Here is a 57671-nt window from a genome sequence, read left to right as displayed (position 1 = left end):
GCAGCCACGGTGCCGGCACCGTGGCGGGCCAGCATGATGAGGAGGAAACCCAGTGCGGTGAGCAGCCCGCGCCAGACCAGAATCTCGCTGTCGGGCAGAGCGATCAGCTTGATCAGCAGGGCGTCGGGGGAAATGATCAGCGCACCGCCGCCGGTCAGCAGCAGCCCCTGCTGGCGGTGCGAAAGAGAGTGGATCAAGGCGACCTCGAATTCCGTCGGATCGCCTCAGCATGCCACGTCCGGGGGGACGTGGCACGCTTCGCTCAGCCTTCGCCCAGGTCGCTTGGCCGCGTGGCGTTGGTCTTCGCCTGGGCGGTGGACGCCTGCATGTGCCGGAACGCCTCCATGATGTCCATCGGCAGCGGGAAGACGATGGTCGAGGCGTTCTTGTTGCTCATGTCGCTCATGGTCTGCAGATAGCGCAGCTGCAGGGCGGCGGAGTTCTCGGCCATGACGTTGGCCGCTTCGACCAGCTTCTTCGAGGCCTGCAGCTCACCCTCGGCGTGGATCACCTTGGCACGACGCTCACGCTCGGCCTCGGCCTGCCGGGCGATGGCGCGGATCATGCTCTCGTTGAGGTCGACATGCTTGATCTCGACGTTGGCCACCTTGATGCCCCACTCCTCGGTCTGGGCGTCGATGATCTCCTGGATGTCGTCGTTGAGCTTGTCGCGCTCGGAGAGCATCTCGTCGAGGTCGTGCTTGCCGAGCACCGAACGCAGCGTGGTCTGGGCCAGCTGGCTGGTGGCCACGGCAAAGTTCTCGACCTGGATGATCGCCTTCTCCGGATCGACCACACGGAAGTAGAGCACCGCGTTGACCTTTACCGTGACGTTGTCCTGGGAGATGACGTCCTGCTCCGGCACGTCCATGGTGATCACACGCAGGTCCACCACGCTCATCTGCTGGATGCCGGGAATGACGATGATCAACCCCGGCCCCTTGACCGACTGAAAGCGACCGAGGAAGAAGATCACGCCGCGTTTGTACTCCGGCAGAATGCGGATCGACGCGGCGATCAGCATGAACAGCAGGACGACCGGAATGAGATATTCGAGCATCATGAGAACTCTCCTTGATGTGTGTTGCGCTTGGACTCGATGAATTCCGTTACATTACCGAGGGGTTCGTTGCACGGGTTCGACGTGTAGCGTCAGGCCGTCGACCGCCACCACCCTAACCGCCTCTCCACGCCTCACGGCAACGGGGCTGTGCGCATTCCAGCGCTCCCCCCGCATGCGCACATGGCCTTCCTGCCGGAAGTCCTCCAGGGCCATGCCATGACAGCCTATCAGCTGCTCCTGGCCGGTGCGGGCCGGGCGCCGGCGCAGGCCGGTGAAGCGAATCATCACCCACAGCATGAGCCCCGCCGCCACCAGGGCGACGCCGCCGATCATCGGCAGCGAGACGGCGAGCTGGTCGGTATCCATCAGCATCACCGAGCCGATCACGAAGGCCGCGATCCCGCCCATGCCGAGGATGCCGAAGCTCGGCATCAGCGCCTCGCTCACGATCAAGCCCAGCCCCACCAGGATCAGCGCCAGGCCGGCGTAGTTGATCGGCAGCAGCTGAAAGGCGAACAGCGCGAGCAGCAGCGAGATGACGCCGATGGTGCCCGGCACCAGGGCCCCCGGATTGGAGAGTTCGAAGATCAGCCCGTAGAAGCCGATGATCATCAGGAAGTAGGCCACGTTGGGGTTGGTGATCACCTGCAGGAACTGGGTGCGCCAGTCGGGATCGAAGCGCTCGACGGTGATGTCGGCGGTACTGAGAGTAAGCTCGCCACGCTCCATGACCACCTCGCGACCGTCGATCTGCTCCAGCAGGTCGTCGATGTCACGCGCCACCACGTCGATGACGTTGATTTCGAGCGCTTCGCGGGAGGTCAGGTTGACCGCTTCGCGTACCGCCTCCTCGGCCCAGTCGGCGTTGCGGCCATGGCGCTCGGCCAGCCCGCGAATGTAATAGACGGCGTCCTCCAGCACCTTGCGCTCCATGGCGGTCTCGCCGCGCCGACGCGTATCGGCAGGCTCGGCGGGAGCGTCGCCTTCGGCCTCCGCGGCCTCGGCATCGGCGGCCTCATTGGCCTCGTCGGCTTCCTGCTCCGCCTCGTCGTTCTCCCGTGCGTTGCGCTCCTCGGTCTCTTCCTCTTCGTCGCGCTCGTCCAGGCCGGGAAAGCCACCGCCCATCTGTACTGGCGTGGCCGAGCCGAGATGGGTCGAGGGCGCCATGGCGGCAACGTGGCTGCCGTAGAGCAGATAGGTGCCGGCGCTGGCGGCCCGGGCGCCGCTGGGCGAGACGTAGATGGCCACGGGCACCGGCGAGGTGAGCATGGAACGGATCATGCTGCGCATGGTGGCATCGAGCCCGCCCGGGGTGTCCATCTGCACGATGACGAGTTCGGCATTGCGCTCGGCCGCCTTGCGCAGCCCGCGCTCGAAGTAGTCGCCGGTGGCCGGCCCGATGGCACCCTCCACCGTCATCACCAGGGCGATGCGTTCGTTCTCCTGAGCCTGGCTCTGCCAGGCCAGCAGACCACCTCCGACAGCCAGGCACAGGAAGCTGAACCACAGCACAAGACGGTGAAGCCGGGCGACACGGCGCACGCTCATGACAGACTTACCTCGCGTCGTGATATGGGTATGCTTGTAGGACCCTACTGTTGGTGATTCAGTTTCTCCTTAAATCAGGTTAGCAGGCGAAGCCGAGAAAGCCGAACCCGCCACGAAGCCAAGCCAGGAGCACGACGATGCGCCCTCTTGTCACTGCCATAGCCCTCTCGTTGATCCTGGTACCGCCGGCGGCGGCCGACTCATGGTCGCAGGTGCTCGACGAAGCCCGCGGCCAGAGCGTCTACTGGCACGCCTGGGCCGGCGATACGCGGGTCAACGACTATCTCGAATGGGTCAAGCGGCAAGTGCGGGACCAGCACGATATCGAGCTGGTGCATGTCAAGATCGACGATACCGGTGCCGCCGTCTCCCGGGTGCTGGCCGAGCGCAGCGCCGGCAATCACGACGACGGCAGCATCGATCTGATCTGGCTCAACGGCGAGAACTTCGCCGCCATGAAAGAGAACGACCTGCTGTTCGGCCCCTTCGCCGAGCGACTGCCCAACTTCGCGCTGACCTTTCCCGAGCACAATCCCGAGGTGGTCACCGACTTCACCCTGCCCACGGAAGGCTACGAGTCGCCCTGGGGCAAGGCACAGATCACCTTCTATTACGACGCCGACGAAGTCGGGGACGAGCCGCCGCGCAGCATGACACAGCTGCTCACCTGGGCCGAGGCCAATCCCGGACGCTTCACCTACCCCCGCCTGCCCGACTTCCTCGGCAGCACCTTCCTCAAGCAGGCCCTCATTGCCCTGGTCGACGATAGCGATGCCCTCTATGAACCGGTGGCGCAGAGCGACTTCGAAGACGTCACGGCACCGCTGTGGGAGTATCTCGACGCCCTTCACCCTCACCTATGGCGCAGCGGGCGGCAGTTTCCCGCCAATGGCCCCGAGCTGCGGCGGCTGATGGCCGACGGCGAAGTCGCACTGGCCTTCACCTTCAATCCGGCGGAGCCGGCCGCCGCGGTGGCCGACTTCGAGCTGCCCGAAACGACCCGCAGCTACGTACTCGACGGCGGCACCCTGGGTAACGTGCATTTCGTTGCCATTCCGTTCAACTCACCGCGCCGTGCCGCCGCCATGGTGGTGGCCGATTTCCTGCTCTCGCCCGAGGCCCAGGCGCGCAAGCAGGACATCTCGGTGTGGGGCGACCCCACCGTGCTCGACGTGACGCGCCTCGATGCCGAGACCCGCGCACTCTTCGAACAGGCGCGCGACAATCCCGCCCTGCTGGCACCGGAGGCGCTGACCGAGACCCTGCCGGAGCCGCACCCGAGCTGGATGACGGCGCTGCAGGACGCCTGGCAGGCGCGCTACGTCGGCCGCTAGGGACAGCCGCTGCCGATGCTGCGCCTTGCTCCGTGGCTGATCGTCATCCTGCTGGTCGGCCCGATACTGGCCGGCCTGACCATGGCGGTACTGCCTGCGTTCGGCTATTTGCCGGCGCTGGGCGGCCATGCCTTCAGCCTGGAGCCCTGGCGGCTGCTCCTGGCCCAACCGGGCCTGGCCCGCTCGGTGGGCGTGAGTTTCGCCAGCGGTCTGATTACCACGGCCATCTCGCTCACCGTGGTGCTGCTGTTTCTGGCCGGCGTATCGGGCAGCCGGCTGGACCGATGGATCCGACGCCTGGTCGCGCCGCTGCTGTCGATCCCCCATGCCGCCGCGGCCTTCGGCCTGGCCTTCCTGATCGCACCATCCGGCCTGCTGTCACGACTGGTCTCGCCGGGGCTGACCGGCTGGGAGCGTCCGCCGGACGTGCTGATCGTTCAGGACCCCTGGGGGCTCTCGCTGATGGCCGGGTTGATCATCAAGGAGATCCCCTTCCTGCTGCTGATGTGCCTTGCCGCCCTGCCCCAGCTCGACCCGGAGCGGCGCGTGGCCATGGCCCGCTCGCTCGGCTATCGCCCGACCACCGCCTGGCTCAAGGTGGTGACCCCTTCGCTCTATCCGCTGATCCGACTGCCGGTCTTTGCCGTCATCGCCTATGCCACGTCGGTGGTGGACGTGGCGCTGATTCTCGGCCCGACCCTGCCGCCGACGCTGGCGGTCTCGATTCTCGCCTGGTTCAACGACCCCGATCTGAGCCGGCGCTTCATGGCCTCGGCCGGCGCCGTGCTGCAGCTCGGCGTCACGGCCGCGGCGCTCATCGCCTGGTGGTGCCTGGAACGCCTGGTCGCCCGGCTGGGGCGGCACTGGCTCGCGCGTGGCGGACGCGGCAGCGGCGATTCGCCGCTGCGTCTGGCCGGCAAAGGGCTGATCGGGCTGGCCACGTTCACCGCCTTCGCCGGCATCGCCGGCCTGGCGCTATATTCCATTGCCGGCTTCTGGCGCTTTCCCGATGCCCTGCCGCAAGGCCTCACCGCGGCGCACTGGCTGCGCGCCCTGCCCGCCCTTGCGGGGCCGGTCGCCACCACGGCGCTGATCGCCATCGGCGCTACGCTGATCGCTCTGGCGCTGACCCTGGCAGCGCTGGAGAACGAGCAGCGAACGGGTCGGCAGCCGGCCCAGGGACGGCTGCTCTCGGCACTGACGCTGCTCTACCTGCCGCTGATCGTGCCGCAGATCGCCTTCCTGTTTGGGCTGGTGGTGGTGATGGAGTCGCTGGGCACGCGCCCTACCCATGCGCTGGTGATCTTCGGCCACCTGCTGTTCGTGTTGCCCTACGTGTTCCTCTCCCTCGCGGAGAGCTACCGCCGCTTCGACCCGCGCTGGTCGCAGTTGGCGGTAAGTCTCGGCGCCTCGCGCAACGGCGCCTTCTGGCGGGTGCGGCTGCCGCTGCTGCTGGCGCCGCTGCTCACCGCCGCCGCCGTGGGCCTGGCCGTCAGTATCGGCCAGTACCTGCCCACCCTGCTGCTGGGTGCCGGCCGTGTGCCTACCGTGACCACCGAGGCGGTGTCGCTGGCCGCCGGTGGCAATCGTCGGGTGATCGGCGTGTGGGCGATGGTTCAGTCCAGCCTGCCGCTGGTAGGCTTCATCATCGCCGTGGGCTTGCCGCGGCTGCTGTGGCGCAATCGACGCGACATGAGGGGTTCACCATGAGCACAGGTCACCGCCTGGTGCTGGACGAGGTCCGCATCACCCTGGCCGGCAGCACGCTGCTCGAACTCGATGCCGAGATCGGTCCCGGCGAGGTGTTTACTGTGATGGGGCCGTCGGGCTCGGGCAAGTCGACCCTGCTGGGCTATTTGGCCGGCTTCCTGTCACCGGCCTTCCAGGCCAGCGGCCGGATACTGCTCGACGGGCACGACATCGCCAGCCTGCCGGCGGAGCGCCGCGGTATCGGCCTGCTGTTCCAGGACCCGCTGCTGTTCCCACACCTCTCGGTGGCCGGCAACCTTCGCTTCGGCATGCCCCGCGCCATGCCGGACAAAGCGGCAAGGGGCGAGACGGCGCTGGCGCAGGTCGGCCTGGCCGGCTTCGGGCCACGCGACCCGGCCACCCTCTCCGGCGGCCAGAAGGCCCGCGTGGCGCTGATGCGCCTGCTGCTTTCCGAACCGCGTGCCGTACTGCTCGACGAACCCTTCTCGAAGCTCGACCGGCAGCTGCGCCACGACATGCGCCGACTGGTCTTCGACCGGCTGCGCGAGGCGGGGCTGCCCAGCCTGCTGGTGACCCACGACCGCGAGGATGCCGAGGACGCCGGCGGCAGGGTGATCGAGCTGGGCCAATGAGATTGGGGCCATTCAGGTTGAGTCAAAATACGCCTGCCTTGCCAAAGTGCGCTTGTCGATACCACGCTAAGGTGAGCGGTATGAAGGAACACCGGGGCGTCAGGTAGCAGCGCTGCGCCAGCCGTGTTCCGACACCATGTTCGGATGCAAGGAGTGCCAGGATGGCTGACGAGAAACGTATACGAGAAGTCGCGCGAGAATTGTGGGAAGCCGATGGGCGACCCGAAGACCAACAGCAGCGGTATTGGGAGATGGCCGTGGAGATCGTGGGCACGGAAGAGTCGGATGTGCTCGATACCAATCTTGAGCACGTGGGCGAAATAGTCCCCGATGAACCGCCCATCATCGAAGAGGGGCTGCCCCTTGACGAGGATGAAAGCATCATTGAGGAAAACCGGCTGCCGCTGGAGCCACGGGATGGTGAGCCCGACTTCGATGAGTTGCCCTACCGCGACGACCGAGACGTAGCTCAGAACATACCGGGTTCAGGATCGCGCCAGACAGGCTCCGGACGAGCCTGAACCGACGACAGCCCCGACCACTTCGAGGCGCCATAAGGATGGGGGCCGCAGCTGACACAGGAGAGCCTTCAGCTCAGGCTGTCGAAAAGCCTTCAGCTCAAGCTGTCGAAGAGCCTTCAGCCCAGGCGGTCGGAAAGCGCGTCCAGATCGGTGACGGTCAGGTCCGGCTCGATGCCCCAGGGGTCGAAGGGTGCATCGAGGCTGCGCCGCACCCAGGCGGCATGCAGTCCGGCATGCCGCGCGCCGATCACGTCGAAGGGGTTGCTCGAGATCAGCCAGGTATCGCCGGGAGCGACGTCGAGGCGGTTGCGTAGGTGGGCGTAGACGGCAGGGTCGGGCTTGAAGCGCTTGACCTCATCGACGCTGACCACCGCCTCGAAGCATTCGCCTATCCCGGCCTGTTCCAGCAGGCCGCTGACCGCCTCGAGGGTGCCGTTGGAAAAGGCCACGCAGCGCATGCCGCTCGCCGCCAGCCGCTTCAGCGCACCGGCGGCCTCGGCAAAGGCCGGCAGACGTCCGTAGACCGACATCAGGTGGTCCTTGTCGACGTCCGACAGCTGCGTCTGCAGGGCGCGGTCGGTGAAATCCAGAGCTTCCCGAGTGCACTGCCCGAAGGTCACGTAGGCCCCCATCAGGCCGCGGCGAAAGCTGTACTCCAGCTGCTTGTCGCGCCAGCGCCGCGAGAACTCCGCGGCCCGCTCCGCCCTGCCGCCCCTGCCGAGCCGCTCTTCCAGTTCGGCGACCACGCCATGGGTATCGATCAGGGTACCGTAGACATCGAAGGCGAGTACCGTTGCCATCTGCGCTGCTCCTCGTTTCGCTCGATCAACCACAGCATGGGGGCTGCCTCGCCCCGGCTCAAGGCGTACCAGCGGAGATACCCTGCCGCTTACCCCGCCAACCGAGACAGGGCGAAGTTGGCGATGGCGGTGTCCTGCACGCCGGTACCGGTAAGATCGCATACTGTGATCGCCGCCTCGGAGTTCCGCAGCCGCTCACCCCGCGCGATCACCCGGCCCAGCTCGTGCACGGCAAACGGCGTCTCACGGCCTGTCCCGGAGAACACCTTGAGCTCGCCATTGTGCTCGCTCTGCGCCCGGCTGTCGCAGACGAAGGCGTCGGCCCGGGTCAGTACCGATTCGTCCAGCTCGCGCTTGTCGGGGCTGTCCGAGCCCATGGCGGTGACGTGCACGCCCTCGGGCAGGTCGCTGGCGTTCAGCAGCGGCTCCCGCGACGGCGTGGCGGTGACGATGATGTCGGCCTGCTGGCAGGCGGTGTGCACGCTGTCGCGCACGGTGACGGTGAGGCCCTGGCTGCGCATCTCCTCGGCGTAGGCCTCGGCCGCTTCGCGGCGGCGCGCCCAGACGTCCAGGGTATCGACGTTGCGCACCAGGCGCAGGGCTTCCACCTGCCGCCTTGCCTGCTCGCCGGTGCCGATCACCCCGACCCGGCGGCTGTCCTCACGGGACAGATGCTTGGCGGCAATGGCCCCGGCCAGGGCGGTACGCACCATGGTCAGATAGCCCTCGTCGAACAGCACCGCCTCGACCTGGCCGGTCTCGGCGGAGAACAGCATCATCAGGCCGCTCAGGCTCGGCAGGCCGCGCTTGGGATTGTCGAAGGCGCCGCTGCTGACCTTGATGGCGTAGCGCTGCCAGCCCTTGATGTGGGCGGTCTTGACGTCGACTTCGCTGTTGAACTCCTCCATGGCCATCGACAGAATCGGCGGCTGCACCACCTCGCCGCGCCCCAGGGCGGCGAAGCCTGCCTCCACCTGACGCAGCGCCGCGTCGTCGATGCCTACTACCGCTTCGATTTCATCACGTCGATAGAGCTTCATGTTTCCTCCTTGAACATGTGCAAAGGCCTCAGCGATTGGCAAGCTGGCGCGCTTTGTCCAGCGTCTCCAGCGCCAAGCCGTTGCCGGAAATAATCAGCGCCACCCGCTGGCCGCGCACCTCGAGCCCATGCTCCGCAAGCGCCGCCAGCCCCACCGCAGCGGCCCCTTCCACCAGCAGCTTCTCGTGCTCGAGGATGTCGACCATGGCCTGGGCGATGGCGACTTCCGAGACCTGATAGTGCTCGTCCATCACCTCGCGCACCAGGCTGAACGTGCAGCGATTGTCGAGGCCGATACCGCCGCCCAGCGAGTCGGCCAGACTCCCCACCTCTTCGACCGCCACGGGACGCCCCGCCTGCAGGCTCTGCCACATGGCCGCGCCGCAGGAGAGGCTGACGCCGGTGATGCGGGTCTCGGGGCGGATGGCCTTCACCGCCGCGCCGATGCCCCCCAGCAGCCCACCGCCGGAGAGACCGACGATCACCCGGTCGAGATCCGGCGCATCCTCCATCAGCTCCAGGCCGATGGTGCCCTGGCCGGCTGCGATCAGCGCGTCGTCGAAGGGCGGAATCAGCGTCATGCCGCGTTCGCGGATCAGCCGCTCGACCTCGCCGAAGGCCTCGTCCTGACTCTCGCCCACGCGCCTGACCTCGGCACCCAGCGCCTCGATGGCGGCCACCTTGTTGGCCGGTACCAGGCGCGACAGGCAGATCGTCACCGGCACGCCGAGCCGCGCCGCCGCGTACGCCACCGCGCGGCCGTGGTTACCGGTCGAGGCCGTGACCACCCCGGCCTCCAGGGCATCGCAACCGTGACGCTCGATCAGCGCGGCGATCATGTTGGCGGCACCGCGCAGCTTGAACGCCCCGCTGGGCTGAAGGGTTTCCAGCTTGAGCAGGATATCGGCGTCGAAACGCTCGGAAAGTGCGTGGGAGCGGACCAGCGGCGTGCGCAGCGCCTGACCGGCAATGCGGCGTCGCGCCTGGTAGACGGAAGCGAGGGTAACCCCGTGAGCAGAGGTCGACATTGGCAGATCCGGTTGCTTGGCTCGTGGCGAGAGGCTTGGCGCTTTCAGCCTAGAAGAGAAGAACGGGCCCAGCCAAACGAAGCGCCGCGGGCATTACCCGCGGCGCTCGTGGCCAGACATACTGGGCGCTTGCCGATTCGACTCGGCAATACGGCTCAGCTCACTGACATGGCGGCCTTGACCACCCCTTCGCGCACTAGTTGGTCGGTGACCTTGTTCACCGCACGCTCGGCGCGGGCGACGATCTCGTCGACCTCGGCGCGGGTCGCCACCAGCGGCGGCGCGAAGCCGAGGATGTCGCCCTGGGGCATGGCGCGGGCGATCAGGTTCTCGTCCAGCGCCGCCGCGGCGATGCGCGCACCGACCTTGTGTGCGGCATCGAAGTGCGCCCGCCGGGCAGGGTCGACCGAGAACTCCAGCGCCGCCAGCATGCCCACGCCGCGCACGTTGCCGACGATGGGATGCTCGCCGAAGGCGGCCTGCATCTGCTGCTGCAGGTAGGCGCCGGTTTCGGCGGCGTTCTGCGTCAGCCCCTCGCGCTCGATGATCGCCAGGTTGGCCAGCGCCGCGGCGCAGCCCAGGGCGTGGCCAGAGTAGGTCCAGCCGTGGCCGATGGGGCCGTACTGACCGGTGCCCTGCTCCAGCACGCTCCATACGCGGTCGCCGACGATCACCCCCGAGAGCGGCTGGTAAGCGCTGGTCAGGCCCTTGGCGACGGTGATCAGGTCGGGCTTGATACCATAGTAGTGGCTGCCGAAGTCGGCGCCGATGCGACCGAAACCGCACACCACTTCGTCGGCGATCAGCAGCACGTCGTACTTGGCCAGCACGGCCTGGATCGCCTCCCAGTAGCCTTCCGGCGGTGGCACGATGCCGCCGGTGCCGAGCACCGGCTCGCCGATGAAGGCGGCCACGGTGTCGGGGCCTTCGGCCAGGATCATCTCTTCCAGCTTCTGCGCGCAGTACTGGGAGAACTCGCGCTCACTCATGCCTTCCTGCTCGGCGGCGCGGTGGTAGTAGTACGGCGCCTCGGTGTGCAGGATGCCGGCCAGCGGCAGGTCGAACTGGTCGTGGAACGCCTTGAGACCGGTCAGCGAGCCGGTGGCCAGGCCGGAGCCGTGGTAGCCGCGCTGACGCGAGATGACCTTCTTCTTCTGCGGGCGACCGAGCACATTGTTGTAGTAGCGCACGATCTTGAGCTGGGTCTCGTTGGCGTCGGAGCCGCCCAGGCCGTAGTAGACCTTGGACATGCCGGGGCCGGCGAGCGCGATGATCTTCTCGGAGAGTGCGATCTGCGGCTCGTTGGAGTGGCCCACATAGGTATGGTAGTAGGAGAGCTCCAGCGCCTGCTGATAGATCGCCTCGGCCACCTCGGTGCGGCCGTAGCCGATGTTGACGCAGTACAGCCCGGCGAAGCCGTCGATGAACTCGCGGCCGTCCTTGTCGACGATGTGGATGCCCTTGCCGCCGGTGATCACCCGGCCCGGCGCGTCGCCGTGGGCGAAATCGCGCAGGTGGGTGGAAGCGTGGAAGGTGACCTTGCGGTCGCGCTCGATCAGATCGCGGTGCTGCTGGTTCATTATGCTCTCTCTAATATCAAAGGCCCCGCCGCAGCGGGGAGGTGTTCAATTCGTTATGACGTCGCTGGCCCAGCGCCAGGGCAAGCCAGCGAGCGATATCTACCCAAGGGCGCTGGCGCAAGTGCAGCGGCGCGCGGCGATCGACAGGGATGTCGATCGAGGACCGGCAAGAGGGACCTTGATCCGGTCCGACGCGCAAGCCGCAAACGCAGCGTCAGGGTTTCGCCCTTGGGCATCGCGAGATGGGATGCGCTGGCGCTTCCTCTCGCTTCAGCTCCCAGAAACAGACCCCAAAGCCCCCAGGCAGTAATACTTGGTTTCGAGATACTCATCGATCCCGGTAATGCCGCCCTCGCGGCCCAGCCCCGACTGCTTGACGCCGCCGAAGGGCACGGGCGGGCCGGTCATCTTCACCGAGTTGACGCTGACCATGCCGTACTCCAGCGCCCGCAGCAGCTTCCAGATGCGGCGGATGTCGTGGGTGTAGACATAGGCCGCCAGGCCGTACTCGGTGTCGTTGGCCATCTCGATCACTTCATCGTCGTCGCGGTAGGCGGTCACACCGGCCACCGGGGCGAAGTTCTCCTCGCGCCATACCTTCATCTGCGGCGTCACGCCGGTGAGCAGCACAGGCATGAAGAAGTTCTCTCCCGGCGCCCGGGTCTGATCGCCGGCCACCAGGGTTGCGCCGCGGGAGATGGCGTCGTCGACGATGGCCGCCGCCTTGTCCACCGCCTGACGATGGATCAGCGGCCCCAGGTCGACCTCGCTCTCCATGCCGTTGCCCACGGTCAATGCCGCCATGCGCTCGGCGAAGTGTTCGACGAACTCGTCGTGGATCGACTCGTGCACCAGGATGCGGTTGGCCGCCAGGCAGTCCTGACCGGCGGTCTGGAACTTGGCCGCCACCGCGGCGAAGGCCGCCTCCTTGGGGTCCATGTCGGGGCCGACGATGAACGGGGCGTTGCCGCCGAGCTCCAGCGACACGCGCTTCACCGTCTGGGCGCTCTGTTCGAGCAGCAGCCGACCGACCCGAGTAGAACCGGTGAAGGATAGCGCCTTGACCCGCTCTTCGGCACACAGAATTTTCGATACCTCGGCGGGCTCGCCCAATACCACGTTGAACACGCCCGCCGGAATGCCGGCGCGCTCGGCCAGCTCGGCCAGCGCCAGCGCCGAGAACGGCGTCTCGCCGGCCGGCTTGACCACCACCGTGCAGCCGGCGGCCAGGGCGGCGGCGGCCTTGCGGGTGATCATCGCCAGCGGGAAGTTCCACGGCGTGATCAGCGTGGCGATGCCCACCGGCTCCTTGAGCGTGCCCAGGGCGGCGTTGGGGATATGGCTGGGAATGGTCTCGCCGAAGGTGCGCTTACCCTCTTCGGCGAACCAACGCACGAAGCTGGCGCCGTACTCCACCTCGCCGCGGGCATCGGGCAGCGGCTTGCCCTGCTCCAGGGTCATGATGATGGCGAGGTCCTCGCGGTGGGCCTGCAGCAGGTCGTGCCAGGCCATGAGCCGCTCGGCGCGCTCGTCGGCACGCAGCGCACGCCAGTGCACGAAGGCGGCATCGGCGGCGTCCACCGCTTCACGGATCTGATGCGCCTCGAGCCAGGGGATGTAGCCGATGACCTCGCCGGTAGCGGGGTCGAACACCGTCTCCTCACGGCCGCCATCGCCGTGGGTCCACTTGCCGTTCACATAGGCGTGCTGACGAAACAGACGCGGATCATCCAGCATGGTGGACAGTGTATTGGTCAGCTTCATGTTCATGGTCACCTCCCCTGACACCGGCCCTTCGCTCACGGGCCGGCTGTGGCAAAAACGACAGAGCAGCCGGCGGCTGCTCGATGGGTACAGGGTAAGGGCAAACCTGGGGCGGGACTTTTCGTTAACCAGCAGGGCAAGTGCGTTTTTTTTTGTCCTCCAGGGCTAAGTTGCGTTTTTTTCTGCGCGCGCCGCTCAGGTCTCCGGCGGTGCAGCCAGCGCCTCTTCGGTGAACACGATCAGGCCCAGCTCCGGCCGGTAGCCGTGAATCTCCTTGACGTCGAGTGCCTGCAGAAAATGGAGGATCTCCTCGCTGACCACCTGCCCCGGTACTAGCACCGGGAAGCCCGGCGGGTAGGGAATCACGAAGCTGGCCGAGACCACGTCACGGCCGGCGCGCATCTCGGCCTGGAGCTCGCCGTTGTCGAAGCGCAGGTACTCGGTGTTCTCCTCGTCGTAGCTGAGGAAGTAGGCACGTCGAATGTCGCCCTCGGGAGTCTCGCTGCACTGACGGAAAGCGTCGTGGAAGCGGCTGAAGTCGGGCAGCGGCGGCAGCTCCCGGGTCAGCGAATGCACCCGGCGTTCGATGATCTTGCGCTCGGGCCGGCTGCTCTCCTCCCAGCGGTACTCGAACTCCTTGGCCAGCTTGATCAGTACGTCGAGCAGGTAGGCGATGGAGCCGCGAGTCGTGCCGATGTTGGTCATGAACAGCACGGTGTTGCGCGAAGTCTTGTTGATCTGAATGCCGTACTTGTTCATCAGGTATTCATTCTTGAAGGCGTCGCCGTCGACCCCGGTGTTGCCGATGGCGATAGTCACCCGGGTAGGATCGACCACGAACTCGTCCCGCGCCCACGCCTCCTCCATCTGGTTCCAGCCGGTCACCGGATCGTAGTAGGACTCGACCCCCGACTCACGATACTCGGCGGGCACCATGTCGCTGTTCTTGAGTACCCGGAAGTACTTCTGCAGCAGCGGATGGGTGTAGAGCTGCTCGCGCAGCGACAGTGCCGCCTCCACCTGGGCATGAACCAGCTCGAAGCCCTCCATCTCGGCCTGCATGCGCCCAACGTCCAGCGACGCCACAATCTGATAGTTGGGCGAGGTGGAGGTATGCGTCATGTAGGCCTCGTGGAACGGCGCCTCGACCTTCTGGCGGAAGTCCTGGTCCCAGACATGGATCATCGAACCCTGGCGCAGCGAGGTCAGGGTCTTGTGGGTGGAGTGGGTGGCGTAGGCACGGATACGCACCGCCTCCGGGTCGGGCAGCAGCCGACGCTCGAGCCAGGTGGCATCGTCGTCGGGGTCGAGGGCGTCGAATTCGGCCTTCCACGCCGCGTACTCCTCGCGGTAGGCCTCGCTGCGGTAGCGGTCGCGCAGGGTCCGCGCGGCGTGCATGGCGGTGCGCGGGCGGTAGGTGGGGTTGAAGGTGGCGAAGGCGAACCACGCCTCGTCCCACAGGAACACCAGGTCGGGCTTGATCGCCAGGCACTCCTCCATCACCCGGCGCACGTTGTACACCACACCGTCGAAGGTGCAGTTGGTCAGCAGCAGCATCTTGACCCGGTGGAGCTGGCCGGCGCGCTTGTACTCCAGCAGCGTCTTCTTGATCTCGCGCAGCGGCACCGCGCCGTACATCGAGTAGTCGTTGAGCGGATAGGAGTCCAGATAGCTGACGTGGGCGCCCGCCAGCACCATGCCGTAGTGGTGCGACTTGTGGCAGTCGCGGTCGATCAGCACGATGTCGCGCGGCTTGACCAGCGCCTGCACCACGATCTTGTTGGCCGTCGAGGTGCCGTTGGTGACGAAGAAGCTCTGCCGCGCACCAAAAGCCCGGGCGGCGTACTCCTGGGCCTTCTTGATCGGACCGTAGGGCTGCAGCAGCGAATCGAGGCCGCCCGAGGTGGCCGAGGTCTCGGCGAGGAAAATGTTGATGCCGTAGAAGTCGATCATGTGCCCCGCCCAGTGCGAGCGGGTCACCGACTTGCCCCGCGAAATGGGCATGGCGTGGAACACCCCGGTGGGCTTCTTGCTGTATTCGCGCAGGGCGTCGAAGAATGGCGTGCGATAGCGGCTGTCGATGGCACGCAGGATGGTGTGATGCTGCTCGATGTAGTCAGTCTCGCGATAGAAGATGCGGTTGAAGTGGCGGATGTCGCGGCTCGCCGTGGCCTCGACGTCACCGCTGGTGACCAGGAACTGGTCGATCTCGGGGCGCAGCTCGTGGATCATCGAGCTGAGCAGGATGCTGCGTTCCGCCTCCGACTGGTGCTCCAGTTCCTGCTCGGAGAGGCCTTCGAGGTAGTTGCGCAGGGCACTGAGGTTGTACTTGGACTTGTAGGGAAACTCATAGCGGATCAGGCAGGCCTGGATGTTGGGGTTGACCAGCACCGCGATCAGCGCGTCCTCGAAGCTTCGCACCGTGACCACGTCGTAGACGAAGCGGTCCTCCGGCCGGCGCAGGCTGTGGAACGCCTCGCGCACCACTTCCTCTTCCTGGGACGAGAGGTTGTCGACGATCAGCAGCTCGAAATAGGGCTGGGCCGAGCTGTTGGAGGCCGGATGCCCATGGCGCAGCTGCGCCAGGGCATCAAGGGTCTCAAGATCCTCGGCGTCGGCATCGGTCTCGGAGAGATCGACGTGGCGGCGACGGTAGGATTCGCTGATCAGCGCCCGCACCAGCCGCTTGACCACCTTCTCCAGCAGCACGTACTCCTCACGGTCGAACAGCGCCCAGAGGTGACGGAAGTCCTCCTTGGAGGGAAAGGCGTGGTAGTCCTCGATGATCTCGAGGCGCGTCAGCTTGACGTCGATCGCCTTGATCAGGTTACGTGCCCGGCTCTCGTCGTTGAGCCGCACCAACTGTCCCAGATCGCGCTTGAGCGCGTTCCAAGTGTCGGCGCGCAGCTGGGAGATCTTGTGATAGAAGCCCAGCGCGGTATACGGCGTTTCGGTATGGCTGCTTTCGTTCATGGCGACACCCATCCCTCTTTGTCGTTATTGTTCCCGCGGCGCCTGCGCAATACCGCGGCTACGCTACCTGGGGCCGTAACGGACCCTCAGCTGCTGCTCGGGAAAATGATCGAAGGCCAGCTCCAGGCGCTGCTGCGGCCAGCGATAGCTGACCCGCCCCGACTGCGGCCAATAGGCCGCGGTATAGATGGTGCCGAGCCCGCGCGCGTAGTCGCGGCGAAACAGCGGCGGCGAGGTGAAGGCGTCGAGCAGGCGCGCCTCGGTGGTGGCCGGGTCGTCCACCAGGATCGATAGCTGGCGCTCGCGGATCAGGGTCTCCGACGCCAGCGCATGGGCGTACCACTCGATCTTCTTCTGATGGTTGGTGGCCACCGCCACCCGGCGGATGCTGGCCCGGCGATCAGGGGCGATCATCGCCGTGACGTAACGTCCCGCGGCATCGGTCAGGGTGACGTTGTAGGCCATGTGGGTCGGCACTCGGGCCAGCACCTCGGCGGCCTGGGGCACGCTGTCGCAGAACTCCAGCAGGTAGCGCAAGATGATGGGAGCGCCGAAGCCCTCGCCCACCGCCTTGCGCCCACCAAAGGCCAACGACACGGCCAGGCCTGCCTCGTTCATACCATCCAGCACGCCCCACAGGCAGTCGGTCATGGCGATCACGCCGCGCCCGTTCCAGCGGGTGTACAGCACGGTGCCCTCGCACAGCTCCGGCGGGTAGTCGTAGTTGCGCGCCAGCAGGCTCGAACCGTGCTGAGTCAGCACCGCCTGGGAGCAGCCGGTGATGTACGGCGGCGGCTGGAAGAGACTGAGAAAGCGCGCCGCCAGATCGCCACCGCCGGCCAGCTCGCACAGCGTCCGGTAGATTTCCAGCAGCTCCGGCATGTGCCGGCGCAGGGCGTTGTAGCAGCTCAGGTAGCCCGGCCGCTCGCGCTCCCCTTCGGCCAGATACCACGCCTCGTAGGCCGGCCAGTGGTAGTCGAACAGCGACCGCCACTTGGTGCCGGGCATCTCCTCCTGCAGGGTACGAAAGACCAGTGCTCTCTCCATCTCCCCCCGCCGCGTATGATGATGCCGCTCGACTTCGCCGTTCATAGGATCTTGAAGTTGCCGCCGCCGATGGCATGACTCACGGCGACCTCTTCCACCAGCGGATCCTGTAGCGGCTGACCGGCGTACTCGCCGCGAATGCCTTCGATCCAGGCCTTGGCCCGCTCGGTGAGCTGGAAGTCGTCGTCCATCAGGCGGCCTCGTGTAATCAGAATTCCCAGGTCGGCACCCTCGTAGCGGAAGTCCCCCGGCCCGCTGATGCGCAGGAAGAAGGCCTCGCGCTCGTTCTCGGCGGCATGGGGATGGTAGCTGTAGTGGTCATAGGCCATGCGCCCGTCCTCGCCCAGGGTCCACACCCCGGTGCGCGGCGCCCGTGTCAGCAGGTCGACGCTCTCGTCGGTGTGCTTGATCACCAGTTGGCTCCAGCTGTCGACGCTGTCGGGGTGCGACCAGCGCTCGTTGATCTCCTCGATGTCGAGATCGAACTCGACGTCGGAGAACTCCAGCAGATGGAACAGGAACAGCGGGATGTCGGAGTGGGCGAAGGCCGCCACGTTGGTCAGCGAGCTGGCGCCGGTGACCCGCGGGTTGAGTTCGCCCAGGTAGACCTCGCCGTTATCCATGTCGATCAGGAAGTCGAGTTCGAAATAGCCACGGTAGCCCTCTTCGCGCAGGGCCTCGCCGAACTTGAAGGTGTACTCGCGGGCCTTGTCGCGGATCTCCTGGCTGAAGGCGCCGGCGAACATCTCGTTGCCGCACCAGCCGCCCTTGTAGGGGGTCAACGACTTGAAGCCTACCAGCTCGGTCATCAGCGGCCCCACCACGGTACCGCAGCGGGTGGCGCAGGCCTCGATGGCCGAACCGCGACAGTTGATGCGCTTCATGATCTTGACCTCGGGCTCGGCCTCGATCTCCTCGGCATGCTTGTAGTAGTCGTCTTCACTGGCGATGAAGAAGGTGGTGTGGCCGGAGTCGCCGTAGGCGGTCTGCACCACCAGGTCGTCGCCCAGCTCACGGCTGACCTCGAGCAGTTCCTGATAGCTGCCGACCCGTGCCAGCACGTTGGGCACGCTGGGCACCCCGGCCTTGTTGCCGATCCGCACCGTCTCGATCTTGTTGTCCATGCGCGAGCGCAGCTCCGCCGGCGGGAAGGCGACCCGCAGACCGAGCTGCCGGCAGATCTCCTCGGTGTGCTCGTCGAACATCAGGAAGGCGGCAACACCCGCATCGTCGCCGCTGGCACGCGACTGGATGAAGTCGATCACCTCCTTGTGTTCGAGCAGGTAGTTGTTGATGTCCTCGATGCTCTCGAAGTCGCGCGGGAATTTCTCCTTGGGCACGAAGACGTTGCGCTGCTGGCCGTCGAAGCAGTCGATGTAGTTGATGTGCCGGAAGTTGCCCACCCAGTCACCGATACCGAGCAGGTTGAAGTTGGTCGCAGAGATGAAGTAGACCGGCTCCTTGTTGTTGCGAAAATGGCGGCGAACGTCGGCAATGTTATTGATCTTGTTCATTGTTCTCGCTCCATCGATGACGGTAGGGATGGCATCGGCGGGTCTCGGCCGGGCCGTTGCCGGAAGGGAGTTCCAGGGCCGAAAGAAACGTTGTCTCAGGCGAATCAGGAACTCCCACATGACGATCTCCTTGAGCTATCGATACTCTTCGATATCGGTGCGCTGCGGCTTGGCCAACGGCCCCAGGCTGGCAAGAAACGGCGAGGGGCCATGCTCGAAGCGGTAGATGGAGAAATCCACCTGGCGGTCGCGGAAGCTCTTCAGCGGCTGCCCCAGGCCACGCAGGCCCGTTTCGCGCTCGCGCCGCACCCGACTGAAGTCGACCTCGATGGGCATGACTTCCTCACCGGAACCGGCCTGATGAATCACGTCACCTGAAGGCCCCACCACGATGGAGCGGCCGTTGCCGAGGGCGCCGGCGCCGTTGATGTCGAAGAAGTAGCACTGGTTGACCGCGGCATTGGCACGGGCGATGGAAAGCTCGATATCGCGGTCGATGGTATCTGTCATGGTGGGGTGGAGGATCACCTCGGCGCCCATGGCGGCCAGGGTTCGGGTGGTCTCGGGGAACCACATGTCGTAGCAGATCGACACGCCGAAACGACCGACGTTGGGCACATCGAAGACGACGAACTCCGTGCCGCTCTCCACGTTGGCCTCGTAGGGGCGGAAGGGGAACATCTTACGGTAACGCGCCACCACCTGACCGCTCGGATCGATCACCGACAAGGTGTTGTAGATGCCGCTCTCGGTGCGTTCGAACATGGATCCGGGAATCAGCCAGATACGGTATCGCTCGGCGAGCTGGCAGAAGAACTGCTCGACATGACTGGGTAACGGGTGGGCGTGATGTGGCGAGGCGCCAAGCGGCATCAACTCACTGAACAGAACCATCTGCACCTGGGGGAAGCGGCTCATCAGCGCGTCGACCCGGTGGCGCATGGCCTCGGTGTTGTCACCGTGATGCAGGGCCTGCATCTGCACCCCGGCAATGGTGAAGTAGGACATGGGCATCTCTCTACGTCAGGCGATCTTGTCTCAGGGCGCTAACCAACTCATCCGGCACCGCGATGACATGCCGGAAGATCGCCCGGCTGAGTGAGCCATCGGCTCACTCTCGCTTTAAGCTTATGCCATGATTCTACTCAAGGTATCAACGTTGAGTTCGCGTTGGATGCCGCGCCGCCAGCGGCCCCAGCCTAAATCAACTGAGAAAGTCGCCCCGCTCCAGGCCCGGCGCAGGACGTTTGACCGCCTTGGTCACAATGTAGGTGAAATAGCGCTCGATGCCGACATCCGAGGTGAGCCAGGCGTCGATCAGACGCTGGTAGGCATCGACGGAGTCGGCCTCGACCTTCATCAGGTAATCGACCCCACCGCCTACCGCCACGCACTCGGTGACCTCGGGGGTTTCGTGAACCAGCGCCTCGAAGCGGGCGAAGCTCTCGGCATTGTGCTGCTTGAGCTCGATCTGCACCCACACCGGGGTGCGCTTGACCAGCGCACCGGGATTGATGCGTGCACCATAACCCTCGATGATGCCGGCCTTCTCCAGCCGCCGCACCCGCTCCCAGCACGGGCTGACCGAGAGATTGATGGCCTCGGCCAGCTTCGACTTGGTGATGCGCCCGTCGCGGGACAGAATCTCGAGAATCTTCAGGTCGTATCGATCGAGCTTCATCGTTTTCTCTTGTTATGCCTCTTTTGTCATGGCGGTTCGAATCAGCCGAGGGTGTCGACGACGTCGGCGATCACGGCGATGGTGTCGCCCATGTTGACCAACGCGGGGAAGCGCCGAGCCGCCAGGATGCCGTCACGCCCGGCGTGGTACTCGACCGGCGCCACGCCACTGCGGGTCATATCGTAGACGCGAGCGATCACCTGGCCCTTCTCCACTTTGTCGCCCAACGCCAGGGTCAGCTCGAGCAGCCCCGTGTGCTCGCTCTGCACGTAGCAGCTGGCGTCGGGCATATCGAGATAGACCTGCGGCTCGGCGGGCATCTCCACCTCGCCCTGGAGCAGGCCGAAGTGGATCAGGAAATTGCGCACGCCGCGCTCGGTGAGGGCCAGGCTCTCGGGGGTAGAGGTACCGCCGCCACCCAGCTCGGTGGCGACGAAAACCTTGCCCTGGCTCTCCACCGCGGTGTCGAACAGCGCCGCGGCATCGAGTTCGAACATCATCATGGCGTAGGGGGCGCCGAATGCCTTGGCGCCCTCCAGCGCCTGGCGCTGCTGTTCGGGGTCGTCGAGTATGTGGGAGGCGCCGAAGGGAATGATGTCCAGGGTGCGCCCACCGGAGTGCAGGTCGAGCACCACGTCGCACATCGGCGTCATGACCCGGGTGAAGTAGTCGGCGATCTTCTCGGTCACCGTGCCGTCGGGGTCGCCCGGAAAGCTGCGGTTGAGGTTGCCACCATCCATCGGCGAGGTGCGCTTGCCGGCCATGGCCGCGGGCATGTTCATCATCGGCACGATGATCACGCGACCGCTCACGTCCTCAGCACGCAGCGAGCTCGACAGCTTCATCAGCGCGGTGATGCCCTCGTACTCGTCGCCGTGATTGCCGCCGGTCAGTAGCGCCGTGGGGCCCTCGCCGTTCTTGACCACGCTCACCGGGATCATCACCGCGCCCCAGGCCGACTCGTCGGTGGAGATCGGCAGCTTGAGGAAGCCGTGCTGGACGCCATCGGCGTCGAAGTCCACGGTGGCGCTGATTGGGCTGGGTCGCTTGCTCATCTTGCTCTCCTTGACTTGACGAACGCTGGCCTTACTTGACGAAAAGCTGGCGCGGGAAGTTGGCCAGCGCTTCGCAGCCGGTCTCGGTGATCAGAATGCTCTCGGTTATCTCGAGCCCCCAGTCGTCCTGCCACAGGCCCGGCATGAAGTGGAAGGTCATGCCCGGTTCGAGAATGGTCTCGTCCGAAGGGCGCAGGCTCATGGTGCGCTCGCCCCAGTCCGGCGGGTAGCTGATACCGATGGGGTAGCCGCAGCGGGCGCCGCCGCGGTCGAAGCCGTACTTGTCCATCGCCGCGCCCAGGGCCATGGCGATGTCGGCGGTGCGATTGCCGGGCTTGGCCACCGCCAGGCCGTTCTCGATGCCCTCGAGCAGGGCAGACTCGGCGCGCACGAAGTCCTGCGGCGGCCGGCCCAGGAACACCGTACGCGACAGCGGCGCATGGTAGCGCTTGAACACCCCGGCAATTTCGAAGAAGGTCCCCTCCCCCTTGCGGAACGGCGTGTCGTCCCAGGTCAGGTGAGGCGCCGCCGCATCCTTGCCGGTGGGCAGCATGGGCACGATGGCGGGGTAGTCGCCGCCATAAACCTTGCCGTTCTCGTCGACCCAGCCCTCGATACCGACACGGTAGATCTCCGAGACCAGCTTGCTCTTGGGCAGGCCGGGCTCGATCACCTCGAGAATGCGCGAATGCATGCCCTCGACGATCTTGCCCGCCACCCGCATGTAGGCGATCTCCTGGGGCGACTTGATCGCGCGGCACCAGTTGACCAGCGAGTTGGCATCCATGAAGCGCGCATGGGGCAGTTCGCGCAGCAGGCTCTGGTAGGCCTTGGCCGAAAAGTAGTAGTTGTCCATCTCAAGCCCCACCACGCCCTGATGCCAGCCGCGATCGGGCATGATCGACTGGGCCAGGTAGTCCATGGGGTGCATGTCCGGGTTCTGGACGTAGTAGTCGGGGTAGTAGGTGATGTTGTCCGGGTCGATCCAGCAGGTGCGCAGCGCCCCATTGGCGTCCATGCGCCGGCCGTACCACACCGGTTCGCCCTCCAGCCCCACCAGCACGCACTGGTGAACGTAGAAGGACCAGCCATCATAGCCCGTCAGCCAGGCCATGTTGGACGGGTCACTGATCACCAGCACGTCGATCCCTCGACTGGCCATTTCAGCCCGCACCTTCCATAGCCGGCTGGCATATTCCTCACGAGTGAAGGACAGGGATACCTGAGTCATGGGCCACTCGCCATAAAATCACCAAGAACCGGCCCTCTTCGCTGCAGAAGAAGGCCGGGCCATCGGATAGTCGGTCATCGCGGTCAGGGATGAAAGGACCGGCCCAAAATTGTCATGATCGATTTTGGCGGAAAACATGACAATCCCAGTTCAATGCCGCTAAGCTGATAGTAGCATCCCCCCTTGGCTGGCGGTCAAAGGCTTTATTGCATCATGACGATTGATCTAACCCCGTACCTGACGGATACGGGCCCCAAGTATTTGGCCATCGCTCGTGCTCTCTCGGAAGCGGTGCGCCAGGGTGAACTCGTGCCCGGCACCCGGTTGCCGCCCCATCGCCAACTGGCCGAGAACCTGGGGGTCAGCGTCCAGACCGTGTCACGAGCCTATGCCCAGGCCGAGCGAATGGGTCTGGTGCAGGCCCGGGTGGGCAGCGGCACCTGGATCAATGCGCTGGACGACGCCAAGGAATCGGCCTATCTGCGTGGCCACGAAGCACGCCAGGAGAACCCGCTGATCGATCTGTCGATCGCCCACCCGGTATGTCCACCGAGCCATCATCTACGTTTTCGCCACACCCTGTCCGAGCTGGCCGAACTGGCCAGCCCCGACGTGATCGGCGCCTGCCGCCCCATCGCCGGCCTCGCTCACCAGCGCGAGCGCGCCAGCGCCTGGCTGCAGTCACGCCTGCACGTACCCGGCGAGATGGACGACCGCATTCTCTGCAACGGCGCCGCCCACGGCCTGATGCTGGCGATTTCCAGCGTGGTGCAGCACGGCGACCTGGTGCTGACCGAGGCGCTCACCGATCACGGCCTGATCGCCCTCTCGCGCACGCTGGGGTTCCAACTGCGCGGCATCGCCATCGACGCCGAGGGCATCGTGCCGGAAGCGCTGGAACTGGCCTGCCAGCGCTTCAAGCCGCGCGCGCTCTACCTGACCCCGACCCAGCTCAATCCCACCGGAGCGACCATGAGCGAGGCGCGCCGCGACGCCGTGGCCGAGGTGCTGGCGCGGCACCGGGTATGGCTGATCGAAGACGACGTGCATGCGCTGCTGGAAGCCCCGGGATTCACCCCCGTTGCATCGCGTATCCCGCAGCTGAGCTTTCATGTCACCAGCCTGACCAAGGTCACCGTACCGGGGCTGCGTGCCGGCTACCTCACCGTACCGCGAGGCCAGCTGCACCATGTGCTGCCGCGCATGCGTGCGACCACCTGGATGGCAACGCCGCTGATCTTCGAGATCGCCGACCGCTGGCTGGCCGACGGCACCGTCGAGGCCCTGGCCGGCGAACAGCGCAGCCTGCTGGGCGAGCGCCAGCAGCTTGCCCAGCGCCTGCTCGGTCATCATGCGCTGGAGTCGCGCCCCACCAGCCTGCACGTGTGGATTTCCCTGCCCGACGCCTGGCGCGCCGAGGAGCTGCAGCAGCAGGCGGAACAGGAGGGGCTGGCCATCACCACGGCGGTGCCGTTCATGGTGGAACAGACCCCGCCGCCCAGGCGCATCCGGGTGAGCCTGGGCGCCGAGCAGGACATTGCCCGCGTGGAAGAGGGACTCAAGCGTCTGGCCGTGCTGCTCGACGAAGCCCCCCCGCCCATGATGCAGATCGTCTATTGAGAGCCATCGTCTACCGAGAAAGGAGCCGTCATGCGCATATTGCTTCACATCGACGACATCGAGGCCTGGCGCGATGCGCTGGCCGAGCGCCTGCCCGGTGCCGAGATCGTCACCGCCGACGACCCTGCCGACAAGCGCCGCGATGCCGACTACCTGGCGGTGTGGAAGCCCCCCGAGGCACTGCTCGCCGAACAGACTCGCGCCCGCGGCATCGTCAACCTGGGAGCGGGCGTGGATGCCCTGCTCAACAATCCGGCGCTGCCCGCAGGGGTACCCATCGTCAAGCTGCGCGATGCCGGCATGGCCGAGCTGATCGGCGATTACGTGCGCTACGGGGTGCTGCACTTTCAGCGCGACTTCGACCGCTACCGCCGCCAGCAGGCGCAAAGGAAGTGGCAAGAGCATGCCGTTGCCGACAAGCGCGACTGGCCGGTGGGCGTGCTCGGCCTCGGTGCCATCGGCGCCAGGGTGGCCGCCATGATCGCCGCCGACGGTTTTCCCGTGCACGGCTGGAGTCGCTCGCCCAAATCGCTCGAGGGCATCACCTGCCACCACGGCGACGAGGGCCTGGTCGAGCTGCTCGGCCAGGTTCGCACCCTGGTGCTGCTGCTGCCCGGCACCAACTCGACCCGCCACATCATCAATGCTGCGGCACTCGCCGCCCTGCCCGAAGGCGCCAGCCTGATCAACCCTGGCCGCGGCAGCCTGATCGACGAGGCGGCGCTGCTCGCAGCGCTGGGTGAAGGCGAACGGGAAGGCCGGCTGCGTGGCGCCATCCTCGACGCCTTCCCCGAGGAGCCGCTGCCCGAATCGAGCCCGCTGTGGTGGCATCCGCGCATCTGGGTGACGCCGCACATGGCCGGGCCGACCCCGCTGGACGAGGCCGTCGATCAGGTGGCCGAAGCGATCCGCGCCTTCGAGGCCGGCGAGGAGGTCGAGTCCATCGACCCCGAAGCGGGTTATTGATATCGACGCCGGCCTGCGTCAGCAGTAACTGAAACGGCGGGCCCTTGGCCCGCCGCTGCTATCGTCGCTGCCGGTTCAAGCCGGCTGGGGCAAGCGCTCCATGCCGCGATACTCGAGCCGCGCCACATCCGAAACCTCCATCACCGACGTGGGCTGCCCCAGGCCATCGCTGACGCGGAAGCGGGAGATCAGCCTGGCCATCTCTCCGGCCTGGTCGTCCAGCGAACGGCTCGCGGTGGCGACCTGCTCGACCAGCGCCGCGTTCTGCTGGGTGGTAGCCTCGAGCTGAGCCACGGCCTGGTTGATCTGCTCGATACCCGCCGACTGCTCGCCGCTGGCCGAGGAGATCTCCATCACCAGGTCGGAGACCCGGCGTACGTCCCCGGAAATGGCGGTCAGTGCTTCGGAGGTGCGCCCCACCAGGGCATTACCGGCCTCCACCCGCAGGGTGGTGTTGCCGATCAGCTGACGAATGCGTTCGGCCTCCTCGGCACTGCGGCTGGCCAGCTTGCGTACCTCACCTGCGACCACGGCGAAGCCGCGACCGTGCTCACCGGCACGGGCAGCCTCCACCGAAGCATTGAGCGCCAACAGGTTGGTCTGAAAGGCAATACCGTCGATGGCCTCGACGATGGCGGTGACCTGGCGGTTGGCCTCGAAGATCTGCTGCATGGCCTGGCGCGCCTCCTCGGCCACCCGGCTGGCCTGCTCGGCCTGGGTCACCGCCTGCTCCGTCATGCTGCTGGCCTGGCGCGCGTTGTCGGCGGACTGACGCACGGTGGAGGTCATCTGCTCCATGCTGGTGGCGGTTTCCACCAGCGAGGCGGACTGCTCCTCGGTACGACTGGCCAGATCCTCGTTGCCCTGGGCGATCTCGCCGCTGGCCGAGCCTACGCCGCGGGCCCCCTGCTGAATCGAAGCCACCAGCGCTTCCATGCTGTCCGTGGAGTGATTGAAGGCAGCATAGAGCCGCGACAGCTCGTCGCTGCCGGGTACTGCCAGGCGCTGAGTCAGATCGCCACCGCGCGACTCGATCAGGGCAAGCGCCTGACGCAGGGGCACGACCATGCTGCGCACCAGCAGGATGGAAAGCACGACGGAGACCAGAATGGCCGCCAGGGCCAGACCGGCGAACGCCCATAGTCCGAAGCGGGCATCCCCGGCCAGGGCATGGGCCCGCAGCTGTACGTCCTCGGCCAACGCCAGCTCCACTGCGCGCAGCCGCTCCAGCTTGCCGGTCTGGGCGTCAAACCAGCGCTCCGCGCGAATGCCATAGCCGCCGTCGATACCCTGACGCATGGCGATCTGGCGCATCATGGTCAGCTCGCCATTGGCCTCGTGTTCGGTGGTGGCGGCACGATACCGAGCCCACATCTCGGCGTCGGCCTGGATGAGGAAGCTCTCCTCGAACGCTTCCTCTTCGCCGAGCAGGCGGAGAAAGCGGAAATAGACATCCTGTGACATGCGGTTGGCGGCGAAAGCGCTGGCCAACAGCGCCCGCTCTATACCCGCCGTCTCCTTGAGCTCGAGCAGGGAGTAATAGGCACCCAAGCCACGGGAGAGCTCGCCAGCATTGCTCAGCGAACTCAGCCGCCCCACGATCTCGGTCAGGTATGCGTTGATGTCGGTGTAGTAATCAAGGGCATCGAGCCCGCCAATCTCGAGGGCATCTACCTGGCGGCGCTTATCGGCCACCTCAGCCAGCAGCGCATCGATCTCCTGCTGTCGCTGGGTAATACCGACGTCGCCACCCACATCGATGCCGGCCCAGGCGCTGCGATAGTCGGCCAGTCGCTCGTCGACCCGGCTGCGCTGAGCGGCCAGCCGCGTGCCGAAGACCTCGCCACTGCTACCGATGAAGCCGACCGACAGGCCGCGCTCCACCTGCAGCTCGTGTATCAGACCACCGAGCTGCACCGACAGACCGGTGAAGCGGTCGACCTGCTGCATGTTGTTGGCAACTTGTTGTCTGTCCATGATGCCACTCGCGGCCAGCCAGACGATGATGCAAAGGGGCAGTGCCAGCACAAGCATGAACTTGCGTGACACTGGAATGCGGTGAAGGAAGTTTTTCATGTGTTGGAACCCTGCCAAGCTCGATGATATCGGGAGTCGGGACGTGGCTGGCGTAGCGTGCCGTTGTAGTTGTGATATCCGTCGGCCATCGTGGCGCTGCCTGTCGGTGCGCGAAGTCTTCTTCGGCCTCACGGCGGGAATCTTGAGCTCGACACCTCGCAACCGGCGTCGGGTTTGATCGACGTCATTCTTATCGCCGAATCGACACCACGCCGATCGACACCGTTTGCCCAGGACAGGGGAATCTGCTTGGTCCTCCTACAACGAAGCGCGTTCAAGACATACTCTGTCAGTTACCATTTGCCGATATCGCTGGAGGTAGCTCATGGCCCAGTTGGATTACCGACCCGATACCGCGCTGCTGATCGTGGACATGCAGAACGACTTCTGCGAGGGCGGAGCTCTTGCCGTGAAGGGAGGCAGCGCGCTGGTACCAGGCATCAATGCCGAGATCGACGCCGCCAGGCGTGCCGGCGCCTTGGTACTGGCCTCGCGCGACTGGCATCCCATCGACCATATGAGCTTCGTGCATCGCGGTGGCCATTGGCCGGTACACTGCGTGCAGGACACACCGGGGGCTGGCTTCCACTCCCAGTTGACCCTAGCCGACGACGTCATTCGGCTGAGCAAGGCCACTGCCTTCGACACTGACGCCTACTCCGCCTTCGAGGGCACCGGCCTGGCCGGCTACCTGCGCGAGCGCGGCATCGCACGCGTCGCCGTGTGCGGGCTGGCGATGGACGTCTGCGTTAGGGCCACCGCGCTGGACGCACGTCGTGAGGGTTTTTCCGTGGTAGTACTCGATGCCCTCACTGCCCCCGTCGCACCGGATGCACGCGGCAACTGCCAGCGCGAGTTCGAGGCAGCCGGCGTCGAGGTGCATCGATGAGCGAGACTTGTCCGGTACAGATCGCAGACCACGAGCTGGCACTGCTGACCGACCTGTACCAGTTGACCATGCTCGAGGCCTACTGGAAGGAATCGATGAGGGAGAGGGCCACCTTCAGTCTGTTCTTTCGCAAGATGCCTCCCACGCGCCGTTTCATGCTTGCCTGTGGTCAACAGCACGCCGCAGCAACGATCAGCCGCCTGCGGTTCACTCCGGCCATGCTGGAGCGACTCTCGGCGACCGGCCGTTTCCACCGGGACTTTCTTGCCTGGCTCGGCGAATGGCGCTTCAGCGGCGATATCTGGACCCTGCCGGAGGGCACGCCGGTTTTCCCCAACGAACCGCTGCTGGAGGTGGACGCCCCTATTGCGGAAGCGCAGTTGATCGAGAGTCTACTCATGAATCTGGTGCAGCTCGAGACGGTACTGGCCTCCAAGGCCGTGCGCATCGTGCTGGCAGCCCGTGGCCGCCCGGTGATCGACTTTGGCTTGCGCCGCATGCACGGTGTCGATGCCGCCGTGCGTGGCGTACGCGCCTACCGCACGGCGGGTCTGTCCGGGACCAGCAACGTGCTTGGCGGCCTGCGGCATGACCTGCCACTGAGCGGCACCATGGCACACAGCTATATCCTCGCTCACGACAGCGAAACTGACGCGTTTCGTGCCTTCGCCCGCCACTTTCCCGGCACCACGCTGCTGGTGGATACCCACGACACCCTCGAAGGTGTGCGTCAGGTCATCGAACTGCTTCAGGAGGAGCCGGATCTTCGCATCGAGGCCATCCGCCTCGACTCCGGCGATCTCGGCGAACTCGCCCGACGCTCCCGCACGCTGCTCGACGCAGCCGGCCTCGAGCAGGTTCGCATCATCGCCAGCAGCGGCCTGGACGAATACGAGATCGCCACTCTGCTCGATGCCGACGCGCCGATCGATGCCTTCGGTGTCGGCACCGCCATGGGCGTCTCTGCCGATGCACCGGTGATCGATCTGTCTTACAAGCTGACGGAGTACGCCGGCATACCGCGGGTCAAGCACTCCTCCGGCAAGGTCAACCTGCCCGGGCGCAAACAGTTGTTCCGGCGACAAAACTCAGAGGGCACCTTCACTGGCGACGTGATCGCCAGGCGCGACGAGGTCATCGATGACGCCGAGCCGCTGCTGGTACCTCTGGTTCGGAACGGCAGCGTCGACCCTGACTATCTACGCGCTGCCGAACAGGCACGACAGCGCGTCGAGGGTATGCTCTCTTGCCTGCCCGCGCCGCTGCGACGCCTTGAACGTCGTGCGAGCGACGAGACGGAGTATCCGGTCGTACTGAGCCTTGGGCTGCAGAGTCTGGCAGCGTCCCGCTAGGCAAGCCATGGAAGGATCGTGGAATAACCGTGCATCACGGAACCCGACGGGCTGGTGAGGTTCACAGCTACTGTCGCCCAACAGCCAAGCGGTCCTGCCATGAATCGACCCTCACGAGCCCTGGCTCGTCTGACTCTCTCCTTACTGCTGCTGGCCTGGCTTCCGGCCAAGGCCGTGGCGGCCGCGGCCCAGCACGACGCGCAACTGCAGCCGTTCAGCGCCAGTTACCGCCTGGAAGTGAGAGGCTGGCCCAACGCCACCATCGAACACCATCTGACCCAGGAGAGCGGCCATTGGCAGAGCCGCATGCAGGCCGCCATCGCCGTGGCCCGAGGCAACGAGCGCAGCCGTTTCATCGTCACGCCCGAGGGCGTACATTCGGTGAACTACGCCAGCGGCTACTCGCTGTTCGGCGTGGGCGGCAACTATCGCCTGGGCAGCAGCGAACTGGCCGAGCTGCCGGATCGCCAGGCCGCTCTGATCGAACTCTCGCGGCGCGCCCTGAACGGCGGCTGCGAAAACGAGACCTGCCGCCTGGTCTATCAGAATCACCGCGGACGCGAGGAGTCCCTCGATTACCGCCTGCTGGGCACCGACGAGCTGAAGCTGCCCGCCGGCGAGTTTCAGGCGCTCAAGGTTGAGGTCAGCGAGCCGGACACGCCAGAGCGCAGAATGGTGTTCCACTTCCACCCCGAGTATCCCGGCCTGCTGCTGGCGGTGGACTACCAGCGCGACGGCGAGCGCCGCAGCCGGCTCACCCTGACCTCACTCAGGACCGACTGAGCACGCGACCCGGCGCCGGGCGCAAAAGCCTGGTAGAGTTGGCGGTTTTCGCCGCTGTGAGCGGCCAGGCTGAAGGAAATCGTCATGCTGTCGGGGCTTTTGATCGTGCTGCTGCCGCTGGTGCTGGGCTATCTGGTGCCGGTGCGAAGCCCCGACGTTCTGGCCGTCATCAATCGCGGCGTCAGCGCCTCGGTCTACGTCATCCTGCTGTTGATGGGTATCAGCCTGGCGGGACTCGATGAGCTGGGCCGCGAGCTGTCTCGCATGGGCGGACAGGCACTGACGCTGTTCACGGTTATCACCGCCTGCAACCTGCTGGCGCTGGGGTGGCTGTCGCGTCGTCTGGCTCTGCGCATGGGGCCGTCGCCGGTGGTGGCCGATGCGCCCACCACCAAACTGGCAGCACTGGCCGGCTCCCTGGCCCTGGTGGCGGTGGTGGCGGGCGGCGTGCTGATCGGCCTGGCACTTGCCTGGCTGGGCGGCGATGCCATCTTCCGGCATGCCGAGCTGCTGGCCGAATGGGTGCTCTATGTGCTGCTGGCGTTGATCGGCTGCCAGTTGCGCAACTCCGGCATGCCGCTGCGCCAGATTCTGCTCAACCGCCATGGCCTGGCCATCGCCATGACCCTGGCCGTGAGCTCCCTCATCGGCGGCTTGCTCGCCGCTCCCCTGCTGTCGCTTAGCTGGAATGAGGGCCTGGCGCTGGCATCGGGTTTCGGCTGGTATTCGCTCTCGGCGATACTGGTCGGCGATCAGCTCGGCCCCGTGTTCGGCGGGGTGGCCTTCTTCAACGACCTCAGCCGCGAGCTGCTGGCCTTCATCCTCATTCCGCTGTTCATCAAACGCCACGCTCCCCTCGCCATCGGCTACGGCGGTGCTACCTCCATGGACTTCACCCTACCGGTGATCCAGCAGCACGGCGGCGTGGCCTGCGTGCCCATCGCCGTGGTCAGCGGCTTCATCCTCTCGCTGCTGTCACCGCCGCTGATTCTGTTCTTCCTCTCGCTGTAAGTCGCGGAAGCTATGCTCAGGAAGCAATGGCAAGCGCCAGGCCAGCTCTTAGCCCAAAGTCTAGGTTGAACTCTCCAGGCAGAAACGGCTAACTGAGCGCCGAACGATCTTAATCGTTTAAGACCATTCAGCCGCCATCGATAACAACAAGCCGACAAGGACACCTTCATGCACAAGAAGACGTTGCTCTCCACCCTCGTCGTCGCCGGAGCCGCCAGCCTCAGCCACGCCCAGGCCGCCGATCTGACCATCTCATGCGGTGCCGTGGGCGCCGAACTGCAGCTCTGCCAGCAGGGCGTACGGGCCTGGGAAGAGAAGACCGGTCACAGCGTCGACGTGGTCTCGACGCCCAACTCCTCCACCGAACGCCTGTCGCTCTATCAGCAGATCCTCTCCGCCAACTCCACCGACATCGACATCATGCAGATCGATGTCGTATGGCCGGGCCTGCTCGCCAACCACCTGCTCGACCTGCGCGAAGTGCTGGGCGACGATGCCGGCGAAGGGCACTTCTCCGCCATCGTCGAGAACAACACCATCGACGACCGCCTGGTGGCGATGCCCTGGTTCACCGATGCTGGCGTGCTCTACTACCGCGCCGATCTGCTCGAGCAGTACGGCTTCGAGGCGCCGGAAACCTGGGAAGAACTGACCGAGATCGCCCGCGAGATCCAGAACGCCGAGCGTGAGGCAGGCAACGGCCGCATGCACGGCTTCGTCTTTCAGGGCCGCGCCTACGAGGGGCTGACCTGCAACGCCCTGGAGTGGGTGGCAAGCCACGGTGGCGGCACCATCGTCGACCAGGACGGCGAGATCACCATCAACAACCCGCAAGCCGCCGCGGCACTGGATCTTGCCGCCTCCTGGATCGGCGACATCTCGCCCAACGGCGTCCTCAACTACACCGAGGAAGAGGCTCGCGGCGTGTTCCAGGGCGGCAATGCCGTGTTCATGCGCAACTGGCCCTATGCCTGGGCGCTGGCCCAGAGCGAGGGCAGCGAAGTACGTGGCAAGGTGGGCGTGACCCAACTGCCCTACAGCGGCGAGGGCAGCACCGCCGCCACCCTGGGCGGCTGGAACCTGGCGGTATCGCGCTACAGCGAGAACCCCGAGCTCGCCGCCGAGCTGGTGGCCTTCCTGGCCGGTAACGAGGAGCAGAAGCGCCGTGCCATCGAGGGGGCCTACAACCCTACGCTGGAGTCGCTGTATCAGGATGACGAAGTGCTCGAGGCAGTGCCCTTCTTCGGCGAGCTCTACGAGACCTTCGTCAACGCCGTGGCGCGCCCGTCGGCCCCCACCGGCGACGCCTATGGCCGCGTCAGCAACGCCTTCTTCAGTGCCACTCACGACGTACTCTCCGGTAACCGCAGCGGCGAGCAGGCGATGAGCGACCTGGATCACGAGCTGGCCCGTCTCAAGCGCCGCAACTGGTAACCCCCTTCAGGAGCCCGCCATGTCGACTCCCGTGACCGAAAGCGCGCCGATCCCGGCGCGCCCCCTACCGGCAAGCTATCGCAGTACCAAGGTGAGGCGGCAGCGTGTGCGCGCCGCCTGGCTGTTCCTGGCGCCGATGCTGGTGACCCTGGCCATGGTGGCCGGCTGGCCGCTGCTGCGCACCTTCTACTTCAGCTTCACCGACGCCTCGCTGTCGGACATGAGCGATACCCTGTTCATCGGGCTGGAGAATTACCTGGTCTACGATGACGGCCGCTGGTTCGGTGTGCTCGCCGATCCCATCTGGTGGCGGGCGGTATGGAACACCGTCTACTTCTCGGTGGTTTCGGTGTCGCTGGAGGTGGTGTTCGGCGTCATCGTCGCCCTGGTGCTCAACGCCGAGTTCAAGGGCCGCACCCTGGTGCGCGCCGCGGTGCTGATCCCCTGGGCGATTCCCACCATCGTCTCGGCACAGATGTGGGCGTGGATGCTCAATGACCAGTTCGGCATCATCAATCACCTGCTGATGGCGTTCGGCATCATCGCCAGCCCCATCGCCTGGACCGCCGACGCCAACTACTCCATGTGGGCGGTGATCATGGTCGACGTGTGGAAGACCACGCCCTTCGTCGCCCTGCTGGTGCTGGCGGCACTGCAGATGCTGCCCAAGGACTGCTACGAAGCCGCCGAAGTCGACGGCATCCACCCGGTCAAGGTGTTCTTCCGCGTCACCCTGCCGCTGATCACCCCGGCGCTGATGGTAGCGGTGATCTTCCGCCTGCTCGACGCGCTGCGCGTGTTCGACGTGATCTACGTGCTCACCTCCAACTCCACCAGCACCATGTCGATGTCGATCTATGCCCGTCAGCAACTGGTGGAGTTCCAGGACGTAGGCTACGGCAGTGCCGCTTCCACCCTGCTGTTCCTGATCATCGCCCTGGCGACCATCGCCTATCTCTATCTGGGCCGCAAGCAACTGCAACTGGGAGGTGACTAATGACCTCACGCCAGCTTTCAAAATTCGCAGCGCGTGCCGGCTTCTGGCTGCTGGTGGCCTTGATCGTGGTGATCGCAGTATTCCCGTTCTACTACGCCATCAAGACCTCCTTCACGCCCTCCAGCGACCTGTTCCGGGTCGAGCTGTGGCCGACCCGGGCAACGCTTGCCAACTACGTGCAGATCTTCTCGCAGCGCAGCTTCCTGCAGGCGATCTTCAACTCGGTGCTGGTCGCCACCAGCGTGGTATTCATCGCCCTGCTGCTGGGTATCACCGCCTCCTACGCCCTGGGGCGGGTACGCTTTCGCGGCCGCACCTCGGTACTGCTGATCATCCTCGGCGTGTCGATGTTCCCGCAGGTGGCGGTGCTCTCGGGCCTGTTCGAGGTGATCCGCGCACTCAACCTCTACAACAACCCGGGCGGGCTGATCCTGAGCTACACCATCTTCACCCTGCCCTTCACCGTGTGGGTGCTGACGACATTCATGCGCCAGCTGCCCCTGGAACTCGAGGAGGCCGCGATCATGGACGGCGCCACGCCCTGGGTGACCATCACCAAGGTGTTCCTGCCGCTGATGTGGCCGGCCATGGCGACCACCGGGCTGCTCGCCTTCATTGCCGCCTGGAACGAATTCCTGTTCGCCCTGACCTTCACCCTGACCGACAGCCAGCGCACGGTGCCGGTGGCCATCGCCCTGCTCTCCGGCGGCAGCGCCTACGAGCTGCCCTGGGCGCCGATCATGGCCGCTTCGGTGGTGGTGACGGTACCGCTGGTGGTGCTGGTGATCATCTTCCAGCGGCGCATCGTCTCGGGACTGACGGCCGGTGCGGTGAAAGGGTAAACCCATGCATCAAGGAAACCCCATGCAAGACAACACCTTCTGGTGGCGCGGCGGCGTCATCTACCAGATCTACCCGCGCAGCTTCATGGACAGCAACGGCGACGGCGTCGGCGACCTGCCCGGCATCACCGAGCGGCTCGACTACGTCGCCTCGCTGGGCGTGGACGGCATCTGGCTGTCGCCCTTCTTCACCTCGCCGATGCGCGACTTCGGCTACGACATCAGCGACTACCGCGACGTCGACCCGCTGTTCGGCACCCTGGCGGACTTCAAGGCCCTGCTGGAGCGCGCCCATGCCCTCGGCCTCAAGCTGATCATCGACCAGGTGATCAGCCACACCTCGGACCAGCACCCCTGGTTCCAGGAGAGCCGCATGAATCGCGACAACCCGCGTGCCGACTGGTACGTGTGGGCCGACCCCAATCCGGACGGCACCGCGCCCAACAACTGGCTGTCGATCTTCGGCGGGCCGGCCTGGACCTTCGACAGCCGGCGTCAGCAGTACTACCTGCATAACTTCCTGTCGAGCCAGCCGGACCTCAACTTCCACAACCCCGAGGTGCGCGCCGCCCAGCTCGACAACATGCGCTTCTGGCTGGAGCTGGGGGTCGACGGCTTCCGCCTCGATACGGTCAACTTCTACTTCCACGACCAGCATCTGCGCAGCAATCCGGCGCTGACCATCGACGCCACCCGTACGCTGGGCGCGCCCAAGGAGAATCCCTATACCTGGCAGCGTCACATCTACGACATCAGCCGCCCCGAGAACGTCGAGTTCCTGCGCGAGCTGCGGGCGCTGATGGACGAGTACCCCGGCACCACCACGGTGGGCGAGATCGGTGACGACACGCCGCTGGAGCGCATGGCCGAGTACACCTCGGGCGGCGACAAGCTGCACATGGCCTATACCTTCGACCTGCTCAACGCACCGCGCTCGCCGGACTACATTCGCGGCGTGCTCGAGCGCTTCCAGCAGTTCGCCGGCGATGCCTGGCCGTGCTGGGCACTGTCCAATCACGACGTGGTGCGCAGCGCCACCCGCTGGGGCAGTGCGGAGTGCGCCATCGCCTACCCCCGCGTGGCGCTGGCCCTGCTCTTCTCGCTGCGCGGCAGCGTCTGCCTGTACCAGGGCGAGGAGCTCGGCCTGCCCGAGGCCGAGGTGCCCTTCGAGCGCATTCAGGACCCCTACGGCCTGCCGCTGTGGCCCGACTTCAAGGGCCGCGACGGCTGCCGCACGCCGATGCCCTGGGACGATACCCCGCTGGCCGGTTTCTCTGACGTGGAGCCGTGGCTGCCGGTGGCCGAGCCGCACCTGGCCATGTCGGTGGCGCGCCAGCAGGACGAGCCGGACTCGATGCTCAACGCCACCCGTCGCCTGCTGCGCTTCCGCCATCAGCATCCGGCCCTGTTCGACGGCGACATGGAGCTGCTCGACCTGGGCGAAGCGCTGGTCGCCTTCACCCGTCAGCGCGGTGGTGACAGGCTGCTGTGCGTCTTCAACCTCACCGGCCAGCCCCACAGCGCGACGCTGCCCGAGGTGCGCGAGGCGCTGCAGGAGCACGGCTTCCAGTACGAGGTGAGCGGCGGCAAGTTGCATTTGCCACCGTACCAAGCCGCCTACTTCCGGCTCTAGATGGTTCTGAAAACAACGACCGGCCGTATAGCGGCCGAGGATGGATCGAATGGCAAGCGTCACCCTCGATAAAATCAACAAGGTCTTCGGCAGCACGCACATCATCAAGGATGTGGACCTGGCGATCGGTGAAGGCGAATTCGTGGTCTTCGTCGGCCCCTCGGGCTGCGGCAAGTCCACCCTGCTGCGCCTGATCGCCGGGCTGGAGTCGATCACCGACGGCGAGCTCTCCATCGGCAATCAGGTGGTCAACGAGCTGCCGCCGCGGGAGCGCGGCGTGGGCATGGTGTTCCAGTCCTACGCGCTCTACCCGCACATGACCGTATACGAGAACATGGCCTTTGGCCTCAAGCTGGCCAAGACCGCCAAGGAAACCGTACACGAGCGGGTGATGGCGACGGCGCGCATCCTGCAGCTCGAGGAGCTGCTCGAGCGCAAGCCCAAGGCGCTCTCCGGCGGCCAGCGCCAGCGCGTGGCCATGGGCCGCGCCATGGCCCGGGAGCCGCGCATCCTGCTGTTCGACGAGCCGCTCTCGAACCTTGACGCCTCGCTGCGGGTACAAATGCGCAACGAGATCGCCCGCCTGCACAAGCGCCTCGGCTCAACCATGGTCTACGTCACTCACGACCAGGTCGAGGCGATGACCCTGGCAGACAAGATCGTGGTGCTCAATGGCGGTCGCGTGGAGCAGGTGGGCAGCCCTCAGGAGCTCTATCAGCGCCCGGCGACCAAGTTCGTGGCTGGCTTCATCGGCTCACCGACGATGAACTTCCTGCCCGCGCGACTGATCGGCGCCGATGCCACCGGCTGCCGGGTCGGCGCCACCGGGCTGAGCGAGCTTACGCTGCCCCAGGATGCCTCGGGCCATGCCCAGGGAGAGGAATTGACGCTGGGCATTCGCCCCGAACACCTGCGCCTGACCCAGGCCCAGGGCAGCGAGGGCTTCGAGATCGTCAACGTCGAATACCTGGGCAACGAGGTCTACGTCTATCTCGAGCCCAAGGAGGGCGAGACCCTGCTGATCCAGCGCGGCGAAGCCCCCACGGCGTGGCGGGTCGGACAGCGCGTTACGCTGGTCCCCGACCCCGAGCACGTTCACCTGTTCGACGCCGGTGGCCAGGCACTCTCGGTCACGGCCGCACGCGCCGTGGCCTGAGACCATGGTAGCGCTCCAAAAATCAACGGCGAGACTGTCCCGGCCACGGCCGGGGCGGTATGCTGGGCGCCGTACTCATTAGCAGGAAAATAATCGTGTCGCCACCGGCCCGACGCATCACTCTCAAGGATCTGGCCCGCGAGCTCGGCGTCTCCACCGCCACCATATCCAATGCCTTCAACCGACCCGATCAGCTCTCGCCCAGTCTGCGCGAGCGTATCCTCGCCGAGGCCAAGCGGCTGGGTTATCGCGGCCCCGACGCCAAGGCGCGCAGCCTGCGCACCGGGCGTTCACGCATCATTGCGGTGATTCTGGCCGAGAGTCTAACCTACAGCCTCAACGATGCCGTCTCCAGCGAGTTTCTTTCCGGTGTGGCAGAGGTGCTCGACAGCCAGGGGCATACCCTGCTGCTGCTCTCCGCTCGGCAGGTCAATTGCCAGCTGACTGACTCGGCGAGCATGGCCGACGGCTTCATCGTCTACGGCCTGATGCCCTCCGACGAGCTGTTCGACTCGCTGCCCCTCCACGCTGCCCTGGTGGCGGTCGACTTCAACGTGGCGGGACATCCCTCGGTGCACGTGGACAATGAGCCAGCCTGCTTCGAGATCGTCGATCACGCGCTGACGGTCGCCCCTCGCAAGCGACCGGCCATCGTCAACTTGCGCCTCACCCGTGAACCCTGCAACGGCCGCATCACTGCCGGGCATACCCTGCTGCCGGCCGATCTCACCATCACCCGCTCACGACTGGCCGGCTTTCGTGGCGCCCTGGAAAAACACGGCTTCGATCCCGAGCGGATCCCGATGTGGAACGTGGAGGAGAATACCTTCGAGGTGTGCGCTCCGGTGATCGAGGAGATTCTCGATCTGCCCGATGCCGAGCGTCCCGACCTTCTGCTGTGCATGTCGGACCGTATCGCCCTGACCGCCCTGACCCTGGCCGAGCAGCGCGGCCTGCGCATTCCCGACGACCTGTGTCTGACCGGCTTCGACGGTATCGCCGAAGGCCAGTACCGGGCGCCACGGCTGACCACGGTGCGCCAGGAGAGCAGCGAGAAGGGACGCCTGGCGGCGCGCATGATCCTGGGCCTGGAGCCGAGCCACTCACGCCTGCTGACGACCGAAATGATACTCGGCGAGACCTGCCCCTAAGGGAACCACTGCACAAATGCCTGCGCGAGCGAATCGCTGCGTTGCGCGGTGCCGAAGCGTCGGACCGTCGGAATCCTCACATATACCCCATATGCTCCGGTTGACTCGAAACCTTCGGTTTCTCGCCCCTTCGGGGCCAGCCTACGGCTGTTTGTCGCTTCGCTCGGTACTGCGCTCCGTGCGCCTTGCGACCCACAGGGATGTGGGAAGTGCGTTGGTTCGTCGGGAACGAACCTAGCCGCTTCATCTCGCTCGCCGACTTGTTCAGCGCTTCCTAGGAGCTGGTCATTAAATAGCGGGCTCGCTTGCACGTTGCTTGCACACTTCATGACCATTGGCTGCATCGCCTTGCGAGATGCTGCATGGGCCCACCCTTCGCCGCGAGCCCACGATGCCAGCCTCCCCTCTGCTCTCCCTGTCTACTCCCGGTCGCGCCTGCCACCGTCAACGGGGGCGCCTGTCCTTGGGCGCTCTGCTGGCCGTGCTGGTGCTGGCGACAGGCGCGGCCGGGGCCTGGTGGCTGGTCTCGCAGCCGCCCCGCATCGAGCGTCGGGCACCGGTCGAGGCGCCAGCCCCGCTGGTGGATACCGTGCTGGCACAGCGTCAGGCGGCGGCACCGTCGCTGCACGGCTTCGGCCGGGTGATCGCCGAGCGCGAGGCGCACCTGGCCAGCCGCGTGAGCGGCGAGCTGCTCGAATTCACTGACGAAGCGCTGCCGGGCCGGGTGGTAGAGGCCGGCAGCGTGCTGGCACGACTCGACGACGCCGACTTGCGGCTGGCTCTGCGCGAGGCCGAGGCCGCGGTGGCCCAGGCCGAGGCGGCACTGGCCATGGAGCGCGGCGAGCAGCAGCGCGCCGAGACGGAGTATCGCAGCTTCGGTCGCGAGCTTTCCGCCGAGCGCCGCGCGCTGGTGCTGCGCCAGCCGCAGCTGCGTCAGGCCGAGGCCGAAGTGGAGCGCGCCCGTGCCGCCCGCGACCGGGCACGGCTGGAGTTGGAGCGGGCCACCCTCACCGCCCCCTGGCGCGGGATGGTGCAATCCCGCCTGCTGGGCAGCGGCAGCATGGTGAACAACGGCACCGAGCTGCTGCATCTGGTCGACGTCTCACGCTTCTGGATTCGCGTTTCGCTGCCCGGCGAAGCGCTGGACTGGCTGTACGCCGCCGACGCCAACGGGCCGGGCAGCGCCGTGACGCTCTCGACACGGACCTGGTCCGACGGCGAGACCCGCCACGGCAAGGTGATCGCGATTCTGCCGGCGCTGGAAGAACAGGGCCTGCAGGCCCAGCTGCTGGTGGCGGTCGACGACCCGCTGGGCCTCGATAGCGGTGCGGCGGCCCTGCGCCTGGGCGACGTGGTGCGCCTGGAGTTCGAGGCGCGCCCGCAGGACGACCTGTTCGTGCTGCCTGCCGCCGCTCTGCGCCCGGGCGACGAGCTGTGGCTGCTCGACGAGGAGGAGCGTCTGCGTCGGCGCACGGTGAGCGTGATCCATCGCGGTGAGACGCGAGTACTGATCGCCGATGGCCTCGAGGATGGCGAACGCGTGGTCACCTCGCAGTTGGGCCAGCCACGCACGGGCATGCGCCTGCGCTCGCGAATCGCCGACAGCGAACGCCCTGCCGGTGAGCGTCGGGAGTCCCGCTCATGATGCGCAGTGGTCCCATCGCCTGGATGGTCAATCACGGCGTCGCTCCCAACCTGCTGATGGTGCTGCTGATCGTCGGTGGCCTGCTGGCGTCGATGACGATCAAGAAGGAAGTGTTCCCCGAGTTCGAGCTGGAGATCGTCCACGTGGCGATCGGCTACCCCGGCGCCACTCCAGAGGAAGTGGAGCGCAGCCTGCTGCTGCCCATGGAGGCAGCCCTGGCCGACGTCGACGGCATCGACGAGATGACCGCCACCGCCAACGAGGGCGCCGGGCGTGTCTCCCTGTCCCTGATCGACGGGGTCGACGTGATGCGCGCCTATCAGGACATCCAGCAGGCGATCAATGCCATCACCAACCTGCCCGCCGCCGCCGACCCGCCGCGCTTCAGCCTTGCCGGTCGTGCGCGCAGCGTGATGAGCCTGCAGGTGCATGGCTGGGTCGACGACCGGCTGCTGCACGACGTGGCCGAGGATCTGCGCGCCGAGCTGCAAGCCGCCTCCGGTGTCTCGCGGGTGGAGCTGGCGGGCAATCGCGAGCGCGAGGTGCAGATCCTGCTCGACGAAGAAGCGATGCGCCGGCATGGCCTCGACCATCGCGGACTGGCCTCGCGCATCGCCGACGAGGCGCTGGATCTCGCCAGCGGCCGGCTGGCCACCGCCGAGGGCGAATGGCTGATCCGCTACCAGGGACGCCGCGACGAGGCCCGCGAGTTCGCCGAGCTGCCGCTGATCGGCACCACCGACGGCGGCCAGCTGCGCCTGGGGGATATCGCCCGAGTGGTGGACGGCTTTGCCGAAACCGACCGCGAGGTGCTTTACAACGGCGCTCCTGCGCTAAGCCTCGACGTCTACCAGATCGGCAACCAGACCCCCATCGGCATTTCTGACGCCGTGCACGCCCAGCTCGAGCGACTGCGCGCCGGCCTGCCAGAAGGGGTCTATCTGAGCGTGTCCCAGGACACTTCGGAGATCTACCGCGACCGCCTCGACCTGCTGCTGAAGAACGCCTGGCTGGGCCTGGCCCTGGTGCTGGTACTGATGGCGCTGTTCCTCGAGGCGCGCCTGGCGTTCTGGGTCACCCTGGGCATTCCCACCGCCTTCCTCGGCGCCATGCTGTTCCTACCGTGGCTGGGCGTGTCGATCAATATGATGTCGATGTTTGCCTTCATCATCGCACTGGGCATCGTCGTCGACGACGCCATCATGGTGGGCGAAAACATCCACAGCTATCGCGAGCAGGGCCACTCGCTGCGCGAAGCCGCCGTGCGTGGCGCCCGCGAGATGGCGGTGCCGATCTCCTTCGCCATCCTCTCCAACATCGTCGCCTTCATGCCGCTGCTGTTCCTGCCGGGCTTCCTGGGCATGATCTTCGCCGTCATCCCGGTGGTGGTGGTCACGGTGTTCCTGGTGTCGTGGCTGGAAGCGCTGTTCATCCTGCCCGCGCACCTGGCCCATCGCGCCGGGGGCCGCGAGCCAGCGCCCTGGCTCAGGCCGCTGGACCGCCTGCGCCGTACCCTGCAGAACGGCCTGACGCATTTCACCCAGCAGCGCTTCGAGCCGTTCCTGCAGCAGGCCCTGAATCAGCGCCTGCTCACCGTGAGCCTGGCCGTCGCCGTGCTGGCCCTGGCCATCGCCTGGAGCATGAGCGGTCGCATGGGCTTCTCGCTGATGCCGCGGGTAGAGTCCGACCGGGTTCAGGCCACGGTGACCCTGCCGGTGGGCAGCCCCATGGCCGACGATCGCCGCATTCGCGATCAGCTGCTCGATGCCGCCATGGCGCTGAGCGAACGCGACGATGGACCGCGCTTCGCCGCCAGCCGCGCCCAGATCGATGGCGACCGTCTGAACGTGCGCCTGACCATCGAGCGCGACACCCTCGACGCCTGGCCGCCGTCGCGAGTCGCGCGGGAGTGGCGCGAAGAGGCCGGCGACATCATGGGCGCCCAGGCGGTGCGCTTCGAGTCGGATTTCGGCGGCCCGGGCGCCGGCGCCGGCCTCACCCTGCGCCTCTCCCACCCCGACAGCCGCGCGCTGGAAGCCGCCACCACCCGGCTGGCCGACGAACTGGCTGAATTCGAAAGCCTGACCGACATCGACAGCGGTCTGGCCGACGGCAAGCCGCAGCTCGAACTGCGCCTGGCGCCGGAAGGCCGGGCGCTGGGTCTCACCGGCGCCGACCTGGCCGCGCAGCTGCGCGGCCCGCTGCAGGGCGTCACCGCCATCGAGCAGTTCGTCGGGCGCCACGAGATCAGCGTGGCGGTGCGCCTGCCGAGCGAGGAGCGCGACAGTCTGGGCCACCTCCACCAGTTGCCGATTCGCACGCCGGATGGCCAGGTGGTGCCGCTTGCGCGCATTGCCGAGATCCACCTCGGCCGTGCGGCGACTACCCTTCAGCGCGTCGACGGCAGGCGCCAGATCAGCGTCACCGCCGATACCGAAAGCGACGCGCAGATCAACCAGGTGGTGGCTACACTGCAGACGGACGTGTTTCCCGCTCTGCAGGCGGCCTGGCCGGGGCTCGAGCTGACGTTGGGCGGCCGCCAGCAGGAGACCGCCGAGAACGTCTCGGCTCTCACCCAGGCCACCTGGCTGACACTGATCGCGCTTTATGCGCTGCTGGCGATCCCGTTTCGCAGCTACCTGCAGCCGCTGCTGGTACTGGCAGCGATCCCCTTCGGCGTGATCGGCGCCATGGCCGGCCATGCCATCATGGGCTTCGGCCTCTCGGTGATCAGCCTGATGGGCATGCTGGCGCTCTCGGGCGTCGTGATCAACGACGCCCTGGTGCTGATCGACTACGCCAACCGGCGCCGGCGCGAAGGCTTCGGCGCCCGCGAGGCGATCGTCGCCGCGGCGACCCGGCGCCTGCGTCCGATCATGATGACCACCCTGACCACCTTCCTGGGGCTTGCCCCGATGATCTTCGAGACCTCACGCCAGGCCCGCTTCATGATTCCCATGGCCATCTCGCTGGGCTTCGGCATGCTGTTCGCCACCGTGATCCTGCTGGTACTGGTACCCTGTCTCTATCTGATGCTGGAGGGATTGCGCGAGCGATGGGGACGCCTGACCACTACCGTGACCACTCAGGAGACGACCCGATGAGGCCGCGCCTGTTCCGCGCCCCGTTCTCGCATCTGGGCGTCAAGCTGTTCGTCATCATTCTGTCGGTCAACGTGGCGATCGCCGGGCTGGTGTTCCTGTCAGTGTCGCGCAGCCTCGACCGGGGTTTTCTCGAGTATCTCGAGACCACCCAGACCCAGCGTGCCGAAACCCTGGCCGAGGGGCTGGGTCAGGAGTGGGCGCGCCGTGGCGGCTGGCAGTGGCTGCGCGACTCGCCGCCGGCCTGGGAGCGGCTGGTGCGCCAGCAACTGTGGCCGGGCGAGCGCCAGCCGCCCCACGGCATCGAGCGCCGCCTGGGCGATGCGCGCGACTTCGTGCTGCACGATGCCGAGGGCCTGCCGGTGATCGGCCTGCCCCCGGACGACCAGGAAATGGCTTCGGAACTCCACTGGCTACCGATCGAGTACCGCGGCCAGCGGGTCGGCACCCTGGGCTATCGCCCGCCGCAGCAGCTAATGGCGCGCATGGACCGCATCTTCCTTTCCCGCCAGCAGCGCAACCTGGGCATCATCGTCGCCTCCCTCGGCCTGGCCTCGCTGCTGCTGGCCGGCGGGCTGGCCTGGTGGCTGGGCCGGCGCACTCGCAGCATGGCGCTGGCCACACGCAGCCTGATCGAAGGCGACTACAGCGCCCGCCTGCCGGAGCGTGGCCGCGACGAACTCTCGCGGCTGGCCCGCGACTTCAACATGCTGGCCGCCACCCTGGAGGCCAGCCGCGAGGCGCGCACGCGCTGGGTGTCGGACATCGCCCACGAACTGCGCACGCCGCTGGCGGTGCTGCGTGGCGAGATCGAGGCCATGCAGGACGGCATCCGTCCCTTCAATGAAGACAACCTTCACTCGCTGTCTCAGGAGGTAGGCCAGCTCGAGCGCCTGGTGGCCGACCTGCGCCTGCTCTCCCAGAGCGATGCCGGCGCCCTCGAGGTGCAGCTGGCACCGCTCGACCTGGCAGCCAGCCTGGCCTCGCGCCTCGAGGAAGCCGGCGGCTGGCTCGGGGATTGCGGCATGACGCTCACCACCTCGATCCAGGGCCCGGCCTGGATCCGCGGCGACACCCGGCGCCTGCGCCAGCTGTGGACCAACCTGCTCGACAACAGCTGTGCCTACACCACCTCGCCGGGCCGGTTGGACGTCAGCCTGACCCAGGATAGCGAGCGAGTGCGGGTGATCTGGCAGGACAGCCCGCCCGGCGTACCCGAGGCATCGCTGGAGCGACTCACCGAACGCCTCTACCGGGTCGAGGGCTCGCGCAGTCGCGCCAGCGGTGGCAGCGGGCTGGGACTCTCCATCGCCAGCGCGCTGGTCAAGAGCCACGGCGGCACCATGCAGGCCTCGCCCTCACCACTGGGTGGGTTATGCTGGACCCTCGAATTTCCCGCTCTGGTGGCCGATGAGCGAACCCCATGAGGAATAGCGCCCATGCATGACTTCGACGCCCCGCGCGACACTCTGCTGATCGTCGAGGACGAACCCAAGATCGCCCGTCTGGTAGCCGACTACCTGGAGGGCAGCGGCTTTGCCACCCGCCACATCGACCATGGCGACCAGGTGCTGCCATGGCTGAATGAGCAAGCCGGCGAGGAACGGCTGCCCGCTCTGGTACTGCTCGATCTGATGCTGCCTGGCACCGACGGCCTCACCCTGTGCCGCGAGATTCGCCAGCGCTGGCCCGGCATTGCCATCATCATGCTCACGGCGCGGGTCGAGGAGGTCGATCGCCTGCTGGGCCTGGAGCTCGGCGCCGACGACTACATCTGCAAGCCCTTCAGCCCGCGGGAGGTGGTGGCCCGGGTCAAGGCGGTGCTGCGGCGCAGCCAGGCGCTTCGCGACCCCGCTGCGGCCGGCGGCAGTCAGCTCTTGCTCGACGACGAAGGCTGGCGCGCGCTGGCCGATGGCCAGGACCTGGGGCTCACCGCGGTGGAGTATCAACTGCTCAAGGTGATGATGCAGGCCCCCGGGCGCATCTTCACCCGCGACCAGCTGATGGATCGCATGTACCGCGATCATCGCATCGTCTCCGAGCGCACCGTGGACAGTCACGTCAAGAAGCTCAGGCGCAAGATCGCCGACATCTGGCCCGAGCGCGAGATCATCCGCTCGGTCTATGGAGTGGGCTACAAATACCAACCCGAGGAGTAAAGAGGCTCATTTGTCCCGTATCGGCATCCGAACCCATACTCATTGCACGTTTTGTGCAACTTGGTTGCACAGGGCCGTACGACACTGCAAGCATCCACTCAACGTGAAGGAGTCACTCGCATGCGCCGTACCATTACCCGAAACATGCTGATGCCCGCCCTGCTCGCCGTCGCCATCGCCCCCATGTCGCTGGCCGCGGTGGCCGCTCCCGGACAGGGCGAAGGCGGCTGGCACGAGCAGCGCCACGAGCGCTTCCAGGAGCGCCGTCAGGCCCTGTTCGAGCGCGCCGGGCTCGACGAGGAGACCCGCAGCGCCCTGGAAGAGGCTCACAATGAGCACATGCAGGCGCTGCGCGAGCTGCACGAGCAGCACCGCGAGCGCATGGACGAGCTCCTCGACGAGGAGCAGCGTGAAGCCTTGCGCGAGGCTAAGCGCGAGATGCGCCAGGAGCACCGCGCCGAGCGTGGCGGTGAGCGTCGTCAGAGCATGCAGCAGCGCCTGACCACCCTGGTCGACAGCTGGGAGCTTTCCGACGAAGAGCGCGAGCGGCTGACCGAACTGCGCGAATCCCTGTATGCCGATATGCAGGAACTGCGCGATCAGGAGTTCGACTCCCGCGAGGAGCGTCGCGAGGCGTGGCAGGAACTGCGCGATGAGCATCACGAGGCCCTCTCGGAAGTGCTCACCGAAGAGCAGATCGACGCCCTCAAGGCCTTCATGCAGCAGGGCAAGCACAAAGGCCACAAACATCACGGCCGCGGCTGATCGCCAGGCTGCGATATGGTGTGTGACACGAGCGGGCCCGGCATTTTGCCGGGCCCGCTGCGTTGCGCCCTCGTCACGCTCAGTTGTAGAGCACCCCCGGCAGCCAGAACACGATGCTCGGTACCATGTAGAGAATGAACATGGCCACGAACACCAGCAGCAGGAACGGTGCGATGCCGATGAAGATGTCGTTGAGTTCGATGCCCTTGGGCGAGATGCCCTTCAGGTAGAAGGCCGACATCGCCATGGGTGGCGTCAGGAACGAGGTCTGGATGTTGAGCGCCACTAGCACGCCGAAGAACAGCGGATCTATACCGAACAGGTGCAGCAGCGGCAGGAAGATCGGCACGAAGATGATGATGATCTCGGTCCATTCCAGCGGCCAGCCGAGGATGAAGATCATCAGCTGGGCGAGCAGCAGGAACTGCAGCGGCGTCAGCGATAGCCCGCTGATCCAGTGTTCGATCAGCGAGTGTCCGTCGAGCAGCGAGAACACCGAGGAGAAGATCCACGAACCGACGAACAGCCAGCACACCATGGCGCTGGTGCGCGCAGTGAGAAACACTGCCTCGCGCAGTCGTGCCAGGGTCAGCTGGCGGTAGGCCGCCGCCAGCAGAATGGCACCCAGCGCGCCGATACCGGCGGCTTCGTGGGGCGTGGCCAGACCGAAGAGGATGGCCCCCAGCACCGACATGATCAGCACGAACAGCGGCACGAATGAGGTCAGCAGCCCCCAGTAGACCTCACCCAGGGGCACGTCGAGCTTCTCCGCCGACAGCTTCGGCGCCACCTTGGGGTTGATCATCGCCCGTCCCATCACGTAGACGATATAGAGCCCCGCCAGCAGCAGCCCGGGAATCAGCGCCGCGGCATACAGGCGTACCACCGAGACGCCCGCCATTGCCCCGTAGAGGATCAGCATGATGCTCGGCGGGATCAGGATACCGAGGCAGCCCCCGGCACAGATCACCCCGCTCGACATGCGCTTGTCGTAGCCCGCATTGAGCATGGCAGGCAGCGCCAGCAGCCCCATCAGCGTCACCACGGCCCCGACGATGCCGGTGGCGGTGGCGAACAGCGCACAGGTGATCAGGCTGGCCACCGCCAGCGAGGCGGGCATGCCGCGAGCGGCAAGCTGCAGGCTGGCGAACAGCCGGTCTAGAATGTTGGCCCGCTCCACCATATAGCCCATGAACAGGAATAGCGGCACGGCGATCAGCACGTCGTTGGACATGACCCCGTAGGCGCGTTGCACCAGCAGCGAGAAGATGATGTCACCGATGGCAAAGTAGCCGAAGCCGATGCCCATGGCGATCAACGTGAAGGCGATGGGAAAGCCGAGCATGATCAGCACGATCAGCATGCCCAGCATCAGGATACCGATTTCCGGCTCGCTCATTGGCGGGGCTCCCCTGACTGTTCCTGGGCGGCCTTGATCTCCGCCTCCTTGTTGATGGGAATGGCGATCTCCTCCACGTCACCCAGCCGACGCGGCCACTTGCCATGCATGAGGCACATCACGCAGCGGGTCACTTCCGCCACCCCCTGCAGGGCCAGCAGCGCCGCGCAGGCGGGAATCACGAACTTGTAGGGCCAGATGGGCGGGCCACCGGGCGTATAGGAGCTGTGCTCGTTCTGACGGTAGGAGATGGCGAAGAAGTCCCAGCCGTAGAACAGCAGCGCGAAGATGCCGGGGTAGAAGAACAGCAGGTAGAGCGCGAGTTCCAGCCCGGCCTGGACGCGGATGGGGAAGTAGCGCGACACCACGTCGGCACGCACGTGGGCGTTATGGGCCAGCGCATAGGCGCCGCTCATCATGAACAGGGTGCCGTAGAGCATGTAGCTGGTGTCGTAGGCCCAGGTGGTCGGCGCCCCCATGGCATAGCGCATGAAGACCTCGTAGCTCACCACCAGCGTGAGGATCAGGATCGCCCAGGCGAAGGTCTTGCCCACCCAGGTACTGAGATGGTCGATGAAGAACACGAAACGCATGGTCACCTCTCACCATCCTGCGCCGCCCATCGGGGCGGCGCAGGGCGGAACATGAACCCGGTGACGTCCTGCACCGGGCAACTGACACCCGAGCCCGCAGGCCCGGCAGCTCACAGGATGGTTGAGGTATCGGTTGGCGACTTGCCGAAGAAGTGCACGTAGGCCGGCTCCTTGGGCGTGGTGTGCTCGAGGTGGTAACCCACGACGCGATCACAGTATTCCCGCTGATGATCGACCACTTTCTTGAAGAACTCGTCGCGTGACTCGTTCTCGATCACCTTGTCCCACGCCTCGAGCTGGGCCTGCAGCACCGAGTTGGGCGTGATGTAGGTCTGCACCCCCTGCTGTTCGCGCATACCGTTGAGATCGCGCGGATAGCGCTCCATGGCCTTCCAGTACATCTCGGAAGAGGCCGCCTTGGCGGCATACTGCAGAATGGCCTGGAACTCCTCGGGCAGGCTGTCGTGCTTGGTCTTGTTGAAGATGATCTCGAACGCCTCGCAGTCCTGGTGATAGCTGCGCAGCATCCAGGTCTTGCTGACGTCGGGGAAGCCGAGCAATCGATCCGACGAGGGGTTGTTGAACTCGGCGCCGTCGAGCAGGCCACGGTCCATGGCCGGCACGATGTCGCCACCGCCCATGATGGTCACGGCTGCGCCGAACTCGCGCATCAGATCGGCCGCCAGGCCCACGGTGCGGTACTTCAGCCCGCGCAGGTCGTCGGCACTGCGAATCGGTTCCTTGAACCAGCCCAGCGCCTGGGTCGGCATGGGGCCGGTCTGGTAGCCCACCAGCGGCAGCTCGAGCATATCCAGCAGCTCGCCGTAGAGTTCCATGCCGCCGCCGGTCCAGTACCAGGCAAGGAACTGATGGGCATCCCAACCGAAGGGTGGTGGCGTGCCGAACAGCGAAAAGGCCTTGTGCTTGCCGTACCAATAGGCCGTCACGCCGTGGCCGCCGTCGAGCGCGCCGGAGATCACCGCATCCTGCAACTGCAGCGCCCCCACCACGGCACCGGCCGGCAGCAGGTTGAGCCGCAGACGACCGCCGGACATCTCATTGACGATGCGCACGTAGTCGGCGGCGAACTCATGGAAGATATCCTGGTTGGGCCAGGTACTCTGGAAACGCAGCGTGGTGGTCTGGGCCACGGCGATGCTGGGGAAACCCACCGCGGCGGCTGCCCCGGCCCCCACGGCCGCTGCCGATCCCGTGAGAAAACGACGACGTGAGGTGTCGGTGGTGGATTTGCTCTCGCTGGTGCTCTGCCCGCCGGCCTGGGCCGCGGGCGCTTTCTTTTTATGAGCCATCAGATACTCCGGAAACAATCGTTATCGTTGTACTGCTTACCCGCTCGAGCCGGCATCGGTCCGAGCGGTCTTCCCGAAAGCATCCATGCCGATACTGGCATAGCGTGCATGTTCCCTGACTTGCAGTCGGTTACATCAGGTATAGCTGGGGTAAGTAAGCCTGCAAGCGAACTTTACGTAGGCTCAGTTAACGTTTCGCCTGAATCTGTTAACGCAGGGTTGAAGGGCACAGGCAAAGCGCGTATTTTATTTGAACGTTCATTCAAAAATAAGAGCGGCCTTCCGCCATGAAGTTGTCAGCCCTGACGCCATCATTCCAATCCCGCCACAGCGGCGTACGAACGATCACTTTCGGCTTCGGTAGTCGCCGACGGTCCCGTCAGGTCTGAAACATTGAGTGGTCCTCAGGCGTGCTTTCGATTGTGAGGAACAATCCAGAGCACGTCTCGACAGGGAATGGCGGAAGGGTTCATTCACTTCGGAAAGGAGTTCGCCTACATGGCGCAGAACCTATCCAGCGAGCGTCGCGATCGGCTCAACCCCGTGGTCTTCCACGGCTCGATGGCCGGCATACTGGTCTTTCTCGTCCTCACCATGACCTTCACCGACCAGGCCGGTGCCTTCTTCGATGCCGGCCTGGCCTGGGTCAGCGAAACCTTCGGCTGGTACTACATGCTGGCGGTGCTGGCCTACCTGGTCTTCGTGATCGCCATCGGCATGTCGCGCTTCGGCCGCATACGCCTCGGTCCCGATCACTCGCGGCCGGAGTTCTCGACGCTCTCCTGGGCGGCCATGCTGTTCGCCGCCGGCATCGGCATCGACCTGCTGTTCTTCAGCGTCGCCGAGCCGGTGGCTCACTATCTGGCCCCGCCCGACCTGGCGCCCGAAAGCCAGGAGGCCATGCGCGCCGCCGTGGTCCAGACCTTCATGCACTGGGGGCTTTCCGGCTGGGGGCTCTACGTGCTGATGGGCATGGCGCTGGCCTACTTCAGCTATCGCCACCGCCTGCCGCTGGCCATCCGCAGCGCACTCTACCCGCTGCTGGGCAAGCGCATCCACGGCCCCATCGGCAACGCCGTGGACATCACCGCGGTGATCTCCACCGTGTTCGGTATCGCCACCAGCCTCGGCATCGGTGTGATGCAGCTCAACTACGGCCTGGCCTATATGTTCGACGTGCCCGAGAGCCTCTCGGTGCAGGTGATCCTGATCGCACTGGTGGTGGTACTCGCCACCATCTCGGTGGTCAGCGGGGTGGAGAAGGGCATCCGCCGGCTGTCGGAGTTCAACATGCTGCTGGCGCTCGCGCTGCTGCTGTTCGTGCTGTTCCAGGGCCACACCCTGCAGCTGCTCGACATGGCGGTGAACAACGCCGGCGACTACCTCTCCAGCTTCGTGGCCATGAGCTTCAACACCTACGCCTTCGCCGGCGACGAGGCCAACGAGTGGAAGATGTGGTGGACGATCTTCTTCTGGGGCTGGTGGATCGCCTGGACGCCCTTCGTCGGCCTGTTCCTGGCACGCATCTCGCGCGGTCGCACCATCCGCCAGTTCGTCGCCGGGGCACTGGGCATTCCGCTGGCGTTCATGATGGTGTGGATGTCGGTGTTCGGTAACAGCGGCATTGAACTGGTGGCCAACCAGGGCGTCGTCGAGCTCGGCGAACAGGCCCTGAACACTCCGCAGACCACCATGTACACGCTGCTCGAATACTACCCCTGGGTCGGCATCACCGCCGCGGTAGTGACCGTGCTCGGCATCGTTTTCTTCATCACCTCGGCCGACTCCGGCGCGCTGGTACTGGCGAACTTCACCTCGATCCTGTCCGACGTGAACCACGACGCCCCGATCAGGCTGCGCATCTTCTGGTCGGCGGTGATCGGTCTTGTAACGGTGGCACTGCTCATGGCGGGTGGCCTGGCGGCGCTGCAGAGCGCGGTGGTGATCACCGCCCTGCCCTTCTCGCTGGTGATATTCGCCATCATGCTCGGCATGTACAAGGCGCTGAAGCTGGAGGGCAACAAGGCCGAAGCGCGCCGCCGCATCGCCGGCACCGCCCCGGGCGGCGACTGGCGCGAGCGTCTCGACCGCGCCCTGGACACCTCTACCCGCGCCGGCGCCGCTGCCACCATCGAGCACGCCATTCGCCCGGCGCTGACGCAGTTCGCCCAGGAACTCGAAAGCCGCGGCCAGGAGGCCAACGTGAGCGAGGAGCAGCTCGAAGGCGAGGCGCTGCCCTGCCTGACCCTGCAGGTGGACCTGGAGAATGCTGCCAGCTTCGTCTATCAAGTATGTCCGCACCGCATGCGTACACCGAGCTTCCTGCCGGCGGACGACGACTACTATGTGCGGCTCGACGTCTATCTGGCCGAGGGCGGCCAGGAGAAGGATCTCAACGGCTTCACCCGCGGCCAGGTGATCGCCGACGTGCTCTCGGAGTACGAGCGCCATCTGCATTTCCTGGCCCTGGCCGACCAGGGCGGTGGCGTGCAGGCCATGCCGGGGGCGGTAGGCGAGCCGCCGGCGGACGCCAGCCCGGCCTGACCGGCTCGCTTGACCTAGCGCGGCGACACCTTAGGGTGTCGCCGTTCTCTTTTGGGGAATAGACGTTTGCCGCCTTGTGGCGTCGCAATATGCAGGAGTAACGTTATCGTTACCTTGCACCTCTCTCGGTATCGCCATGGCCCGCTCCCGCCTCCCATCCGGTTTTCGATTCCCCCTGCCCGGCAGCGCGCTGCTCGCCGCCTGGCGGGCGGGCTACGGCCTGGCCGAGCTCAAGCGCGACCTGCTGGCCGGTCTGACCATCGGTATCGTCGCGGTGCCGCTCTCCATGGCCCTGGCCATCGCCACCGGTGTGCCGCCACAACACGGCCTGTATACCGCCATCGTGGCCGGCGCCATCATCGCCCTCACCGGCGGCTCGCGGTTCAACATCTCCGGACCCACCGCCGCCTTCGTGGTCATCCTGTTCCCCATCGTCGCCAGTCATGGGCTCGGCGGGCTGCTGATCGCCACGCTGATGGCAGGGCTGATCCTGGTGGCGCTGGGGCTGGCGCGATTGGGCAACCTGATTCAGTTCGTGCCCTATCCGGTGGTGCTCGGATTCACCGCCGGCATCGCCGTGGTGATCGCGCTGCTGCAACTGCCCGACTTTCTCGGGCTCGACGGCGTCGAACTCGGCGACAGCACGCTGCACAATCTCGCCGCCATCGTACGCGCCGCGCCGGGGGTGGCGCCGGCCGATCTGGGTATTGGGCTGATCACGCTGGCCACGCTGATCCTGTGGCCGCGCTTGAAGCTGCCGGTGCCGGCGCCGCTGGTGGGCCTGGCGGTGGGCACATTGGTTGCCCTGGCCGCCACCTGGTGGGGCATGGAAGTCGAGACCATCGCGTCGCGTTTCAGCTGGGAATACCAGGGCCAGAGCGGCAGCGGCATTCCGCCCTTCGCCCCCGGGCTGGTGCTGCCCTGGCGCCTGCCGGGGCCGGACGGTCTGCCGCTCACGGTGGATTTCGCGCTGATCCGCGAGCTGCTCGGCCCGGCCTTGGCCATCGCCATGCTGGCGGCCATCGAGTCGCTGCTCTGCGCGGTGGTGGCCGACGGCCTGACGCGCACCCGCCACGACCCCAATGCCGAACTGATCGGCCAGGGGCTGGGTAACATTGCCGCCCCCTTCTTCGGCGGCATCACCGCCACCGCGGCGCTGGCGCGGACGGCCACCAACGTGCGCAGCGGCGCCTTCTCGCCGCTGGCCGCGGTGATCCATGCGCTGGTCGTGCTGCTGGCGGTGGTGGCGCTGGCGGGCGTGCTGGCCCTGGTGCCGATGGCGGCGCTGGCAGCGCTGCTGTTCATCATCGCCTGGAACATGAGCGAGGCGCGCCACTTCATGCACACCTTGAAGAGCGCGCCGGGCAGCGACGTCGCCATTCTGGTGATCTGCTTCCTGCTCACGGTGGTGTTCGACATGGTGCTGGCGGTGGCGGTCGGCATCGGCCTTGCCGCGGCGCTGTTCATTCGCCGCATGGCTCACCTGACCCATGCGCGCCGCCTGGAACCGGGCCTGGACGAGGAGAGCCGCGACCTGCCGCGCCAGGTGGCGCTCTACGACATCAACGGGCCGCTGTTCTTCGGTGCCGCGGAGAAGGCCGTATCGTCGCTGCGCGTGGTGGACCCCGACGTACGGGTGGTGATGCTCGACATGCGCGACGTACCGAGCCTGGATGCCACGGCCATCGTCGCCCTGCAGTCGCTGGTCGAGGAGCTGAGTGCGCGCCAGGTGGGGCTGATCTTCATCGGCATGCCGGCACGCATGGTGCTCAAACTCAAGCGTGCCGGCGTCAAGCGTCAGGCCGGGCACCTGGCCGCCGTGCGCCAGCCCGCCCAGGCCCGGCGACTGGCGGAGCAGTGGCTGGCCGCACCGGCCGCTTGAAGCTCGCTACTCGCCCTGCAACGTGGCGATCAGCCGCCGCGCGCCGCCGTGGTCACGGTGCTCGCCGAGCCAGATGCCCTGCCAGGTGCCCAGCGCCAGGCGGCCGTCGCGCACCGCCAGGGTCAACTGGGTGCCGAGCAGGCTGGCGCAGACGTGGGCGGGCATGTCGTCCGGTCCCTCCAGGGTGTGGCGGAAATAGGGCAGATCCCCCGGGATGCGCTCGCGCAGGAAAGCGTCGAGGTCGTGACGCACGTCCGGGTCCGCGTTCTCGTTGAGGGTCAGCGAGGCCGAGGTGTGCAGCAGCTGCAGATGCAGCAGGCCGACCTTCACCTCGCGCAATTCGGCCAGCGCTGTGGCGATCTCGTCGGTGATCAGATGAAAGCCGCGCGAGCGCGGCGCCAGGCGCAGTTCCTGCTGATGCCACATGATGGCGTTCCTCGTGCGGGGTTTCCGCCATGCTAGCGCGCTATCTCACGACTGCAACAGCACCGCCCCGACAGGCACCACCCTGCACGTTACCATCCAGTGCAGTTGTCGCGGGGTCGCCTCCCCCGCGACAACTGCCACAGCGGTCACTCGCCGGCCACCGTGGTGGGCTGCCCCTCCGCTGCGGCGAACACCACCAGAATCCTGGCATCGCTGTCGCTCACGTTGAAGAGCTGGTGATCGCGATTGAGCGCTTCGACATAGGCCTCTCCCGTGCCGTACACATGAGGATCGCCACCCTCGGTGCGCAGCTCCACCTCACCTTCGAGCACGAAGACATAGACGGGCACCGGGTGTTGATGCAGTGGCGTCCTGCCGCCCGGCTCGATGGTACCGATCACGGAGACGATCTCGGGCGTCCCCTCCGGCCAAGCGATGGTATCGCCATCGCGGGTCACGGTCGTCTTCAACACCGGTGAGGTCGCGAATCCCTCCGGCAAGGCGTTGTCCTGGGCGAGTGCCCAGAGAGGAAGGACCGCAGCCAATCCAAAGGCCAGTGCGATGGGCGTGATGATCGGTTTCATGGTTTCACTCCTCTTCGATATGAAGATCCCGCTACTCAGCGCTTGATCGCCAGCAGCGAGATGCTCTTGACCCCGTAGGTAGCGCAGGCCGCCCGGGCCGACGCGGTCAGGAAGCGGTACTCGGGATGCTCGCGCCAGACCTCGATCTGCAGCCCGGCCGCCTCGATGGCTGCACGATAGGCATCCTGCTGCAGGGCGCCACCGATGCAGGCGGCCCAGAGCGTGGCATTGCAGGAGACGCTCTGGGGTAGCGCCGTTTCGGTGACGATGTCGGCCAGCGCCAGGCGTCCACCGGGGCGCAGCACCCGCGCCGCCTCGGCAAACACCTTGGCCTTGTCGGCGGAGAGGTTGATCACGCCATTGCTGATCACCACATCGACGCTGGCATCGGCGAAGGGCGGCGACTCGATGTAGCCGGCATGAAAGGTGACCTGCTCGAAGCCGGCTTCGCGCGCCAGCCGCTCGGCCTTTCCGCGTTGGGCCTCGGTCATGTCGAGCCCCAGCACCTGTCCGCCCGGCCCCGTGGCCAGTGCCGCCAGCAGGCTGTCCATGCCGGAGCCGCTACCGAGGTCGAGTATCGTCTCGCCGGGCTGTATGGCAGCCAGATCGTGAAAATGGCCCACCCCTGCAAAGGAGGCGATAGCCGCCGCCGGGATCCGGTCCAGGCCTAGCGGATCGTATCCGAGCCGCTCGGCCAGAGGGCGCCCCATCTCGAAATGGAACTCTCCTGCGGGCGCTTCGGCCACCTCGCGATACATCGCCTTGACGCGCTCCTCCAGCTCCCGGCGGTCCACGCTGGCGGCCGCTGTATTAGTCGTGTCGCTCATGACGCTTGCTCCTGTTCGGCTGATATGGACGGCACCGCCTGGTGCCGTACGGCCAGGACGCAGCGCACGGAAAAAGGGTTCCCATGGGAACCGAACGTGGGGATGACGCGTCCTGGCGATGTGCGCTTGCCCAGCAGGGGCGAGCGAGCCAAGCTTCAAGAGGTATCGCCATGACAATGGCCGGTTCCTTGCCCTGCCAGCCGGGGGCTTCGCCCATCGCCGGAAGCCCGCTTGCCACGGGAACGATCATGCGCTTCGACGATGTCGCCAGTCGGCGGAAGTGGTTCGAGCGGCGCCTGGCGCCGCTGTTGGACCGCCTATACGGCACGGCGCTGCGACTGACCCGCAACCCCGTCGATGCCGAGGATGTCGTTGCCGAGGCCGTGGCCAAGGCCTGGACCCAGCTCGGCCGGCTGCAAGACCCCCAGCGCTTCGAAGGCTGGCTGTTTCATATTCTCACCAACACCTTCATCAGCGAGTGGCGACGGCGTCGCTGCCGCCCGCAGAGTGCCAGTGCCGACATCACCGAACCCAGCGAACTCGACAGCGCCAGCTTCACGCTTTTCCAGCAGCTGCATCAGCCCTTTCTGCTGTGGTGGGGAAGCCTCGAAGAGCAGTTCTTCAACGGCCTGCTACAGGAGGACCTCGAGCGGGCCCTCGATGCGCTGCCCGATGCCTATCGGGTGACGATTGTGCTGGTCGAGGTGCAGGGCTATACGTATGAAGAAGTCGCGAGACTGCTCGGCATTCCGGTAGGCACCGTGCGCTCGCGATTGAGCCGGGCACGCTCCCGTTTGCAGAAGATGCTTTGGGACCAGGCCAGGGAAGCAGGCGTTGTGCTCGGCAAAAATGAGGGAGGGACACGAGAATGAATCCCAGGGCAATGAGCTGCGAAGAGGTCATCGAACGACTCTTCGACTACCTCGACCGGGAGCTCGATTCGCAGGAAGCGACCGATATCGAATGGCATCTGGCACGCTGCCGCGATTGTTTCACGCGGGCCGAGTTCGAACGTCGACTGCGTGACCGGGTGGCAGCCACCGCCACGGCGAAAGCCCCGCCTCGGCTACACCAGCGCATCAGGACCCTGCTCGACGGCTACGACGAGTCCGACACCGGCATGGACCCGTGAGGAGAACGCAGCATGGTGGCCATACTCGGTTACTCCCGCCCCCAGATCCTGACCGCGGTGCAGCAGATGTATACCGCCGTGGCAGATCGACCCGCCTCACCTTTTCACTTTCCGGTCGGTGCCGACGCCAGCCGCCGGCTGGGATATGCCCCCGAGCGGCTGGCCACCCTGCCCACCGAGGTCAGCGATGCCTTTGCCGGCGTCGGCTGCCCGTTTCGCGCCGAAGCCATCCGCCGCGGCGACCGGGTGTTGGACATCGGCGCCGGGGCGGGCGGTGACGCCCTGATCGCGCGCCAACTGACCGGCCCCCAGGGACATGTCATCGCCCTCGACCTGACGGTCGCCATGACCCGCCGGCTTCAGCAAGCCGCCGAGCGCCACGCCATCGATCACCTGGCCGTGGTTCAAGGCTCCGCCGAACAGCTGCCGCTACCGGACGCCAGCATCGACAGTATCACCAGCAACGGCGCGCTCAACCTGGTGCCGGACAAGCGCCTTGCCATTGCCGAGATGTTTCGCGTACTCAAACCCCACGGTCGCGTACAGCTTGCCGACGTGGTGATCCATCGCCCGGTGTCGGTGGACTGCCATGAAGACCCACGCCTGTGGGTGGAGTGCGTGGTGGGCGCCACGGTGAAGGAGGAACTGCTGGCACTGTTCGAGGAAGCCGGCTTCGAGGACGTCACCATCGTCGGCAGTCATGACTACTTTGCGCTGAGCCCCAGCGCCCAGACCCGTGAGATCGCCGCCGGCTTCGGCGCGCACTCCGTCGAAATCGGCATGCGCCGTGGTGCTCACAGACCCGCCTGGCTTCAGCGCTGGTGGCGTCGTCTCGATCCGCGACGCTGGCTGCGACTGTGGTATCGCCGGGGCT

The 57671-nt window shown here is 66.1% G+C and carries 48 protein-coding genes (2 of these 48 cut by a window edge); 26 read left to right on the top strand and 22 right to left on the bottom strand.

The window, feature by feature from the left end; all coding sequences use genetic code 11:
• The 3 genes from HOP53_RS11655 to HOP53_RS11645 form a co-directional block, all read right to left on the bottom strand.
• On the bottom strand, nt 1-197 hold the 5' end (the start) of the coding sequence (locus HOP53_RS11655; RefSeq protein ID WP_234270198.1) for a DMT family transporter. Its footprint begins 718 nt before the window's first position; 197 of the gene's 915 nt are visible here — the first part of the coding sequence; it begins with the start codon at nt 195-197; its stop codon lies off the left edge, out of view.
• A gap of 65 nt (nt 198-262) precedes the next feature.
• Complete coding sequence (locus tag HOP53_RS11650) at nt 263-1063, bottom strand: slipin family protein (RefSeq protein ID WP_086510063.1); 801 nt, start codon at nt 1061-1063, stop codon at nt 263-265.
• A 51-nt stretch (nt 1064-1114) separates the two neighbouring features.
• Nucleotides 1115-2611 (bottom strand): NfeD family protein, encoded by a 1497-nt coding sequence (locus tag HOP53_RS11645; protein ID WP_234270197.1) that lies wholly within the window; start codon nt 2609-2611, stop codon nt 1115-1117.
• Between the two features lie 137 nt (nt 2612-2748).
• Between HOP53_RS11645 and HOP53_RS11640 the strand changes: the two genes are divergently transcribed.
• The 4 genes from HOP53_RS11640 to HOP53_RS11625 all read left to right on the top strand — a co-directional run bounded on the left by HOP53_RS11640 (nt 2749) and on the right by HOP53_RS11625 (nt 6808).
• Nucleotides 2749-3945, top strand: a complete 1197-nt coding sequence (locus tag HOP53_RS11640) for an ABC transporter substrate-binding protein (RefSeq protein WP_234270196.1) — start codon at nt 2749-2751, stop codon at nt 3943-3945.
• A gap of 15 nt (nt 3946-3960) precedes the next feature.
• Nucleotides 3961-5655, top strand: a complete 1695-nt coding sequence (locus HOP53_RS11635) for an ABC transporter permease (RefSeq protein ID WP_234270195.1) — start codon at nt 3961-3963, stop codon at nt 5653-5655.
• Nucleotides 5652-6287 (top strand): ATP-binding cassette domain-containing protein, encoded by a 636-nt coding sequence (locus HOP53_RS11630; RefSeq protein ID WP_234270194.1) that lies wholly within the window; start codon nt 5652-5654, stop codon nt 6285-6287. The genes HOP53_RS11635 and HOP53_RS11630 overlap by 4 nt, the downstream gene beginning before the upstream one ends.
• Before the next feature lie 161 nt (nt 6288-6448).
• Nucleotides 6449-6808, top strand: coding sequence for a DUF2934 domain-containing protein (locus HOP53_RS11625; RefSeq protein ID WP_234270193.1), 360 nt, complete (start codon nt 6449-6451; stop codon nt 6806-6808).
• A gap of 116 nt (nt 6809-6924) precedes the next feature.
• Here HOP53_RS11625 and HOP53_RS11620 read toward each other — a convergent pair whose 3' ends face one another.
• The 12 genes from HOP53_RS11620 to doeA form a co-directional block, all read right to left on the bottom strand.
• Nucleotides 6925-7608: a haloacid dehalogenase type II gene (locus HOP53_RS11620; protein ID WP_234270192.1), complete on the bottom strand. Its 684-nt coding sequence runs from the start codon at nt 7606-7608 to the stop codon at nt 6925-6927.
• Between the two features lie 89 nt (nt 7609-7697).
• The gene (locus tag HOP53_RS11615; protein ID WP_234270191.1) at nt 7698-8648 is read right to left on the bottom strand and encodes a cyclodeaminase; all 951 of its coding nucleotides are present in this window, start codon (nt 8646-8648) and stop codon (nt 7698-7700) included.
• A 28-nt stretch (nt 8649-8676) separates the two neighbouring features.
• On the bottom strand, nt 8677-9675 hold the full coding sequence (eutB, locus tag HOP53_RS11610; protein WP_234270190.1) for a hydroxyectoine utilization dehydratase EutB: 999 nt from the start codon (nt 9673-9675) through the stop codon (nt 8677-8679).
• A gap of 155 nt (nt 9676-9830) precedes the next feature.
• Nucleotides 9831-11255, bottom strand: a complete 1425-nt coding sequence (locus HOP53_RS11605; protein WP_234270189.1) for an aminotransferase — start codon at nt 11253-11255, stop codon at nt 9831-9833.
• Between the two features lie 270 nt (nt 11256-11525).
• Nucleotides 11526-13025 carry an NAD-dependent succinate-semialdehyde dehydrogenase gene (locus HOP53_RS11600; protein WP_234270188.1) on the bottom strand — a complete coding sequence of 500 codons (1500 nt, stop codon included), beginning with the start codon at nt 13023-13025 and terminating at the stop codon, nt 11526-11528.
• 189 nt (nt 13026-13214) lie between these two features.
• Nucleotides 13215-15992 (bottom strand): aminotransferase class I/II-fold pyridoxal phosphate-dependent enzyme, encoded by a 2778-nt coding sequence (locus HOP53_RS11595; RefSeq protein WP_234270187.1) that lies wholly within the window; start codon nt 15990-15992, stop codon nt 13215-13217.
• A 63-nt stretch (nt 15993-16055) separates the two neighbouring features.
• Nucleotides 16056-17039: a C45 family autoproteolytic acyltransferase/hydrolase gene (locus HOP53_RS11590; RefSeq protein ID WP_234270186.1), complete on the bottom strand. Its 984-nt coding sequence runs from the start codon at nt 17037-17039 to the stop codon at nt 16056-16058.
• Between the two features lie 41 nt (nt 17040-17080).
• Nucleotides 17081-18553 carry a biotin carboxylase gene (locus HOP53_RS11585; RefSeq protein WP_234270185.1) on the bottom strand — a complete coding sequence of 491 codons (1473 nt, stop codon included), beginning with the start codon at nt 18551-18553 and terminating at the stop codon, nt 17081-17083.
• 135 nt (nt 18554-18688) lie between these two features.
• Nucleotides 18689-19561, bottom strand: coding sequence for a carbon-nitrogen hydrolase family protein (locus HOP53_RS11580; RefSeq protein WP_234270184.1), 873 nt, complete (start codon nt 19559-19561; stop codon nt 18689-18691).
• Between the two features lie 196 nt (nt 19562-19757).
• The gene (locus tag HOP53_RS11575) at nt 19758-20234 is read right to left on the bottom strand and encodes an Lrp/AsnC family transcriptional regulator (protein ID WP_234270183.1); all 477 of its coding nucleotides are present in this window, start codon (nt 20232-20234) and stop codon (nt 19758-19760) included.
• Between the two features lie 41 nt (nt 20235-20275).
• On the bottom strand, nt 20276-21289 hold the full coding sequence (doeB, locus tag HOP53_RS11570) for a N(2)-acetyl-L-2,4-diaminobutanoate deacetylase DoeB (RefSeq protein WP_234270182.1): 1014 nt from the start codon (nt 21287-21289) through the stop codon (nt 20276-20278).
• Between the two features lie 31 nt (nt 21290-21320).
• Nucleotides 21321-22520 (bottom strand): ectoine hydrolase DoeA, encoded by a 1200-nt coding sequence (doeA, locus tag HOP53_RS11565; protein ID WP_234270181.1) that lies wholly within the window; start codon nt 22518-22520, stop codon nt 21321-21323.
• Between the two features lie 213 nt (nt 22521-22733).
• On the opposite strand from doeA, the gene ehuR reads away from it, so the two are divergent.
• Both ehuR and HOP53_RS11555 read left to right on the top strand, forming a co-directional pair.
• Nucleotides 22734-24140, top strand: a complete 1407-nt coding sequence (gene ehuR / locus HOP53_RS11560) for a MocR-like ectoine utilization transcription factor EhuR (RefSeq protein WP_234270180.1) — start codon at nt 22734-22736, stop codon at nt 24138-24140.
• Between the two features lie 30 nt (nt 24141-24170).
• Entirely contained in the window at nt 24171-25106 is a 936-nt protein-coding gene (locus HOP53_RS11555) for a 2-hydroxyacid dehydrogenase (RefSeq protein ID WP_234270179.1), read from the top strand.
• Nucleotides 25107-25181: 75 nt separating this feature from the next.
• Here HOP53_RS11555 and HOP53_RS11550 read toward each other — a convergent pair whose 3' ends face one another.
• On the bottom strand, nt 25182-27083 hold the full coding sequence (locus HOP53_RS11550) for a methyl-accepting chemotaxis protein (RefSeq protein ID WP_234270178.1): 1902 nt from the start codon (nt 27081-27083) through the stop codon (nt 25182-25184).
• 424 nt (nt 27084-27507) lie between these two features.
• Here HOP53_RS11550 and HOP53_RS11545 point away from each other — a divergent pair, with 424 nt between their 5' ends.
• The 15 genes from HOP53_RS11545 (at nt 27508) to HOP53_RS11475 (ending at nt 46100) form a co-directional block, all read left to right on the top strand.
• Nucleotides 27508-28071, top strand: coding sequence for a nicotinamidase (locus HOP53_RS11545; protein ID WP_234270177.1), 564 nt, complete (start codon nt 27508-27510; stop codon nt 28069-28071).
• Nucleotides 28068-29423 (top strand): nicotinate phosphoribosyltransferase, encoded by a 1356-nt coding sequence (locus HOP53_RS11540; protein WP_234270176.1) that lies wholly within the window; start codon nt 28068-28070, stop codon nt 29421-29423. Before HOP53_RS11545 ends, HOP53_RS11540 begins: the two co-directional genes overlap by 4 nt.
• Nucleotides 29424-29522: 99 nt before the next feature.
• Entirely contained in the window at nt 29523-30206 is a 684-nt protein-coding gene (locus HOP53_RS11535) for a hypothetical protein (RefSeq protein ID WP_234270175.1), read from the top strand.
• An 84-nt stretch (nt 30207-30290) separates the two neighbouring features.
• Nucleotides 30291-31217, top strand: coding sequence for a LysO family transporter (locus HOP53_RS11530; protein ID WP_234270174.1), 927 nt, complete (start codon nt 30291-30293; stop codon nt 31215-31217).
• A gap of 168 nt (nt 31218-31385) precedes the next feature.
• The gene (locus HOP53_RS11525) at nt 31386-32651 is read left to right on the top strand and encodes an ABC transporter substrate-binding protein (RefSeq protein WP_234270173.1); all 1266 of its coding nucleotides are present in this window, start codon (nt 31386-31388) and stop codon (nt 32649-32651) included.
• 19 nt (nt 32652-32670) lie between these two features.
• Entirely contained in the window at nt 32671-33648 is a 978-nt protein-coding gene (locus HOP53_RS11520) for a carbohydrate ABC transporter permease (protein WP_234270172.1), read from the top strand.
• Nucleotides 33648-34490 carry a carbohydrate ABC transporter permease gene (locus HOP53_RS11515; RefSeq protein WP_234270171.1) on the top strand — a complete coding sequence of 281 codons (843 nt, stop codon included), beginning with the start codon at nt 33648-33650 and terminating at the stop codon, nt 34488-34490. Before HOP53_RS11520 ends, HOP53_RS11515 begins: the two co-directional genes overlap by 1 nt.
• A gap of 22 nt (nt 34491-34512) precedes the next feature.
• Complete coding sequence (locus HOP53_RS11510) at nt 34513-36123, top strand: alpha-glucosidase family protein (protein ID WP_234270170.1); 1611 nt, start codon at nt 34513-34515, stop codon at nt 36121-36123.
• 49 nt (nt 36124-36172) lie between these two features.
• Nucleotides 36173-37279, top strand: coding sequence for an ABC transporter ATP-binding protein (locus tag HOP53_RS11505; RefSeq protein ID WP_234270169.1), 1107 nt, complete (start codon nt 36173-36175; stop codon nt 37277-37279).
• Nucleotides 37280-37374: 95 nt separating this feature from the next.
• Nucleotides 37375-38430 carry a LacI family DNA-binding transcriptional regulator gene (locus HOP53_RS11500; protein ID WP_234270168.1) on the top strand — a complete coding sequence of 352 codons (1056 nt, stop codon included), beginning with the start codon at nt 37375-37377 and terminating at the stop codon, nt 38428-38430.
• Between the two features lie 391 nt (nt 38431-38821).
• Complete coding sequence (locus HOP53_RS11495) at nt 38822-40075, top strand: efflux RND transporter periplasmic adaptor subunit (RefSeq protein ID WP_234270167.1); 1254 nt, start codon at nt 38822-38824, stop codon at nt 40073-40075.
• On the top strand, nt 40072-43179 hold the full coding sequence (locus HOP53_RS11490) for an efflux RND transporter permease subunit (RefSeq protein WP_234270166.1): 3108 nt from the start codon (nt 40072-40074) through the stop codon (nt 43177-43179). The genes HOP53_RS11495 and HOP53_RS11490 overlap by 4 nt, the downstream gene beginning before the upstream one ends.
• The gene (locus HOP53_RS11485) at nt 43176-44603 is read left to right on the top strand and encodes an ATP-binding protein (protein WP_234270165.1); all 1428 of its coding nucleotides are present in this window, start codon (nt 43176-43178) and stop codon (nt 44601-44603) included. Before HOP53_RS11490 ends, HOP53_RS11485 begins: the two co-directional genes overlap by 4 nt.
• 12 nt (nt 44604-44615) lie before the next feature.
• On the top strand, nt 44616-45335 hold the full coding sequence (locus HOP53_RS11480; RefSeq protein ID WP_234270164.1) for a response regulator: 720 nt from the start codon (nt 44616-44618) through the stop codon (nt 45333-45335).
• 120 nt (nt 45336-45455) lie between these two features.
• On the top strand, nt 45456-46100 hold the full coding sequence (locus tag HOP53_RS11475; protein WP_234270163.1) for a hypothetical protein: 645 nt from the start codon (nt 45456-45458) through the stop codon (nt 46098-46100).
• 79 nt (nt 46101-46179) lie between these two features.
• Here HOP53_RS11475 and HOP53_RS11470 read toward each other — a convergent pair whose 3' ends face one another.
• The 3 genes from HOP53_RS11470 to HOP53_RS11460 form a co-directional block, all read right to left on the bottom strand.
• Nucleotides 46180-47499 (bottom strand): TRAP transporter large permease, encoded by a 1320-nt coding sequence (locus tag HOP53_RS11470; protein WP_234270162.1) that lies wholly within the window; start codon nt 47497-47499, stop codon nt 46180-46182.
• On the bottom strand, nt 47496-48092 hold the full coding sequence (locus HOP53_RS11465) for a TRAP transporter small permease subunit (protein WP_234270431.1): 597 nt from the start codon (nt 48090-48092) through the stop codon (nt 47496-47498). Before HOP53_RS11465 ends, HOP53_RS11470 begins: the two co-directional genes overlap by 4 nt.
• Before the next feature lie 110 nt (nt 48093-48202).
• Entirely contained in the window at nt 48203-49402 is a 1200-nt protein-coding gene (locus HOP53_RS11460) for a TRAP transporter substrate-binding protein (protein ID WP_234270161.1), read from the bottom strand.
• 498 nt (nt 49403-49900) lie between these two features.
• Here HOP53_RS11460 and betT point away from each other — a divergent pair, with 498 nt between their 5' ends.
• Complete coding sequence (betT, locus tag HOP53_RS11455; RefSeq protein ID WP_234270160.1) at nt 49901-51946, top strand: choline BCCT transporter BetT; 2046 nt, start codon at nt 49901-49903, stop codon at nt 51944-51946.
• A 136-nt stretch (nt 51947-52082) separates the two neighbouring features.
• Nucleotides 52083-53828, top strand: coding sequence for a C4-dicarboxylic acid transporter DauA (gene dauA / locus HOP53_RS11450; protein WP_234270159.1), 1746 nt, complete (start codon nt 52083-52085; stop codon nt 53826-53828).
• A gap of 6 nt (nt 53829-53834) precedes the next feature.
• Here dauA and HOP53_RS11445 read toward each other — a convergent pair whose 3' ends face one another.
• From HOP53_RS11445 to HOP53_RS11435, 3 genes are all read right to left on the bottom strand, one after another.
• Nucleotides 53835-54254 (bottom strand): secondary thiamine-phosphate synthase enzyme YjbQ, encoded by a 420-nt coding sequence (locus HOP53_RS11445; RefSeq protein WP_086510107.1) that lies wholly within the window; start codon nt 54252-54254, stop codon nt 53835-53837.
• A 146-nt stretch (nt 54255-54400) separates the two neighbouring features.
• Nucleotides 54401-54838 (bottom strand): cupin domain-containing protein, encoded by a 438-nt coding sequence (locus HOP53_RS11440; protein ID WP_234270158.1) that lies wholly within the window; start codon nt 54836-54838, stop codon nt 54401-54403.
• A 35-nt stretch (nt 54839-54873) separates the two neighbouring features.
• Entirely contained in the window at nt 54874-55665 is a 792-nt protein-coding gene (locus tag HOP53_RS11435) for a methyltransferase domain-containing protein (RefSeq protein WP_234270157.1), read from the bottom strand.
• Nucleotides 55666-55835: 170 nt separating this feature from the next.
• Here HOP53_RS11435 and HOP53_RS11430 point away from each other — a divergent pair, with 170 nt between their 5' ends.
• The 3 genes in view from HOP53_RS11430 to HOP53_RS11420 are tightly spaced (at most 12 nt apart) and all read left to right on the top strand, a layout consistent with a single transcriptional unit that may run on beyond the window.
• Nucleotides 55836-56537 carry a sigma-70 family RNA polymerase sigma factor gene (locus HOP53_RS11430; protein ID WP_234270156.1) on the top strand — a complete coding sequence of 234 codons (702 nt, stop codon included), beginning with the start codon at nt 55836-55838 and terminating at the stop codon, nt 56535-56537.
• Nucleotides 56534-56797 carry an anti-sigma factor family protein gene (locus HOP53_RS11425; RefSeq protein WP_234270155.1) on the top strand — a complete coding sequence of 88 codons (264 nt, stop codon included), beginning with the start codon at nt 56534-56536 and terminating at the stop codon, nt 56795-56797. The genes HOP53_RS11430 and HOP53_RS11425 overlap by 4 nt, the downstream gene beginning before the upstream one ends.
• 12 nt (nt 56798-56809) lie before the next feature.
• Nucleotides 56810-57671 carry the 5' portion of a MerC family mercury resistance protein gene (locus HOP53_RS11420; protein ID WP_234270154.1) on the top strand. The gene runs 383 nt beyond the window's last position, so the window shows 862 of its 1245 coding nt (coding positions 1-862); the start codon lies at nt 56810-56812; the stop codon falls past the right edge of the window.

This window comes from Billgrantia ethanolica, assembly GCF_021404305.1.
Lineage (GTDB): Bacteria > Pseudomonadota > Gammaproteobacteria > Pseudomonadales > Halomonadaceae > Halomonas > Halomonas ethanolica.
Note: the sequence above shows the minus strand (reverse complement) of the source record. Positions and strands in the feature narration are given on the sequence as shown.

What these genes read in the sequence shown, in the direction of transcription:
- HOP53_RS11595 (WP_234270187.1), bottom strand. Translation starts at nt 15,992, where the DNA reads ATGAACGAAAGCAGCCATACCGAAACGCCGTATACCGCGCTGGGCTTC.
- HOP53_RS11490 (WP_234270166.1), top strand. Translation starts at nt 40,072, where the DNA reads ATGATGCGCAGTGGTCCCATCGCCTGGATGGTCAATCACGGCGTCGCT.
- HOP53_RS11530 (WP_234270174.1), top strand. Translation starts at nt 30,291, where the DNA reads ATGCTGTCGGGGCTTTTGATCGTGCTGCTGCCGCTGGTGCTGGGCTAT.
- betT (WP_234270160.1), top strand. Translation starts at nt 49,901, where the DNA reads ATGGCGCAGAACCTATCCAGCGAGCGTCGCGATCGGCTCAACCCCGTG.
- HOP53_RS11445 (WP_086510107.1), bottom strand. Translation starts at nt 54,254, where the DNA reads ATGTGGCATCAGCAGGAACTGCGCCTGGCGCCGCGCTCGCGCGGCTTT.
- HOP53_RS11495 (WP_234270167.1), top strand. Translation starts at nt 38,822, where the DNA reads ATGCCAGCCTCCCCTCTGCTCTCCCTGTCTACTCCCGGTCGCGCCTGC.
- HOP53_RS11620 (WP_234270192.1), bottom strand. Translation starts at nt 7,608, where the DNA reads ATGGCAACGGTACTCGCCTTCGATGTCTACGGTACCCTGATCGATACC.
- doeB (WP_234270182.1), bottom strand. Translation starts at nt 21,289, where the DNA reads ATGAGCAAGCGACCCAGCCCAATCAGCGCCACCGTGGACTTCGACGCC.
- HOP53_RS11435 (WP_234270157.1), bottom strand. Translation starts at nt 55,665, where the DNA reads ATGAGCGACACGACTAATACAGCGGCCGCCAGCGTGGACCGCCGGGAG.
- HOP53_RS11440 (WP_234270158.1), bottom strand. Translation starts at nt 54,838, where the DNA reads ATGAAACCGATCATCACGCCCATCGCACTGGCCTTTGGATTGGCTGCG.
- HOP53_RS11555 (WP_234270179.1), top strand. Translation starts at nt 24,171, where the DNA reads ATGCGCATATTGCTTCACATCGACGACATCGAGGCCTGGCGCGATGCG.
- HOP53_RS11615 (WP_234270191.1), bottom strand. Translation starts at nt 8,648, where the DNA reads ATGAAGCTCTATCGACGTGATGAAATCGAAGCGGTAGTAGGCATCGAC.
- HOP53_RS11525 (WP_234270173.1), top strand. Translation starts at nt 31,386, where the DNA reads ATGCACAAGAAGACGTTGCTCTCCACCCTCGTCGTCGCCGGAGCCGCC.
- HOP53_RS11470 (WP_234270162.1), bottom strand. Translation starts at nt 47,499, where the DNA reads ATGAGCGAGCCGGAAATCGGTATCCTGATGCTGGGCATGCTGATCGTG.
- HOP53_RS11580 (WP_234270184.1), bottom strand. Translation starts at nt 19,561, where the DNA reads ATGTCCTACTTCACCATTGCCGGGGTGCAGATGCAGGCCCTGCATCAC.
- HOP53_RS11520 (WP_234270172.1), top strand. Translation starts at nt 32,671, where the DNA reads ATGTCGACTCCCGTGACCGAAAGCGCGCCGATCCCGGCGCGCCCCCTA.
- HOP53_RS11650 (WP_086510063.1), bottom strand. Translation starts at nt 1,063, where the DNA reads ATGATGCTCGAATATCTCATTCCGGTCGTCCTGCTGTTCATGCTGATC.
- HOP53_RS11545 (WP_234270177.1), top strand. Translation starts at nt 27,508, where the DNA reads ATGGCCCAGTTGGATTACCGACCCGATACCGCGCTGCTGATCGTGGAC.
- HOP53_RS11475 (WP_234270163.1), top strand. Translation starts at nt 45,456, where the DNA reads ATGCGCCGTACCATTACCCGAAACATGCTGATGCCCGCCCTGCTCGCC.
- HOP53_RS11635 (WP_234270195.1), top strand. Translation starts at nt 3,961, where the DNA reads ATGCTGCGCCTTGCTCCGTGGCTGATCGTCATCCTGCTGGTCGGCCCG.
- HOP53_RS11630 (WP_234270194.1), top strand. Translation starts at nt 5,652, where the DNA reads ATGAGCACAGGTCACCGCCTGGTGCTGGACGAGGTCCGCATCACCCTG.
- eutB (WP_234270190.1), bottom strand. Translation starts at nt 9,675, where the DNA reads ATGTCGACCTCTGCTCACGGGGTTACCCTCGCTTCCGTCTACCAGGCG.
- HOP53_RS11645 (WP_234270197.1), bottom strand. Translation starts at nt 2,611, where the DNA reads ATGAGCGTGCGCCGTGTCGCCCGGCTTCACCGTCTTGTGCTGTGGTTC.
- HOP53_RS11505 (WP_234270169.1), top strand. Translation starts at nt 36,173, where the DNA reads ATGGCAAGCGTCACCCTCGATAAAATCAACAAGGTCTTCGGCAGCACG.
- HOP53_RS11640 (WP_234270196.1), top strand. Translation starts at nt 2,749, where the DNA reads ATGCGCCCTCTTGTCACTGCCATAGCCCTCTCGTTGATCCTGGTACCG.
- HOP53_RS11535 (WP_234270175.1), top strand. Translation starts at nt 29,523, where the DNA reads ATGAATCGACCCTCACGAGCCCTGGCTCGTCTGACTCTCTCCTTACTG.
- HOP53_RS11430 (WP_234270156.1), top strand. Translation starts at nt 55,836, where the DNA reads ATGACAATGGCCGGTTCCTTGCCCTGCCAGCCGGGGGCTTCGCCCATC.
- HOP53_RS11485 (WP_234270165.1), top strand. Translation starts at nt 43,176, where the DNA reads ATGAGGCCGCGCCTGTTCCGCGCCCCGTTCTCGCATCTGGGCGTCAAG.
- HOP53_RS11600 (WP_234270188.1), bottom strand. Translation starts at nt 13,025, where the DNA reads ATGAACATGAAGCTGACCAATACACTGTCCACCATGCTGGATGATCCG.
- doeA (WP_234270181.1), bottom strand. Translation starts at nt 22,520, where the DNA reads ATGACTCAGGTATCCCTGTCCTTCACTCGTGAGGAATATGCCAGCCGG.
- HOP53_RS11460 (WP_234270161.1), bottom strand. Translation starts at nt 49,402, where the DNA reads ATGGCTCATAAAAAGAAAGCGCCCGCGGCCCAGGCCGGCGGGCAGAGC.
- HOP53_RS11515 (WP_234270171.1), top strand. Translation starts at nt 33,648, where the DNA reads ATGACCTCACGCCAGCTTTCAAAATTCGCAGCGCGTGCCGGCTTCTGG.
- HOP53_RS11550 (WP_234270178.1), bottom strand. Translation starts at nt 27,083, where the DNA reads ATGGACAGACAACAAGTTGCCAACAACATGCAGCAGGTCGACCGCTTC.
- HOP53_RS11585 (WP_234270185.1), bottom strand. Translation starts at nt 18,553, where the DNA reads ATGAACAAGATCAATAACATTGCCGACGTTCGCCGCCATTTTCGCAAC.
- HOP53_RS11575 (WP_234270183.1), bottom strand. Translation starts at nt 20,234, where the DNA reads ATGAAGCTCGATCGATACGACCTGAAGATTCTCGAGATTCTGTCCCGC.
- HOP53_RS11605 (WP_234270189.1), bottom strand. Translation starts at nt 11,255, where the DNA reads ATGAACCAGCAGCACCGCGATCTGATCGAGCGCGACCGCAAGGTCACC.
- HOP53_RS11480 (WP_234270164.1), top strand. Translation starts at nt 44,616, where the DNA reads ATGCATGACTTCGACGCCCCGCGCGACACTCTGCTGATCGTCGAGGAC.
- dauA (WP_234270159.1), top strand. Translation starts at nt 52,083, where the DNA reads ATGGCCCGCTCCCGCCTCCCATCCGGTTTTCGATTCCCCCTGCCCGGC.
- HOP53_RS11425 (WP_234270155.1), top strand. Translation starts at nt 56,534, where the DNA reads ATGAATCCCAGGGCAATGAGCTGCGAAGAGGTCATCGAACGACTCTTC.
- ehuR (WP_234270180.1), top strand. Translation starts at nt 22,734, where the DNA reads ATGACGATTGATCTAACCCCGTACCTGACGGATACGGGCCCCAAGTAT.
- HOP53_RS11625 (WP_234270193.1), top strand. Translation starts at nt 6,449, where the DNA reads ATGGCTGACGAGAAACGTATACGAGAAGTCGCGCGAGAATTGTGGGAA.
- HOP53_RS11510 (WP_234270170.1), top strand. Translation starts at nt 34,513, where the DNA reads ATGCAAGACAACACCTTCTGGTGGCGCGGCGGCGTCATCTACCAGATC.
- HOP53_RS11465 (WP_234270431.1), bottom strand. Translation starts at nt 48,092, where the DNA reads ATGCGTTTCGTGTTCTTCATCGACCATCTCAGTACCTGGGTGGGCAAG.
- HOP53_RS11590 (WP_234270186.1), bottom strand. Translation starts at nt 17,039, where the DNA reads ATGGAGAGAGCACTGGTCTTTCGTACCCTGCAGGAGGAGATGCCCGGC.
- HOP53_RS11540 (WP_234270176.1), top strand. Translation starts at nt 28,068, where the DNA reads ATGAGCGAGACTTGTCCGGTACAGATCGCAGACCACGAGCTGGCACTG.